This window comes from Nocardiopsis sp. CA-288880, assembly GCF_050955985.1.
Classification (GTDB): Bacteria; Actinomycetota; Actinomycetes; order Streptosporangiales; family Streptosporangiaceae; genus Nocardiopsis; species Nocardiopsis tropica.
This window is the reverse complement of sequence record NZ_CP192105.1, coordinates 5,805,186-5,862,856: the sequence shown is the minus strand read 5'-3', so window position 1 is coordinate 5,862,856 and position 57,671 is coordinate 5,805,186. Positions and strand designations below refer to the sequence as shown.

Here is a 57,671-nt window from a genome sequence, read left to right as displayed (position 1 = left end):
GATCCGGCCCGGCCCCGCCGCACGGCGGGACCGGGCCGGGAGCGCCGGACCCCGGGGGAGCGGGGCCTCAGCCCACGCCGGGGGCGGGCGCGCCCACGGCGCCCCCCAGCAGCTCGGCCGCGCTCAGGCCGTTCACGTGCGCGGCCCCGTAGGTGCTCACGTAGGCGCCGCAGTCGGGTCGCCAGATGGGGAGGCCCATCTCCACCACCACCGCCCCGGGGCGGGCGTCGAGCAGGCGGCTCACGAGCGCCCGGGCCTCCGGGTAGCGGTGCGCGTCCCTCACGACGACCACCAGGTCGCGCCCCCGGGCGCCGGCGATGAGCCGGTCCGCCTGGGCGGCGTCGGGGGCGACGCGCTCCGAGCCGGGGAACCAGGGGGCCAGCCCCCAGGGGACCTCGCCCACGGCCATGCCCGCGGGGGCGTCCACCTCGACCACGAACGGGTCGCTCAGGGGCGGCAGGTCGCCGTCCACGCGCACGGCGCGGCGGGCCCCGGCCAGCCCGACGGGCTCGTCGGCGGGGGCGGCCGCCCTGCGGGCGGACGTCTCGCGGATCCAGGTGCGCAGGCGCGCGTTCCGCTCGGCGGCCTCCTCCAGGCGCTGCCCGGGGAGGCGGCCCTCGCGCACCGCGGTGACCAGGGCGGCGCGGATCAGCTCGATCTGGTCCTCGTAGACCCGGCGCCCCAGGCACAGCAGGTCGACGCCGGCGGCCACGGCGAGCACGCTCGCCTCCGGGATGCCGATCCGGCCGCTGACGCCGTCCATGTCCATGGCGTCGCTGACCACGGTGCCCCGGAAGCCCAGCTCGTCGCGGAGGAGGTCGTTGAGGATGTGCGGCGCGAGCGTGGCCGGGCCCTCGCCGCCCAGACCGGGCAGCTCGATGTGCGCGGTCAGGATCGACTGCACGCCGGCCTCCACGGCCGCGCGGAAGGGGAGCAGCTCGCGGCGGTGCAGGAGGTCGGCGTCGGCCTCCACGCGGGGCAGCGTGTGGTGGGAGTCCTGGGAGGTGGCGCCGTGGCCGGGGAAGTGCTTGGCGCAGGCGGCCACGCCGGCGGCCTGGAGGCCGATCACGGCGGCCGCCGCGTGGCGGGCCACCAGTTCGGCGTCGGAGCCGAAGGACCGGGTGCCGATCACCGGGTTGTCGTCGGCGACGTTGACGTCCACCGAGGGCGCCAGGTCCAGGTTGAAGCCCAGGGCGGCGAGGCGGTCGCCCATCGAGCGGTGGGTGTCGCGGGTCAGGTCCGGGTCGTCCACCGCGCCCAGGGCCGCGTTGCCCGGGTAGTCGCTGCCGCGCGCCTGGCCGATGCGGGTGACGTCGCCGCCCTCCTCGTCCAGCGAGATCAGCGGGGTGTCCGTGGCCTCGGACAGGGCCGCGTTCAGCGCGGTCACCTGTTCGGGTGTGTCCAGGTTGTTGTGGAACAGGCAGACGCCGGAGATGCCGTCCGCCAGACCCTCCAGGACCCAGCGAGGGGCGTGGTAGGACTCGAAGGGCACCAGCAGCGTGGCGTTGGCCAGACGCGCCAGGGTCGGGTCGTACGGCATGACGAGCTCCGTTCGGTGAGCATAGGGGTGCCCGGGAGGTCACCACTGGAGCCGGCGGCTCCCCATCGGGGTGGTGAGGGCGACATTCGGGCAGACGGGTGGCGGGAACACGGGTACGGAAGCGGTGCGGCGGGCGTGCCCGGGCGGGGCCCGCGGCGCCGGCCGCGGTCCCGCCCGGGGTGGGGCCCGGTCAGCCCTTGACGGCTCCCATGGTCAGACCGGAGACCATGCGCCGCTGGACGAACAGGAAGAAGATCATCACGGGGATGGTCAGCAGGGTGGAGGCCGCCATGATCGGTCCCCACTCGGTGCCGAACCGGCCGAAGTAGTACGACAGGGTCAGCGGCAGCGTGTAGTGGTCCGTGCTGCGGCCCAGGAACGTCAGCGCGACGATGAACTCGTTCCAGGCGGTGATGAACGCGAAGATGCTCGCGGCGACCAGGCCCGGCGCGACCAGCGGCATCAGGATGCGCCAGAAGATGGTCCAGGCGCTGGCGCCGTCGATGGCCGCGGCCTCCTCCAGCTCCTTGGGCACCGCCGCGACGAACCCGCGCAGCATCATGATGGTGATCGGCAGGGAGACGGCCGTGTAGACGATGAGCAGGCCGGACAGGTTGCCGAGCAGCTGCACGCCGCTGGCGTCGGACAGCTGGCGGAAGTTGAGGAAGATCGAGATGATCATCGCTTCCATCGGCACCATCTGGATGATCATCAGCAGGATGATGAACGCGGTGCGCAGCTTGAACCTGAAGCGGGCGACGGCCACCGCCGCGAGCAGCGACAGGAACGCTCCCATGGCCACGGCGAAGAGCGTGACCACGAGGCTGTTGCCCAGGAACTGCCAGAAGTTCACACCCGGGATGAGCTGGCCGTTGACGACCCGGTCGAAGTGTTCCAGGGTCGGCGCGCTCGGGAACAGGGTCTGGTTGCGGGTGAAGATCTCGCCCACCGGCTTGAAGGCCGTGACGACCATCCAGTACACCGGGAAGACCGAGAAGAGGAACACCGCGATCCCGGCCAGGTACAGCGGCAGGGAGCGCAGGCGGCGCAGCGGGCTGCGGCGGTAGACGCGCCCGGCGCCCCGGCGGCGCCCGGCTCCGGATCCGCCGGTCGCGGCGGTGGCGGCGGCCCGGGCGGAGGGGCCGGCGGTGTTGTCGATCGCGGTCATCGGGTCTCCCCCTGGCGGATCATGATGCGCAGGTAGTACGCGGTGACTCCGAGGATCATCACGGTCATGACCACCGCGATCGCCGAGCCCATGCCGTAGTTGGCCGGGCTGGCGCTGAACCCCTGCTGGTAGATGTAGTACGAGAGCAGGTAGACGTCCTGGTTCTGGAAGCTGTTCGCCAGGATGTACAGCTGGGTGAACACCCTCAGGTCCCAGATGATCTGGAGGACGAGCAGCAGGGCGAACAGCGGGCGCAGCATCGGGAACGTGACGTTCCAGAAGGCCTTCCAGGCGCTCGCGCCGTCCATCCGCGCGGCCTCGTACAGCTCGTTCGGGATGCTCTTGAGCCCGGCGAGGACGGAGACGGCCACGAACGGGAAGGACTGCCAGACGATCACCATGATCAGGACCGAGAACAGCGAGCCCGGTTCGAGGAACCAGTTGTACTCCAGCCATCCGCTGCCCACCAGCCAGTCCGGCATCCGGTCGAGGACGACGTTGACCAGGCCGCGCTCGGGCAGGAACAGCCAGCGGAAGACCAGCGACGCGCTCAGCGCGGGGGTGGCCCAGGCGAGCATCATGCCGATGGACACGAACCCGGCGAACCACTTGGGCATCTTGTGGAGCAGCAGGCCCACGAGGGTGCCCAGCACCATCGTGATGCCGACCATCAGCACGCAGACCACGACCGTGTTGCGCAGGATCGTCCAGAACGTGGGGTCGGTCAGCAGCTGCTGGTAGTGGGCGAAGCCGTTCCATTCCGGGCCGGGCTGGTTCGGAAGGAGGTTGCGTGTGGTGAAGCTCGTGAGCGAGTACCACACCATCTGCACGATCGGCCAGAGCAGCACGACCGCGAGGAGGATCAGTGCCGGGGTGATGAGCAGGTACGGGGTGGGATTTCTGCGGCGGCGCGGCGCGGTCTCGTCGGAGGCCGGTGCGACGGCCTCCTCGTCCCCGCGCGGTTTCGCCGGTTCGACGGTGTGTGCCATGGTCTTCTCAATCGAGGCGTGGGCCGACCGCGGCGGGCGGGGTCCGGGAGGGACCCCGCCCGCGCACGGCTCTGCACAGTGGGGTGGAGAGGACTACTCGACCGGCTCGTTGAGGATCGAGGCCAGTTCCTCGTTGGCGGCGCCCAGGACCTCCTCGGCGTCACCGCCGCGGACGATGTCCAGGACGGCGCCGGGCAGGATCTTGCTGTCCTGGTCGGCCGCGGTCCAGCGCGGGGTGGTCGGGAAGAAGCGGGTGTTCTGCATCTGCGTGGCGGCCGCCGCGCGCTCCGGGTCCTCCTGGTACTCGGGGGTCTCCAGGAGGGCCGGGTAGGCGGGGAAGAAGCCGGCGACGTCGGCGTAGTCCTTGCCGCCCTCCTCGTCACCGAGGACGGTGAGGAGGTCGAAGGCCTCGTCGGGGTGCGGGGTCGTGGTGAAGACCGTCAGGGCGGAACCGCCCGCGAAGACGGGGGCGATGCCGTCGGCGCCGGGGATCGGGGCGGAGGCGATGTTCTCCAGGACCGACGGGTCCTCGGCCTGCTCCTCCATGGAGCCCAGGGCCCAGCCGCCGTCGATGTACATGCCCAGCTCGCTGTTGGCCATGTCGGCCAGGGCGACGAGCTCGTTCTCGCCGACGTAGCCCTGCGGGGAGATGCCGTCGGTGGTCAGGCTCGCGTAGAACTCGACGGCCTCGACGGTGGCGGGGTCGGTCAGGTTGCCCTCCCAGGTGTCGCCGTTCTGGGTCGCGATCTCACCGCCGTTGCTCCAGATGAAGCTGGCGATGCCGTTGGTGAAGTCGGTCGGCGCGGCGAAGCCGGGGACGTCGTACTCCTCCTGGATGGCCTCGGAGACCTCGACGAGCTCGTCCCAGGTGGCGGGGGGCTCGTGCCCGAGCTCCCGCAGCCAGTCGGCGCGGTAGTAGAGGGTGCGGACGCCGGAGAACCACGGGACGCCGTACTGCACGCCCTCGTAGGTGCCGTACTCCAGGGCGTTCTCGTCGATGCCCGCGGCGGCGTCCCAGCCGCCGACCTGCTCGCTGATGTCGAGGAGGGCGCCCTGCGCGGCCCAGCCGGCCACCTGGTCGTTGCCGACCTCCAGGACGTCGGGGGCGTCACCGCCGGCGAGGGCGTTGGTGATGGACTCCTGCGCGTCGGGCCAGGGGATGAACTCGACGTCGACCTCGACGCCGGGGTGGGTCTCCTGGAAGCGGGCCTCGGCGTTGTCGAAGTACTCGACGAGGGGGTCCTGCGAGGTGCCCATGACCCAGACGGTCAGGCTCTCGGCCTCACCGCCCTCGGAGTCGTCGGAACCGCCGCCGCAGGCGGCGGCGAGCAGGACTACGGCCGTGGCCGCTGCGATCTTGGGGAACCTCATGTGTACCTATTCTCCCTTCGCACCACGCGCCGGGGATTCGACGCCTGTGCTCAAGCCGGGCTGGGATGATGGAACGATCACCCACCGACTCGACGTCTCTGTGGGGGTTGTGCTGGGATAGCACGTTGGCCGCCCCGCCGGCGCGGGTACCGGAGGGCCCGAAATTAACGCGGACCTGCCAGGACGTGACCTCTTGTGAGGTTGTGAGCTAAATTAACAGGAAACTTTCCTAATAAAAACAGGGTGAGGTGTCACGGTTATGTCTCAACGTCCGGGGACTCCCCGGCTGCTACGCCAGCTCAACGACCGCGCGGCACTGGAGCTACTCCTGTCCGCGGGGCCCTTGACCAGGACGCAGCTGGGAACGCGGACCGGCCTGTCCAAGGTGACCGCCTCCCAGCTGCTCGCGCGGCTGGAGGAGCGGGACCTGGTACGCGTCGTCGGCAGTCAGGCGGGGGGCAGGGGCCCCAACGCGGCCCTCTACGCGGTGGTTCCGGAGAGCGCTTACGTGGCGGCCCTCGACGTGAGCGCGCACTCGGTGACCGCGACGATCGCCGACATCACGGGCCGGGTGATGAGCGAGGTGACCGTCGACCCGAGCGCCTCCGACGACCCGGTGTCCCTCGTCCACACCGCCGTCATGCGGTTGGCGGACACGGCCGGGGTCCCCCTCGACCGGGTGCGCGCGTGCGTCATCGGCACACCGGGCGTCGTCGACCCGCGCACCGGCGACATCCGCTTCTCCTTCGACCTGATCTCCTGGCACGAGGGCATCCTGGAGGCGCTGCGGGCCGACCTCAAGCGCTCGGTCATGATCGAGAACGATGTCAACCTGGCCGCCCTGGCCGAGCACGCCGAGGGGGCCGCCGTGGGGGTCGACGAGTTCGTCCTCATCTGGCTCAGCGCGGCGGGCGGCGTGGGCATGTCCACCATGATCAACGGCCGCATCCACCGCGGCCGCTCCGGCGGGGCGGGGGAGATCGGCTACCTGCCGGTCCCCGGCGCGCCGATGCCGGTCGACGTCGGGCTGTCCGGCGGCTACGAGTCCCTGCGGGACGGTGCGGCCAGGGAACTGCCCCACGGGTTCCAGGCACTGGTCAAGGCGGGACAGGTGGTGCAGCTCGCGGCGGAGTACGGGATCGACGGCGCCGACGTCGTGGACGTGGTGGAGAAGGCCTCGGCGGCCGGGTCGCCCGAGGGCGACGCGTTCCTGGACGCCTTCGCCGAGCGCCTGGCGCGGGGGGTGGCGGCGGTCAGCGTCATCCTCGACCCCGGGCTCGTGGTCCTGGGCGGCGACGTCGCCCGGGCCGGGGGCTCCAAACTGGCGGAGAGGGTCCAGGCGGCCGCCGCCCGCATCGCCCCCAACGCCACCGAGGTCGGCCTGGGCCTGGTCGAGGGCAGCCCCGTGGTGCGCGGCGCCCTCCTGCACGCGCTCGAACGCGCCCGTGACGACGTGTTCTCCTCGACCGTCTGACCCGAGCTCCGCCGGCCGCCGTGTCCCCGACCCTCCTCACCCGTCGGGGACACGGCGGCCGACGCGTGTCCGGGCCGGTTCGGCCCCGACCCGGGGCCCGTGCTCTGACCCCGGGCCCCGACCCGGGGCCCGGGGTCAGAGCACGGGCTCGAACGAGTCCAGCACCGCGTCCACGAGGCCCCCGTACCCGGGCAGGTCCGCCGCGGGGATGTCGGCCTGGACGAAGTACCCGCGGCCCTCCTCCTCGATGACGGTGTACTGCCAGACGGCCCACCGATCGGGTTCGTCCCGGTCGCTGTTGGTGTAGGTCAGCTCCAGGCGGGTCGTGTCCCGACCGGGCGGAGCCGACGGGTCCTCCTCCAGGGAGACCCTGCGCACGTCGGATACGGCGGAGACCTCGGAGATGTCGGCCTCCCACCCCTCCTGCACCTCCCGGGAGGTGAGCCCGTCGCCGTCGGTCTCGTGCACGTTGAAGCAGAACGTGTGCTCACCGCCGGGCGCCGTGATCCTTCGGAAGACGAAGGTCCCCGAGGCCTCGTCCGGTGAGTCGGTGCTCAGCCCGGCGACCTCCCACCCCTCGGGGTGCCGGAGGGTCGAGTACTCCCCGGCGAGCTCGACGAGGGCGGGGCCCCCGGCCGCGGCGGAGGGGGAGCCGGTCGCCGCCGGGGCCGCCGCCTGCGCGAGGGGAGCCCCCGGGCCGAGCGCGAGCAGGGAGCCCGCGACCGCCGTGACGGCCACCAGGCTCAGGCCGATCATCACCGCGCCCTGCGCCCGGCTGCCGGGGGGATGGGGAGGACGGCCCCCTTCCGGCGCGGTCGTCGCGGACCCCTGGGTCGGGGGCCGCTGGGGGGAGGGAACGGCGTCGGGACTCGGCACGGGGGCCTCCGGTGCGAGGGGGGACACGGGATCGTGAGTCTACGGCGTGTCGCGCGGACGCTCCCGGCCGCCACGGCGCCCGCGCCGTCCGGCCCGGGGGCCGCGGCGGTCCGCCGCGCGCGGGCCCGGGGCGTCCGGGCCGTTCAGGGGCGGGGGAAGAGGGGACGCTCCATCACCACGCGCGGCAGGACGCCGATCCCGGCCCGCTCCTCCGCCTCCCACACCTGCTCCAGCGCCGGACCCCAGTCGGCGCGGGGCACGACGGAGAACCCCCGCGCCGCGTACCAGGGGCCGTTCCACGGCAGGTCGCGGAACGTCGTGAGGGTGAGGCGCGCGTGTCCGGCGGACGCGGCCCCGCCGCACACCGCCTCCAGCAGCGCCGAGCCCGCGCCGCGCCGTCCGTGGGCGGGGTGGACGGCGAGCTGTTCCAGGTGGGGGCCCTCGCCGACGGTCACGGTCGCGGCCAGGCCGACGACCGGTCCGCCCCCCGGCGCGCACGCCACCAGGACCTCCTCCACGTGCGCGAGCATCTCCCGCGGGTCGTCCGGCGGGAGCACCACGCCGGCGTCGGCGAAGACCGTGTCCGCCGCCAGGGACACCTCCACCACGCGCGGCTCGTCCTCCGGCCGCATGGGCCGGACCTCCAGGTCCACGAACGCCTCCCCTCCGTGCAGGCCGGGCCCCTGCCGGCCGAGGGCCATTGTGGTCCCGTCCCCGCCGTGCGGCAACGGGTTTGCGCGCGGTCAGGGCCGCAGGCGCAGCCCCTTGGGGGTGACGTGGAACCCGGCCGACACCAGGGCGGCGTCCACGGGGGTCCCGAAGACCTCCGTCCCGTCCGAGCGCTCCACGGTCAGCGCGCCCAGTGCGCCCTCCCGCACCACCCCGGCCAGGGCCCTCGCGGCCCGCTCCAGCAGGTCCGGGGGTGAGCCGAACGTGAGGACGGAGCGTCCTCCCCTTCCCACGTAGAGGGTCGGGCGGCCGCCGTCGACCACCACCACCGCACCCGGGTTCCGGCCCGGACGCGACGCCGAGTCCTCGGCGCCCCTCGGCCACGGCAGGTCCGCGCCGAACGGGTTGGCCGGGTCGGTCGCCGCCAGCACCACCGGCGCGAGCGCCCCGCCGGGGGCGTCCCCGGACAGCGCGCGCAAGCGGTCCACCGCCCCCGCCAGCGCGAACTGGGCCCCGCCCAGCCCCTCCACGAAGTAGCCGCGGCGTGCCCGCCCGGACTCCTCCATGGACCGCAGCACCCGGTACTCCTCCTGGGAGACGTTGCGTCCCTGCCACCCCCTCACCAGCAGGCCCGCGCGCTCCAGCCGGGCCTCCACCCGGGCCAGCGCGCGCCGGGTGGGGTCGGGTTCCCGCTCGGGCAGCACCCACCAGCGGCCCGCGGCCGAGGGAGGCCCCGACCGGGTCGGCAGCACCGGCCGCCGCACGCGCCCCGCGCGCGAGGGGGCCCTGCGCGGCGCCGGCCCCGCGCCCAGCCGGGCGCGCAGCGGGGCGAGCGTGTCGTTGGTGACCAGCCCGTCCCACACCAGCGCCCACAGCGCGTCCACCAGGTCCCTGTCGGTGACCGCCGCGGCGCCCAAGGCGCGGGCGGCCCGGTCGGCCACGTCCCGGAAGAACAGGGCCCCGCCCTCCCTCAGCGCCTCCAGCACGGTGTGCGGCAGGGTCCCCTCGTCGGGGAGCAGGGGGTCGGGCAGCAGCACCGCCGCCTCGTCCGCCGGGACCAGCGTCAGCCACCCGTCCTCGCCGGGCAGGGTCGCGACCCCGGCCCAGACCACCTCGCCCGCCTGGGTCAGCTCGTCCAGGCGGTTCGGGGCGTACCCCTCGACCCGGGCGGGCAGCACCAGCGTCTCCAGGGACGAGGCCGCGACCGGAGCGCCCCGCAACGACTCCACCGCCTCGAACACGGCGTCCGGCCCGCGCCACCGCTCCGAGGGGGTCGCACGCTGCCACATCGGCGCGAACCTGGCCAGGACGGCCGGGTCCACGGGCTCCACCTCACGCCGCAGGCGCGCGATCGAACCGCGCCTCAGCCTCCGGAGCACGTCGGCGTCGCACCACTCGGTGGCGGACCCTCCCGTCCGCGGGGCCCCGCCGCCGGCGGACGGCGGGGGAGCGGTCCCCTCCGGCCGGAACCCGCCCTGGGACACCCTGCCCTCGCGCGCCAGGACGCGCAGCACCCCCAGGACCCCGTCCTCGGGCAGGCCGAGCCGCTCCGCGGCCTCGGCGGCGGTGAACGGACCGTGCGTGCGGGCGTACCGGGACACGAGGTCGCGCCGGGCGTCCGCCACCGGTTCGAGCAGGGCGGCGGGCACCCCCGGCGGGGGCTCGGCGCCCAGGGCGTCGCGCAGCCGCGCCACGTCCTCCACCGCGCACCAGCGCCCGGCCGTGCCGGGCCGGTCCCCCGGCAAACGCATCCGCACGATCCGGCCCCCGGCCGCCAACCCCTCCAGCCACGCCTCCTCCACACCCCGCCCGGCCGCCTCCTCCGTGGTCAGCGGCCCCACCTCGCGCAGCAGGTCCGCCGCGCCCTCGGCGTCACGCACCGGGGCGGCGGTCCGCTGGAGCAGGGCGCCGACGTGCTCCACCACGTCGGGGTCGAGCAGGTCCCGCAGGTCGGCGTGGCCCAGGAGGTCGGCCAGCAGGGACGGGTCCAGGGTGAGCGCCTGCGCGCGCACCTCGGCGGCCGGGGCGTCGCCCTCGTACAGGAACGCCGCCGTGTACTCCATCAGCAGCGACTGCGCGAACGGCGACGCGCGCTCCGTGCGCACCTCCACCACCCGTGTCCGCCTTGCACGGAGGTCGCGGAGCACCTCCACCAGCGCGGGCACGTCGAACACGTCGCGAAGGCACTCGCGCACCGTCTCCAGCACGATCGGGAACGACCCGTACCGCCCCGCCACCGACAGCAGGTGCGAGGCCCGCAGCCTCTGCTGCCACAGCGGCATCCGCCGGTCCGGGCGCTGGCGGGGGAGCAGCAGGGCCCGCGCCGCGCACTCCCGGAACCGGGAGGCGAACAGGGCCGAACCGGTCAGCTCGTCGGTGACGACCCCCTCCACCGTCTCGGGGTCCAGCGCCACCAGGTCGGCCAGCCCGCCCGCGCGGTCGAGCCCCTCGGAGTCGGGCAGCCGCAGCACGATCCCGTCGTCGCCGTGCACCACCTGGGCGTCCGCCCCGAACCGCTCCCGCACCCGGGCCGCGATCGCCAGCGCCCACGGCGCGTGGACCCGGGCGCCGAGCGGCGAGTGGACCACCGCGCGCCAGTCGCCGACCTGGTCGCGGAAGCGCTCGACCACGACCGTCCGCTCGTCCGGCACCTGGCCGGTGGCCCACCGCTGGTCGGCGACGTAGGCCACCAGGTTCCGGGCGGCCCAGCGGTCCAGCCCGGCGCCCTCGGCCAGGGCCAGCGCCTCCTCGGGGCCGGAGTCGGCGAGCTGCCTGGTCATGGCGCCGATCGCGCGGCCCAGCTCCACCGGGCGGCCCTGGGCGTCGGCCTTCCAGAACGGCATCCGGCCCGGTCTGCCCGGCGCCGGTGAGACCAGGACCCGGTCGGCGGTGATCGCCTCGATCCTCCACGACGTGGAGCCCAGCACGAACACGTCGCCGACGCGCGACTCGTAGACCATCTCCTCGTCCAGCTCGCCGACCCTGGTGGGCGCCCTGCCCCCGTCCTGCCCCGCGAGGTGCACGCCGTACAGGCCGCGGTCGGGGATGGTGCCGCCGCTGATCACGGCCAGCCGCTGCGCCCCCGGCCGCGCCCGCAGGACGTCCGCCTCCCGGTCCCACACGACGCGCGGGCGCAGCTCGGCGAACTCGTCCGAGGGGTAGCGGCCCGAGAGCATGTCCAGGACCGACTCCAGCACGGAGTCGGCCAGGTCGGCGAACGGGGCCGCCCGCCGCACCAGGGCGGCCAGTCCGGCCACCGGCCAGTCGTCCATGGCCACCATCGCCACGATGTGCTGGGACAGCACGTCCAGCGGGTTGAGCGGCATCTCCAGCCGTTCGATGCCGCCCGCGCGCATGCGTTCGGCGACCACGGTCGTCGCCAGCAGGTCCCCCCGGAACTGGGGGAGGAACACGCCCTGTGAGATCTCGCCGACCCGGTGCCCGGCCCGCCCGACCCTCTGCAGCCCGCTGGCGACCGACGGCGGCGAGGCCACCTGGACCACGAGGTCGACCGCGCCCATGTCCACGCCCAGCTCCAGGCTGGAGGTGGCCACCACGCAGCGCAGGCGCCCCGCCTTGAGGTCGTCCTCGATCAGCGCCCGCTCGGCCTTGGACATCGAGCCGTGGTGGGCGCGCGCCACCACCGCCTCCCCGCCCCTGCTCTGGCCGGACTGGCCCATGACCTGCGCGGCCGGCCCCTCCGGCGGGCTCCCGGATCCGTGCCGCTCCGCGTACAGGTCGTTGACGCGGGCGCACAGCTTCTCGGCCGTGCGCCTCCCGTTGGTGAAGACGATCGTGGACCGGTGGGACTCGACGAGGTCCAGGACCCGGCGCTCGACGTGCGGCCAGATGGACCCTCCCCGACGGGCTCCGGGGCCGCGCGGGTCCGGCTCCGGGAGCTCCCCGGCGTCGTCGGGGTGGGGCCGGGGGACGAGGGGCCCGGGGCGGCCGGGGGGAGCGTCCCCGCCGAGCGCCTCCGCGTCCGGGTCCCCGGGGAGCGGCGCGAGCTCCGCGCCGGTCTCCTCCGGGGCGCCGGGCGGCAGGGCCGCCGCCTCCGGGGCGTCGGGCTCCTCCATGTCGGGGACGGGCACCACCACGCGCAGGTCCAGGCCGGGGGAGTCGGGCGGGGAGACGATCTCGGCTCCGCCGAGGAACCCGGCGACGAGCTCGGGCGGGCGCACGGTCGCCGACAGGCCGATCCGCTGCGCGGGCCGCTCCAGCAGGGCCTCCAGCCGTTCCAGGCTCAGCGCCAGGTGGGCCCCGCGCTTGGTGCCCGCCAGGGCGTGCACCTCGTCCACGATCACCGTCTCCACCCCCGAGAGCCCCTCGCGGGCGCGCGAGGTGAGCACGAGGAACAGCGACTCGGGCGTCGTGATGAGGACGTCCGGAGGGCGGGTGGCGAGCCTGCGCCGCTCGTCGGCGGGGGTGTCCCCGGTGCGCACGCCCACGGTGACCGGGGACAGGTCCCGGCCCGCGGCGCCGGCCGCGGCCGCGATCCCCGCGAGGGGGACGCGCAGGTTGCGCTCCACGTCCGCGGCCAGCGCCTTGAGCGGGGAGACGTAGAGCACGCGGCACCGCCTGGAGCGGTCCTCGGGAGGGGGCGAGGCGAGCAGGCGGTCCAGGGACCACAGGAACGCGGAGAGGGTCTTGCCCGATCCCGTCGGGGCCACCACGAGCGTGTTGCTCCCCCCGGCGACGGACTCCCAGGCGCCCGCCTGCACCGGGGTCGGGCCGCCGGGGAAGGCCTGGTCGAACCAGGTCCGCGTGGCCGGTCCGAAGCGTTCGAGGGGATGCGACACACGACTCATCCCGCCAGTGTGCCCGCCGCGGGGGACAGAACGGCGGAAGGGCCGCGGCGGGCGCGCCGATCCCCGATACTGGGGCCGATGAGACTCACTGCTTTCTGGAACAACATGCACCAGCAGTTCGGCGAGGCGTACGCGCAGAGCCTGGCCAAGGACTACGTCATCGAGGGTCTCGGCTCCAGGACGGTCCAGCAGGCGCTCGCCGACGGGGCGAGCCCGAAGGAGGTGTGGCGGGCGGTGTGTGACGCGTTCGACCTCCCGTTCTCCGTGCGGTGACGGGGCGGGCCGCCGACGCGCCGCGGCGACGGTCCGTCCACGGGTCGCCCATGAAATCGAACAGAGGTTCGGATAGTGTGGGTTGTCCACAGGCGAACGTCGGACGTCGCGATTGTCGTACCGACCGCGTAGCGTCGTGGGCATCATGAAGAAGAAGGCACCCACCCAACAACAGGGGTATCCCGTGGCATCTGGAGACCGAGACAAGGCTCTCGACACAGCGCTCGCGCAGATCGAGCGGCAGTTCGGCAAGGGCTCCATCATGCGCCTGGGCGACGATGATCGCCCGCCGATCGAGTCGATCCCCACCGGGGCGATCGCCCTCGACGTGGCGCTCGGCATCGGCGGTCTGCCCCGGGGGCGGATCATCGAGATCTACGGCCCCGAGTCGAGCGGCAAGACCACCGTCGCCCTGCACGCGGTGGCCAGCGCGCAGAAGCTGGGCGGCATCGCCGCCTTCGTCGACGCCGAGCACGCGCTCGACCCCGAGTACGCCAAGAAGATCGGCGTCGACACCGACAACCTCCTGCTCTCCCAGCCGGACACCGGTGAGCAGGCCCTGGAGATCGTCGACATGCTGGTGCGCTCCGGCGCGGTCTCCATCGTCGTGATCGACTCGGTGGCCGCACTGGTCCCCCGGGCCGAGATCGAGGGCGAGATGGGCGACAGCCACGTCGGCCTGCAGGCCCGCCTGATGTCGCAGGCGCTGCGCAAGATGGCCGGTGTGCTGCACCAGACGGGCACCACCGCGATCTTCATCAACCAGCTGCGCGAGAAGATCGGCGTCATGTTCGGCTCCCCGGAGACGACCACCGGCGGCAAGGCGCTCAAGTTCTACGCGTCGGTCCGCCTGGACGTCCGCCGTATCGAGACCCTCAAGGACGGCACGGACGCGGTCGGCAACCGCACCCGGGTCAAGGTGGTCAAGAACAAGATCGCGCCGCCGTTCAAGCAGGCGGAGTTCGACATCATCTACGGCGTCGGCGTCTCCCGCGAGGGCAGCCTCATCGACCTGGGCGTGGAGCACGGCATCGTGCGCAAGTCCGGCGCCTGGTACACGTACGAGGGCACCCAGCTGGGCCAGGGCAAGGAGAACGCGCGCACGTTCATGCGCGAGAACGTCGACCTGGCCAACGAGATCGAGAAGAAGATCAAGGAGAAGCTGGGCGTGCCCGTCAAGGGCGACGACAGCGCCTCCGGCTCCGCGGCCGAGAGCGGCAAGGAGCCCGCGAAGGACGCGGCGGACACCGCGGCCAAGGCGTCCGCCAAGCGCGCCCCGGCCAAGACCGCCAAGGCGCCCGCGCCGGATGCGTGACCGGGGCCGGCCCGGGGGGCGCCGCCCCTCCGGCGGCGCACGCCTCGAGGACACCTCCGAGCACACCTCCCCGGGCGGGGCCGAACCGCCCGGGGACGATCCCGAGGCGCAGGCTCGCGCCCTGTGCCTGCGGATGCTCACCCACTCCCCGCGCACCCGCGCCCAGCTCGAACGGGCGCTGCACCGCAGGGAGTTCCCGGAGGAGGTCGTCGACGCCGTCCTGGGAGCGTTCGGCGACGCGGGGCTGATCGACGACGCCGCCTTCTCCCGCGCCTGGGTCTCCTCCCGCCACCACGGCAGGCGGCTGTCCCGACGCGCCCTCGCCCAGGAGCTGCGCACCCGGGGTGTGGAGGAGGACACCGTCAAGGAGGCGGTCGCGGAACTGAGCGACCAGGACGAGGAGGAGGCCGCCCGCGACCTGGCCCGCCGCCGCCTCGCCACGACCCGGGGCAAGGACCGGGAGGTCCGCATCCGGCGCGCCCTGGGCGTCCTCGCCCGCAAGGGCTACGCCTCGGGCCTGTCCTACCGGGTCGTCCGCGAGGAACTCGAACGCGAGGGCGTCGAAGCCGACCTGTACGACCCCGACCTCTGACCGGGACGCGCCTCCCGGCCCGGCCGCCCGCGCGGCCCGCGACACCGACGACCCTGGGAGGTCCCGTGCACGAGGAAGCCGTCCCGATCCTCCGCGTCGCCGACGCCGAAGCGGCCTCGGCCTGGTACCGGCGCCTGGGCTTCACCCGCGAGTGGGAGCACCGGTTCGAGCCGGGCCTGCCCGCCTTCGTCGGGGTCGCCCGCGGGCAGGTCCGGCTGTTCCTGTCCGAGCACGAGGGCGACGCCCGCCCCGACACCCTGGTCTACCTGCGGGTACGCGACGTCGACGCGGTCGCCGCCGAGTTCGGGGTCCCGGTGGAGGACGCCCCCTGGGCCCGCGAGACCGAGCTGCGCGACCCCGACGGCAACCGCCTGCGGGTGGGCACCCCGAAGGACTGACCCGCCCCGCGCCCCGGAGCGGGGGCGCGGGGCCGGCGCCCCGCTCACGCCGACCGCCTCACTCGGAGGCGGACGCCCCGGCCGTTCCGGCGGGGTGCGGCGCCTGTTCGCCGGACCCCCGGTCACCGGCGGAGTCCTCGGCGGGGGGATCGGCGCCCTCGTCCCCGGTCGCGGCGGTCCCCGGATCCGCCGCCGCGTCCGCCCCGGGCGGTCCGGCGGGCTCCGGCGCGGGGCGCGGCTCCGGCGGGTCGGTCACCAGCTCGAGGGGGGCGACGTCCGCCGTGAACCCGAACACCCCCGCGTAGAAGGCCAGCTCGGCCTCCAGCGCCCGGACGCGGACGTCCTCCGCGGTGAACCCGTGCGCCTCGCCCTCGAACTCCAGCAGGGCGTACGGGGTCCCGCGGCGCCCCAGCGCGGTCGCCATCGAGAAGGCCTGGTCCGGGGTGACGACAGGATCGTCCAGCCCCTGCAGCAGCAGCACCGGGGCGTCGATGTCCCCGGTCCGGTTGACCGGCGAGCGCTCGCGGTACCGCTCCACGAACCCCGGCAGCGTGCCGACGAGGGAGTCCAGGAACCGCGACTCGAAGTCGTGCGTGCTCTCCGCGAACCCCAGCAGGTCGGTCACGCCGAACAGCGACACCCCGCAGGCGAAGGTGTCACCGGTCAGCGCCATCAGCGCCGTGTACCCGCCGGCGCTCGGGCCGCGGATCGCCAGCCGCTCGGGATCGGCCACCCCCTGCTCCACGAGGGCCCGCGCGGCGGCGGAGCAGTCCTCCACGTCCACCACGCCCCACTCCTTGTGCAGGCGCTTGCGGTACGAGCGGCCGTACCCGGTGGAACCCCCGTAGTTGACGTCCACCACACCGATCCCGCGGCTCGTGAAGTACGCCTTGGCCAGGTCGAACTCCAGCGTGCTGACCGACACCGGGCCACCGTGCGCCCACACCACGTACGGCGCGGGCCCCCGGGCCACGACGCCGGGGTTGGTCGGCGGGTACACGTTGGCGTACACGGGCGCCCCGTAGCGCCCGGGGAGCCGTTCCTGCCGGGGGACGGGGAGGTAGGCGGGGTCGGGCAGCTCCTCGGCGGCCCGGCGCAGCACCTCCACCCGTCCCGAGACCGGGTCCAGCCGCACCAGGCACGGGGGCTCGGTCGGGGACGAGGCCACCGCCACCACGGAGCGGCCGTCCGTGTCGAGCATCCCCCACGTGGTCAGGTCGGTCGCGACGGGTGTGAGGTCGAGGGTGTCGGGGTCGTACACGCCCGGCGTCAGGTCGGCGTGCCCGTGCAGCGCCACGACCTTCCCCGACTCCAGCACGCAGAAGGACCGGTTGCCCAGCCGGCCCGGCGAGGCGTGGAACTCCTCCTCCGCGGGGTACAGGGCGATCGGCTGCCCGGTCGTCCCCGCCTGGTACAGGTTCCACCAGCCGGGCCAGTCCGAGGCCACGTACAGGGTCGCGTCGTCCACCCAGGCGGGGGACACCACCGACTCGTCCACGCCCCCCTTGATCGTGTACTCGGCGGACAGGCCCGTCTCGCCCAGCGCGCCCACGCGCAGCTCACTGCCGTCCCAGGGCATGCGCGGGTGGTTCCAGCGCACGTAGGCCAGGTGGCCGCCGCCGGGGGAGGGGGTGGGCGAGGCGTAGAAGTCCGCCCCCGACACCAGCTCGCGCACCGCCGACGGGTCCTCGGCCCCCCGCCCGGAGAGCGGCACCGCCACGATCGACCGGCGCACCGCGCCCCCCGCGTGCTGCTCGCGCACGCACAGCACGCTGCGCCCGTCCGGGCTCAGCGCGGGGTCGGCGTAGCGCAGCGCCGCGGGCTCCTCGGGCTCGGGAGTGAGGGGGACCGGCTCCCGCGTCCCGCGTTCCAGCAGGTAGAGGCGCTGGTCGGAGGATCGGCAGAACACGACGCCTACACGGGCGATGGCCTTGTCGTCACGGCGGGGGACGGGCAGGAAGGCCCGTCCCCCGTACTCGTGCACCCGCGTGCCCGCGCTCCAGGGCGCGGACAGCAGGTCGGTCACCGTTCCGTCGGCGTCCCGCCGCATGAGGGTGGTCCGTCCCTCCTCCGGTCGGCTCTCCTCCCACCAGACCTCGTCGCCCACGACGGAGGGGAACGCCATCCGGCGCACTCCTCGGGCGACGTCGCCGGCGCTGATGGGCGATGGCCAGGAGCCGTAGGGGCTCGACAGTTCAGACATGTCCCGCTCAGGATGGGTCGTGGGTTCGATCAGATGACATGTCGACCTTAGTCCTCACACGCGTCCCTGTGCAGTCCCGCGGGGACCTGTGTCCCGACTGCGAACGGCGACGGCCCCGCGCACGCCGTCGTGGCGTGCGCGGGGCCGTTCCGGCCGGGGCGGGGGGTCAGTCCCGCCGGTTCTCCGGGCCTTGGTCGTCCTTGTCGGAGCCCTCGTCCGGCGCGGTCGCGCCGGACGAGCCGGTCGGTCCGGCCGGACCGACGGCGGTCGCTCCGCCCTCGGCGGGCTCCTGGGCGGTGGCGTCCGGGGCCGCCGGGCCGGGCTGGGCCTGCACCGCCACGGGGGCGCCGCCGGCGGCCGTCGGCTTGGTGGAGGGCCTGCCGCGGCGGGAGTTGCGGCGCTCCAGCCAGATCGCGAACCGGCTCAGGGACAGGTTGATGACGATGTAGATGATCGCGCAGATGATCGCCGCGGGGATGACGTTGCTCTCGCGGGTCGCCACCAGGGTGAAGCTGCGCAGCAGCTCCGGGAAGGCGACGATGTAGCCCAGCGCGGAGTCCTTGAGCAGGACCACCAGCTGGGCGACGATCGCGGGCATCATCGAGGTGATCGCCTGCGGGATGAGGATCAGCCACATGTTCTGGCTCTTCGTCATACCGATGGCCTGCGCCGCCTCGGACTGCCCCTTGGGCACGGCGAGCACACCGGCGCGGAACACCTCCGCGAGCACCGACCCGTTGTACAGGGTCAGGCCCGTGACGACGGCGACCAGCGCCGTCACCTGGAACGTGCCGGTGGGGATGTCGAACACCTGGTACGCCACGATGGGCAGCGCCATCGTGAAGAAGATCAGCATCAGCAGCGGGATGCCGCGGAAGAACTCCACGACGGCCCCGGCCGGGACGCGGATCCACCAGTGGTCCGACATGCGGCCGATACCGAACACGAGGCCGAACGCGATGGCGAGCACCGCGGCGGTCAGGGCGGCCGTCAGGGTGTTCTGGAGGCCGGGGACGACGTAGTCGGTCCACGTGTCGGGCCGCAGGAACGGCTCCCACTTCTCGGCCGTCCACTGCCCGGCCGGGTTGACCGCCCAGGTGGCGGGGTCGAACAACCCCGTCTCCCGCTCGGTCAGGGTGCGGTTGAAGCCCAGGTACAGGATCGCCAGGCCGATCGCGAACAGGATCAGCGTGCCGACGGTGTAGACCGCGTTGCGAGCACGGGCCTTGGGGCCCGGCGCGTCGAAGAGGACGCTCTGCGCACTCATCGGACCACCGCCATGCGCTTGGAGAGCCAGCCGAAGAAGTAGCCCGTCGGCAGGGTCAGGATCAGGAAGCCGATCGCGAAGCCGACGAAGGTCGGCAGGACCGGCGCGATGCCCTGGTCGAACATGAGCTTCATCTCCCTGGACGCCTCCTGAACGCCCAGCCCCGCGACGGAGGCGACGGTCGTGTTCTTGGTCAGCGCGATGAGCACGCTGCCCAGCGGGCCGACGACGGTGCGCAGAGCCTGCGGGATGACGATCAGCCGCAGGTTCTGGGTGAAGGTCAGACCCAGGGAACGGGCCGCCTCCACCTGGCCGAGGGGGATGGTGTTGATGCCCGAGCGCAGCGATTCGGAGACGAAGCAGGCGGTGTAGGCGGAGAGGCCGATGACCGCCCACCAGAACACGTCCCACGCGACGGTGCCGGACAGGCTCAGCCCGAGGGCGCTGTTGAGGCCCAGCCCGCAGAACAGCAGGACCAGGGTCAGGGGGGTGTTCCTGACGCCCTCCACGTAGGCCGTGGAGATGGCGCGCAGCAGCGGGACGGGGGAGACCCGCATCGCGGTGAGCAGGATGCCCAGAACGAAGGAGAAGAGAGCGCTGAGGAGGGTGAGCCGGACGGTCCATGAGAAACCGTCGACAACCCTGTCGATATTGCTGAGAAAGGCTTCCATGGGTCCCAGCTGGTCAAGGGCCGCGCGGCGGAACGGGAGTCCGGTTCCGCCGCGGGCGCGCGGTCAGTACGGGGTGGACTTAGGCGCAGTCCTCGATCGCGGGGACCTCCTCCTCGAAGGCGAAGTCGGTGGCGCCGAAGGCGTTCTCCAGGGCCTCGGCCGCGGAGCCGTCCTCCCACATCTGGGTGATGGCGGCGTTGACCTCCTCGCAGCGCTCGGTGGAGCCGGCGGGCAGGCCCACGCCGTACTTCTCCTCGCCGAACGGGTTGTTGACCATCCGGTAGGTGTCCGGGTTCTGCGCGGCGAAGCCCGCGAGGATGGTGTTGTCCGTGGTCACCGCGTCGACGGTGCCGTTGCCGAGGAGCTCCAGGCACTCGGAGTAGTTGCCGGCCTCGCGCAGCTCGGCGTCGATGCCCATGTCGTCGACGATGTTGTTGGCCGACCGCGAACCGGAGGCGGAGCACAGCACCTGGCCGGACAGGTCCTCCGGCCCCTCGATGTCGGTGTTGTCGGCGGCCACCAGGATGTCCTGCTGGGCGACGTAGTACGGGCCCGCGAAGTCGACGACCTGGCGGCGCTCGTCGGTGATCGAGTAGGTGGCGATCACCATGTCGACGGTGCCCTGCTGGAGGAAGGACTCGCGGTTCGCGGAGGCCGCCTCCTCCCAGTTGATCTGCTCCGGGGAGTAGCCGAGCTCACCGGCGATGTAGGTGGCCACGTCGACGTCGAAGCCCACGGGGGTGTCCCCCTCGAGGAGGCCCAGACCCGGCTGGTCGTACTTGACGCCGATGGTGATGGTGTCGCCACCGCCCTCGCCGCCGTCGCCGCCGCCCTCGCCGCCACCGCCGACGTCGGCGGTGCCACAGGCGGTGAGAGCGAAGGCCAGAGCCGCGGTGCCGCCCAGGATGCTGCTGATGCGTCCGACTCGCATGTCGGATACCTCTTCCTTGAGTTCGGGAGAAGGGGAAGGAAAGGGGAGACCTAGTGGGTCAGGATCTTGGAGAGGAAGTCCTGGGCCCGCTCGGACCGGGGGTTCGTGAAGAACTCGTCCGGAGTGTTCTCCTCGACGATCTGGCCGTCGGCCATGAAGACGACGCGGTTGGCGGCGCGACGGGCGAAGCCCATCTCATGGGTGACGACGACCATGGTCATGCCTTCGGTCGCCAGGTCGGTCATGACGTCCAGGACCTCCTGGACCATCTCCGGGTCGAGCGCAGAGGTGGGCTCGTCGAAGAGGAGCACCTTGGGGTTCATCGCCAGGGCCCGGGCGATGGCCACACGCTGCTGCTGCCCGCCGGAGAGCTGGGCCGGGTACTTGTTCGCCTGGTTGCCGATCCGGACCCGGTCCAGGAGCTCCATGCCGCGCTTCTCGGCATCGGCCTTGGACTTGCGAAGGACCTTGACGGGCCCCAGGGTCACGTTCTGCAGCACCGTCTTGTGCGCGAACAGGTTGAAGGACTGGAACACCATGCCGACATCGCTGCGGAGCTTGGCGAGACCGCGTCCCTCCGCCGGCAGGGGCTGGCCGTCCAGGGTGATAACCCCGGAGTCGATGGTCTCCAAGCGGTTGATCGCTCGGCACAGAGTCGACTTTCCGGACCCGGACGGTCCGATGACGACTACCACCTCGCCGGAGTTAACCGTCAGATTGATGTCTTGGAGCACGTGCAGGTCGCCGAAGTGCTTGTTGACGTTCTCCAGCACGACGAGAGGAGTTGATGTCATGTGGGGAACTTAGTGGGTTCGACGAGCACTGTCACCCTGAAAACGCCACCCGAATTCGCGGTGGCGCACTTGTTACAGACTCACGACTGGAAACGTTACCAGTGAACGTTGTTCGGTTTGAAATCGCCACGCTGGGTGTTTGTCCGGTGGCGTTTCCGATTCGGGCCGCCGACTATCGGTCACCCGGAAAACGCCTCGGAAGCGGGTCGATAACGCGACGCGCCGGCGCGCCCCGCAGGGCGGGCCGCGGTGCGCGCCCGGACGGGGCGGCCGGGGCCCGCGGCCGTCCCCGGGCGGTGCGCCGCACCGGATAGCCTGGTTCCGTGAGCCAGAGTCGTACCTACCAAGTGCGGACCTACGGCTGCCAGATGAACGTCCACGACTCCGAGCGCCTCTCCGGTCTGCTGGAGGACGCTGGGTACGCGCGCGCAGCCGAGGACACCACCGCAGACATCGTCGTGTTCAACACCTGTGCGGTCAGGGAGAACGCCGACAACCGCCTCTACGGCAACCTCGGGCACCTGCGCCCGGTCAAGGATGCCAACCCGGGGATGCAGATCGCCGTCGGCGGCTGCCTCGCCCAGAAGGACCGCGGCGAGATCGTGCGCCGCGCGCCCTGGGTCGACGTCGTCTTCGGCACCCACAACATCGGCTCCCTGCCCACGCTGCTGGAGCGCGCCCGCGTCCAGCGCGAGGCGCAGGTGGAGATCGCCGAGTCCCTGGAGCACTTCCCGTCCACGCTCCCCAGCCGCCGTGAGTCCGCGTACGCGGCGTGGGTGTCGATCTCCGTCGGCTGCAACAACACCTGCACCTTCTGCATCGTGCCCGCGCTGCGGGGCAAGGAGCAGGACCGCCGCCCCGGCGACGTGCTCGCCGAGGTGCGCGCGCTGGTGGCCGAGGGCGTCAGCGAGATCACCCTGCTCGGCCAGAACGTCAACGCCTACGGCAGCGGCTTCGGCGACCGGCAGGCCTTCTCCAAGCTGCTGCGCGCCTGCGGCGGGATCGAGGGGCTGGAGCGCGTGCGCTTCACCTCCCCGCACCCGAGGGACTTCACCGACGACGTCATCGAGGCCATGGCCGAGACGCCCAACGTCATGCCGCAGCTCCACATGCCGCTGCAGTCCGGGTCCAGCAAGGTCCTCAAGGACATGCGCCGCTCCTACCGCCAGGAGCGCTTCCTCGGCATCGTGGAGAAGGTGCGCGCCGCCATGCCGCACGCAGCGATCACCACGGACATCATCGTGGGCTTCCCCGGGGAGACGGAGGAGGACTTCCAGGAGACCCTCCACGTGGTCCGCGAGGCCCGCTTCTCCATGGCGTACACCTTCCAGTACTCCAAGCGCCCGGGAACCCCGGCGGCCACCATGGACGGCCAGGTGCCGCCGGACGTGGTCAAGGACCGCTACCAGCGGCTGGTGGAGCTCCAGGACGGGATCTCCTGGGAGGAGAACAAGAAGCTCGTCGGCCGGGAGGTCGACCTGCTGGTCTCCGAGGGCGAGGGCAAGAAGGACGGCGAGCACCGCCGCCTGTCCGGCCGCGCCCCGGACAACCGCCTGGTCCATTTCGCGGTGGGCGACGGCGAGGAGCCGCGCCCCGGCGACGTGGTGACCGTCGAGGTCACCTACGCCGCACCGCACCACCTGGTGTCCGACTCGGGGATCCGCGGACTGCGCCGCACCCGTTCGGGCGACGCCTGGGCGGCCCGCAACGGCCGCCCGGCCGCGGACGCCAAGCCGGACGTCCTGCTGGGCATGCCCGGGATCGGGGCCCCGGCCCAGCAGCCCGCCGCCGTCGGCGGGTGCTGCGACGCCTGAGGCGTCCGACCGGGTGCGAGCCCGGACGAACACGCACGCCCCCCTGCGCCGTGGCGCAGGGGGGCGGTTCCGTTCCCGGGCCCCGGTCCCGCCCTCCCCGTGCCGTGGCCCGGGGAGGGCGGGACCGGCCTCAGAGCCGGACCGGGAGGCTGTCCAGGCGCAGGGCGCCGGGGACGGCCCCGGGCCGGGGGTCGCGCCCGGGGACCAGGGACAGGCCCGGATGGGCGCGGACCAGCGCACCGACGCCGATCTCCCCCTCCTGGCGGGCCAGGGCGGCGCCCAGGCAGTAGTGGACGCCGTGCCCGAACCCGACGTGCGCCTCCCCCGGCCTGCCGTGGTGGCGTGTGATGTCGAACCGCTGGGGCTCCGGGTGGACCCGCGGGTCGCGGTTGGCGCCGCCGATGACCGCGATCGCCCGCGCTCCGGCGGCCACGCGGCCGGAGCGCAGTTCGACGTCCTCGACGGCGTACCTCGCCTTGGCGATCACCGCGGTGCCGCCGTAGCGGAGCATCTCGTGCACGGCCGAGGGCAGCATCCCCGGGTCCTCGCGGAGCATGCCCCACTGGTCCGGGTGTCCGAGCAGGGCGCGGACGCCGTTGCCGAGAAGGTGCGCGGTGGTCTCGTGGCCGGCGATGACGAGCGTGAACACCAGCGTGATCAGCTCGCTCTCGCTGAGGCGCCCGCCGTCCTCGTCGCGTGCCCGGACCAGGGCGCCGAGCAGGTCGTCGGTCGGCTCGGCGCGCCGGGAGGCCAGCATCCCCCTGATGTGCTCGACCATCTCTCCGAGGGCGCTGTTCATGAGGTCGGGCCGGCTCGGGTCGAAGGCGGACAGCCGCTCGCTCCAGGACCGCCAGGCGGGGCGCTCCTCGACGGGGACCCCGACCAGGTCGCAGATGACCGCGATGGGCAGCGGGTAGGCGAAGTGCGGCATGAGGTCCACGACCCCGTCGCCGTCGGCGAGCTCCGGGAGCCGCGCGATCAGCTCGTCGGCGATCCGCTGGACGGAGGGGCGCATCGCGTTGACACGCCGCACGGTGAACGTGCGCGAGACGAGTTTGCGCAGCCGGGTGTGGTCCTCGGCGTCCTTGTCGAGGAGGGACTCGGTCAGGTAGGTGACCAGGTCGGGGCTGATGCCCAGCCCGGTGAGGGCGTCGGAGCGCCTGGCGGTGACCTCTCCGGCGACGTTGGCGGGGTCGAGGACGAACCGCCGGTCGCCCAGGATGGTGCGCACGTCCTCGTCGTCCACGAAGAGCGTGGCCTCCAGCGTGTCGACGAACAGGGCCGGCGCCGACCCGCCCGCCGCTCGGACCCGCTCGATCACCGGGAAGGGGTCGGTGGCGAACCCGGGTGCGCGAAGGTCGATGAGGTCGTCTCGGGCGGACGGGGGGTTGGCTGTCATGGGCCCTCCTCGGGAGGTGTCAGGTGGAGCCTGGTGTCTGCTTCAGTCGTGCGATGTCCTCGCGCATGCTCCTGTCCAGGGCGGAGAAGATCTCCAGGACCCTGGCCTGGGCCTTGCGCGTGTTCTCCGGTGGCGCGTCCTGCTCCAGGAGCAGCCGGACGCTCTGCGCCATGAGGTCGGCGCGCGTGCCGTGGTCGGGCACGTGCATCCCCTGCTCCTCCAGGACGGGCGGGGTGACCAGGTGGCCGAGGACGAGCGCGTTGTAGGCGTACAGCTGGTCGTCCACGGGCAGGTCCGGGCGCAGGAGCCCGAGGTCGCGCAGCACGTCCCAGTAGGCCCTCATGGCCCTCTGGCGCTCGCGGACCGTTCCCCCGACGAGGGCGGCCGCGTCCCGTGAGAGGGCCCCCAGGGACTCGGTGCCCCCGGTGAGGACGGCCCGCATCAGCGGTGAGTCGAGGTGCTTCAGGTACAGGGAGCGGGCGACCTCGCTGGGCCGCACGTTCTCCGGAGACCTGCCCATGACCTCCAGGAGCTGTCGCATCAGGCCGAGCTGGGCCCGCATGACCACCGCGAGCAGCAGCGTCTCCTTGGTGGCGAAGTGGAGGTAGACGGTGCCCTTGCCGACCTTCGCCCTCCTGGCGACGTCCTCGACGGTGATCTTGCGGCGTCCCCAGGCCACCAGCAGCTCCTCCGCGGCGTCCAGGATGCGGTCGGCCCTCAGCTCCCGTTCGGCCGCGGCCGCGTCCGCGGCCGGGGAGGGGGAGGTGGAGGCGCCCGGGGGCGTGTCGGTCGACGGGCTCACGATGTGCTCCTGCGAGTCGGGGACGGACGGGATGCGGTTTGACCACGCGTGTTGACGCGACGACCATATCCCCACCCCTCCTCTCTGACTCCGTGACCAGATTTGAAAACTGGTCACAGAGTCAAGATAGGCGAAGGGGACCCCGGGGACAAGGGGTGCACGACACCGGGTGCACGACACCGGGGGCCGGGCCCGACGGGCCCGGCCCCCGGGACGGACGGAGGGAGCGGGAGGCGCTACCCGGGGGAGCGCTGCCCGTGCGGGACCAGCGTCGCCACGTCCACCAGGGCCTCACCGGGCTCCTCCGGGGAACCGGACAGGGCCCTCTCCACCTGGGACAGCGCACGCTCGACCAGGTCGGGGGCGTCGTAGGGCAGCCAGCGGACCCGGGGGTCGCGGCGGAACCAGGACTCCTGGCGGCGGGCGAAGCGCCGGGTCGCCTGGGCGGTGGCCGCCTTCGCCTCCTCCTCGGACATCTCGCCGTCGAGCTGGGCCAGGGCCTGGGCGTACCCGAGGGCGCGGGACGCCGTACGTCCCCCGCGCAGCCCCAGCCCGTCCAGGACGCGGACCTCGTCCAGCAGGCCCTGGTCCCACATGCGCTCCACACGGGCGTCGATGCGCTCGTCCAGCGAGGGGCGGGGGGAGGTCAGGCCGATCTGCGTGCACGGGTAGAAGGACGTGTGGTCCGGCAGGTTCGCGGTGAACGGCCGACCGGTCAGCTCGATGACCTCCAGGGCCCGCACGATCCGACGCCCGTTCCCGGGCAGGATGGTGCGCGCCGCCGCCGGATCGGCCTCCGCCAGCCGGGCGTGGAGCACCCCCGGGCCCACGTCGCCGAGCTCCGCCTCCAGACGGGCCCGCACGCCGGGGTCCGTGCCGGGGAACTCCAGGTGGTCCAGGACGGCGCGGACGTAGAGCCCGGACCCGCCCACGAGGACGGGGATGACGTCCCTGTCGGCGCAGTCCTCCACGCGCTCACGGGCCATGTCCTGGTAACTGGCCACGTCCGCGGGCTCGCTGACCTCCCAGACGTCCAGCAGGTGGTGGGGGACCCCGCGTCTGTCGGCCTCGCCGAGCTTGGCGGTACCGATGTCCATGCCGCGGTAGAGCTGCATGGAGTCGGCGTTGACGACCTCGCCCCGGCGTCCCGTGCGCTCTTCGAGTCGCAGGGCCACCTCGACGGCGAGATCGGACTTGCCCACAGCGGTCGGGCCGACAACCGCGATCACCTTGATCATCCTTCCAGCGTAGTCAGTTCGCGGCCTGCCCCGGCCGGTCCCGGGCGCCGGAGCTCCCGCCGCCGCCCGGGGCCAGGGGCCCGGACGGGCGGTCGGGGACATGCCGTGACCACGCCTAGGATGGTCGGCATGCGATTCGCCAAGGGCCACGGAACAGAGAACGACTTCGTGATCCTCCCCGACCCCGACGGGGAGCTCGACCTCACGGAGGAGGCCGTCCGCCTGCTGTGCGACCGCCGCGCGGGCATCGGCGGCGACGGCATCCTGCGCGTGGTGCGCACACGCGCCCTGGGCGAGGCGCTCGCGCCGTCCGCGCGCACCGCGGAGCGCGCCGAGTGGTTCATGGACTACCGAAACTCCGACGGGAGCGTCGCGGAGATGTGCGGCAACGGCGTGCGGGTGTTCGCCCGCTACCTGGTGCACGCCGGCCTGGTCGGCGGCGACGTCTTCGAGGTGGGCACCAGGGACGGCGCCAAGGAGGTCCGGGTCGGCTCCGAGGGCGACGTCACCGTCGACATGGGCCGGGTCGAGAGGCAGGGCACGTCCTCGGCGAAGCTCGCCCGGCAGGTGGTGCACGGCGCCCAGATCTCGGTGGGCAACCCCCACCTGGCCTGTGAGGTGCCCGGCCCCGTCGCGGACGTGGACCTGACCGAGCCGCCCCTGCTGGACCGCGAGGCCTTCCCCGAGGGCGCCAACGTGGAGGTGTACACCGAGGTCGAGCCCGGTGTCCTCGACATGCGCGTCTTCGAGCGCGGCTCGGGCGAGACCCGCTCCTGCGGCACCGGGATCGTCGCCGCGGCCGCCGCCGCCACCCCTGCGGGCGAGGGCGCCACCTGGCGTGTGAGGGTCCTCGGCGGGGAGTGCACCGTGTTCCTGGACTCCGACGGCGCGAGGATGAGCGGCCCGGCCGTCATCGTGGCGGAGGGCGAGACCTCCCTCCTCTCCTGAGGACCGCCCCGCGGCGGGCGGTGCCCGGTCCGCGCGCCGGACCGGGCACCGCCTGATGCGCGGGCGGCCCCTCAGAGGAGCGGGGCCCGCACCCCGTCCCGGGTCAGGGGCGGTCCCCGATGCCCGGAACCCAGCCGGACCAGAGGAAGGTCCGGTAGGAGGTGGTCACCGGGAGTTCGAGGTCGTGCCGGGCGAGGGAGGACTCGCCGGGCTCCTCCTCGAGCAGGGTGACGTCCCGGTAGAGGAGCGCACCGCTCCCGGAGTCGAAGACGTACCGGTACTCGTTGGTCTCCGTCCCCTCCTCGACCCGCACCTGGAAGAGCTCGCCGCCGCGGGCGAGCGGGTCCTGGGTCCGGCCGGCGTACTCGACGCCGGAGAACCCGGAGAGCACGCGCAGGGCCGCGGCCCGCTCGTCGGCGTCCAGCGGACGGCGGTCGTAGAGGTGGTTCAGGGCGTTGACGAGGGCTTCGTCCGCCTCGGGGCTGTCGGCCGGGACGTCGTCCTGCCCCCACCCGAGGAGGGTCCGCGTCAGTGCGTCCGTGTCGGTGGGCAGGTCCCGCGGGAGGACGAGGCTCTCGTGCAGGGTGCTCTCGAAGTCGTCCGACCGGTCGTCGAGGAACCTCCGGTGCTCCTCGACGTCGCCCCGGGTGTCCTCGGCCTCTCCGGCGACGCCGATCTCGCGGATGTCGCCCCCGGGGCCCTGCCAGTACTGCCAGTCGTAGGGGATGAAGCCGGCGCTGCGCAGGTCGTCGTCGCCGGCCTCCTCCCCGGCGAAGCTGGTGACGACCAGCAGCTCCTGTCCGGTCGAGGAGACATGGGCGACATCGCCGTCCCCGGGGGCGTCCTCACCGGCCCCGGCCGTCTCGGCGAGGGCGAGGAGCCGCTCCGCCCCGGGTTCGGGCGCGCCCCCGATGACCTCGATCGGGTCCGGCGGCGCCGCGTACGCGGCGGGGATGCCCGCGGGGCCCCCGCCCGCGGTACCGATCACGAGGACGGCGGCGGTGGTGGCGGCGACCAGGGTCGCGGCTCCGGCGAGGACGGGGATCCGGCGCCACAGGGGGCGTCGGGCGGGTGCGGCGTCGAGCATGGCGATGGCCTTCGTGCGTGCGCGCTGGCGGTCGGGGAAGGAAGCGGTCGCCCCGGCGCGGGGGTCGCTGTCGTTCATGAGCGCGCGAAGCGCGGTGACGTCGTCCACGACGCCTCCTCTCTGTCAGGGGTGTCGGAAGCGGGTCGGGCGGTGTCGTCCATGAGGGCCTGGAGCCGTCGGCGGGCGCGGTGCAGGCGGCCCCGCGCGGTCACGGGGGCGCAGCCCACCACCCGGGCCGCCTCGCGGCTGCTCAGCCCCTCCCAGGTCACGAGCATCACGAGCTCGCGGTCGGTGTCGGAGAGCCCGGCCAGCGCGGTGAGCGCCGACTGGCGCCGGATGACCTGTTCCGCGTCGTCCGGTGAGTCCCGCCAGAGCTGTTCCGGGGGAGTGGGGACCTCGCCGCGCCCGCGGATTTCCCGCAGCGTGGCGAGGGTGATGCGGCGGGCACAGGAGTACAGCCAGGGGAGCTCCCTGTCCGCGGGTACCCTGTCGCGCCGCCTCCAGGCGACGACGAACGCCTCGGAGGCGACGTCGTCGGCCAGGTCGGGGCCGACCCTGCGGCGCGCGTAGTTGTACACCGCGTCGTAGTGCCTCTCGAAGACCGCGTTGAACTCCGCGTGCCCGGGCGGGTCGCCGTCGTGGCTCGTCACCATCGGCAACTCCTCTCTGTCACCCTCTTGTGTCGCCCGGGCGGTCGTTGTTCGAGGGGGAGGGGGAGAAATCGCGCGAATGAGTGTGATGTGGGGCACATGGGGTGGGGTGGCTGCCGGGGTGCGACGGGCCGGAGGCCGGGCGCGGGCGGGATCGGTGGGGCCAGTGGGGCCTGTGGGGCCAATGGGGCCGGTGCGGAGGTGTCGGGGCGGGAGGGGCGGTCCCGGGTGCGGGGCGGGGCGCGGGCACGCCGGAGCCGCCGGGGGTGGGATCCCCCCTGATTCAAGGAAAGCAGCTGTTCACCGGTCGGGGACAGCCCCGTCCCGGGCCTGTGGACGGGGCACGCCCCGGGTCAGCGCCCCAGCAGCTGGTCGACGGTGAGACCGCGCAGCGACGCGTCGAGGACGCGCGCGGTGTGGGTCACCGCGACCCGCCTCCCCGCACGCTCCATCGCCGACGCGATCTGGAGCGCGCACCCGGGGTTGCCCGACACCAGCGCGTCGGCGCCGGTGGAGGCCACGTCCCGGCCCTTGCGGTCGCCGAGTTCCCGTGCGGCGTCGGGCTTGAGCAGGTTGTAGACGCCCGCCGAACCGCAGCAGACCTCCTTGTCGGGCAGATCGGACACGCGCAGCCCCGGAATGCCCGCGAGGAGGGCGCGGGGGGCCTGTGTGATCCCCTGACCGTGGGAGAGGTGGCACGCGTCGTGGTACGCCGCGTGCAGCGGGAGGGGATGGCGCTCGGCCCGCGGGCCCAGGTCCGTCAGGAACTCGGTGAGGTCCACGACCTTCGCCGACATGTCGCGCGCGCGACGCACCCATGCCTCGTCCGCGCCCGCCTCGGCCAGGGTGCGGTCGAAGTGCTTCATGCTGGAGCCGCATCCGGCGGAGTTGACCACGACCCGGTCGACGCGCGCCCGCTCGAACACCTCGACGAGGCGCCGGGCGAAGGCAGCGGACTCCTCCGACCGCCCGGAGTGCCCGGACAGGGCGCCGCAGCACCCCTGGGAGCGGGGGACGACCACGTCGCAGCCCTCCATCGCCAGCACGCGCGCGGTCGCGGTGTTGACCTCGGGGAAGAACGCGCCCTGGACGCACCCCACGAGCATCCCCACCCTGGCCCGGGCCCTCCCCACGGCGGGCACCAGGGGTGGGAGCGGGGGAGGGGGCGACGACAGCGGCGGTGCGATGCGCTCCATGGCGGCCAGGGCCGGGGAGATCCGCTCCAGGAGGCCCGAGCGCCGGACGAGGGAGGACGCCCCGGTGGCCCCGTAGGCGCGCAGCGGGCCTCGCATGAGGCGCAGCCTGCGCCGGTACGGGAACAGGGAGAAGATCGCGCCCCGCAGCACCCGCTCCCCCCGCGGCCGCTCGTGCTCCTTCTCCACCCTGTTCCGCGTGTGCTCGATGAGGGCGTCGTAGGCCACCCCCGACGGGCACGAGGAGACGCAGGCCAGGCACCCCAGGCAGTTGTCGAAGTGACCGACCGCCGCCTCCGTGAGGACGTCCTCGGTGTGCATCTGGGACATCAGGTGGATACGCCCGCGCGGTGAGTCCATCTCCTGCCCCCACAGCACGTTCGTGGGGCAGGTGGGGAGGCAGAACCCGCAGTGGACGCAGTCGTTCAACAGGTCGCCGAACACCTGGTCCCGTTCGCGTGGAGCCTCCGGCGGCTGGTCGGTCACGTGCACTCCCTCAGGTCCTGGAAGGTTCGGGCGCCGGGTTCAGGCGCCGTCGGCGAAGCGCCCCGGGGCCAGGCGGCGGCCGGGGTCGAAGGAGTCCCTGACGGCCCGCATCAGCGGCAGGCCGGGGATCTCGCCCCACGGGTCCACCCCGGCGGCGTGGACGTGCGGTTCCGCGCGTAGCAGGGTGGCCGACCAGCCGGGGCGGGAGCGGGCCCCCGCCACCGTGTCCGCCACGGCCCCCGCGGGCGCGCCCGGGGCGAACGAGACGAAGAGGGCGCCGCGCGGCACCGAACCGGTGACCACCGCGTCCGTCCCGTGCGCGCGGCTGGCCAGGGCGCCCAGCGCCTCGGCGGCCTCCGCCGACTCGGCGGGCGGCACGGACACCCGGACGACCGTGCCCTCGGAGGGGAGCAGCCCCCACCCCGCCGGCAGTTCCCGGTCCACCCGTGGCCCGGGCGGCACGGCGCCCTCCTGCGGCGCGGCCCCGCTCAGGACCGAGAGCACGGTGGCGGTCCTGGCCTCCAGCCCCTCCGGCGTCCCCTCCAGCACGACGCGCAGGCAGGGGCCGTGGTGGGGGGCGGCCGGGGACGGCGGGGCCGGGGCGGTGCGGTCGGCGTCGGTTGAGGGTGGTGGGGGGAGACGGGCGGGTTGGGCTGCGCCGGAGGCGTCGGTTGAGGGTGGTGGAGGGAGACGGTGGGGTTGGGCTGCGCCGGAGGCGTCGGTTGAGGGTGGTGGAGGGAGACGGTGGGGTTGGGCTGCGCCGGAGGCGTCGGTTGAGGGTGGTGGAGGGAGACGGGCGGGCCAGTGGAGCTCCACCGCCGCAGGCACGACCGTGGTCGCGCGCAGGGCGGCCGTGATCCGCTCCGCGTGACCGCGGGAGGCCAGGGGGATGGTCACCACCCGCAGGGCGGGCGGCAGCGGGTGCAGGCGGAAGGCCACCGAAGCGATCACGCCGAGGGTGCCGAGGCCTCCCGTGTGCAGTTTCGCCAGGTCGTACCCTGCCACGTTCTTGACCACCCGGCCGCCGCTGCGGGCCACCACCCCGTCGGCCCGCACGACGGTCATGCCGATGACCAGGTCGCGCAGGGCGCCGGTGAGCAGGCGGCGCGGGCCGGACACTCCCGTGGCGACCATGCCGCCGACGGTTCCGCCCTCGCGCACGGGGTCGACGGACAGGCGCTGTCCGGCGGCCTCCAGCACGGCGAAGAGGTCGGCGACGGGGGTGCCGGCCCCGGCTTCGACGACGAGGTCGCCCGCGATGTGGTCGATCCACGACAGGCCGCCGGTGTCGACGACCAGGTCGGCGGAGCGCGGGACCCCGCCCCAGTCCATGCCGGTACCGTGGCCGCGCGCGACGACGGTGAGTCCCCGCCGCCCGGACACGGCCATGATCCGGGCGAGGGCGTCGGCGTCCGCGGGCCGTGCCACGTACCCGGGGACGAGGGCCCCCACGGCGTCGGCGGCGGTCCCCTTCCTCAGGGCGCAGCCCTCGACCTCCAGCTTCTCCGCGGGTGTCACGTGTCCTCCCTCGTCGTCGGAGCCGTCGCTCAGAACTGGTCGGCCCGCCCGGACTCCACGAGCGGGTGCACGCCCCTGCGCACGCCGGGCCGTTCGCCGCACAGGCGCGGCGTGGGGAGCAGCTTGTCCGGGTTGGCGATGCCGTCCGGGTCGAAGGACCGGCGGAACAGGTCGAACGTCGCCAGGTCGTCGGGACCGTACATGCGCGGCATCTTGCACGCCTTGTCCACGCCCACGCCGTGCTCCCCGGTGATGGAGCCGCCGTGTTCGATGCACAGGTCGAGGATGGCCCCGGAGACTTCCTCGGCCCTGGCCGCCGCGCCGGGCTCGGTGTCGTCGAACAGCACCAGGGGGTGGAGGTTGCCGTCGCCGGCGTGGAAGACGTTGGCGACGCGGATGCCGCTGGACTCCGACAGCTCGGTGATGCGGCGCAGCACCTCGGGCAGGGCGGTGCGGGGGACGACGCCGTCCTGGACGATGTAGGCGGGGCTGATCCTCCCCACCGCGGCGAACGCCGACTTGCGCCCCTTCCAGATGCGGGCGCGCTCCTCGGGGCCGCTGGCGGTCCGGGTCTCGAAGGAGCCCGCCCCGCCGCACAGCCGGACGACCTCGGCGAGCTGGGCGTCGACCTCCGCGGCGGGGCCGTCCAGCTCCACGACCAGCACGGCCGCCGCCCCCTGCGGGTAGTCGCAGGCGACGGCCTTCTCGGCGGCCTCGATGGCGAGCGCGTCCATCATCTCCATGGCGGAGGGCAGCACTCCGGCGGCGATCACGGAGCTGACCGCCCGCCCGCCCGCGTCCATCGACGTGAACGCGGACAGCAGGGTCACGGTCTTCTGCGGGGCGCGGGTCAGGTTGACGGTGATGCGGGTGGCGATGCCGAGCGTGCCCTCGGAGCCGACGAACGCGCCGATGAGGTCGTAGCCGGGAGCGTCGGGGCTCCGGCCGCCGAGGCTGACGAGTTCGCCGGAGGGGGTGACGATGTCGAGGCCGCGCACGTGGTTGACGGTGAACCCGTACTTGAGGCAGTGGGCGCCGCCGGAGTTCTCGGCGACGTTGCCGCCCACCGAGCACACCTGCTGGCTGGAGGGGTCGGGCGCGTAGTAGTACCCGTGGGGGGCCGCGGCGCGGGTGACGTCGAGGTTGGCCACCCCCGGTTCGACGACCGCGCACTCGTTCTCGACGTCGATCTCGATGATGCGGCGCATGCGCGAGGTGACGACCAGGACGCCCTCGGCGTGGGGGAGCGCCCCCGCGGAGAGGCCCGTGCCCGCGCCCCGCGGCACGAAGGGGACGCCGCGGTCGGAGCAGAGCCGGACGACGGCGGCGACCTGCTCGGCGGTGGTGGGGAGCACGACGACGCCGGGGACGGACCTGTGGTGGGTGAGCCCGTCGCTCTCGTAGGTGCGTCGCCGGGAGGCGTCGGTCAGGACGCCGTCCTCACCGCAGATGTCGCGCAGCACGGGGACGAGGGCGGCCAGGGCCGCCGGGGTCCGTGTGGCGGGTGCGGTCTCGGTCATGGCGCCTCCCGGGCAGGTCCGGAGAAGTGGGTCCGGGAACCCTTCCCCGGCTGCGACCTCGCAAGGGGAACGTACGACCGCACCCCCTGCCGTAGCAAGGGGTGCGATGGAAACTCTCTTCCGTTTTACGGAATCAAGCCCGAACTACGGCATGCGCTCGTAGGCCGGCAGCGTCAGGAAGTCCACGTACTCGTCGGCGAGGGCCACCTCGGAGAACAGCTCCTTGGCCTGCTGGTACAGGCTCTCGTCGTACGCCTCCCCCAGGGACCCCCGGATGGCCGCCAGCTCCTCGTCGATGAGCTGCCTGACGAGCTCGGCGGTGACCTTCTCGCCGCCGTCGAGGGTGACGTCGTTGTGCAGCCACTGCCAGATCTGGGACCGGGAGATCTCTGCGGTGGCGGCGTCCTCCATGAGGTTGTGGATGGCCACCGCGCCGTTGCCGCCCATCCAGGCGGCCAGGTACTGGAGGGCGACGTTGATGTTGCCGCTCAGGCCGGCGAGGGTGACGCCGCCCGGGGTCCGGTCGACGGAGAGCAGGTCCGCGGCGGTCGCCTCGACCTCGGGGCGCTGCTTGTCGATCTGGTGGGGGCGCTCGCCGAGGACGCCGTCGAAGACCTCCATGGCGACCGGGACCAGGTCGGGGTGGGCCACCCACGAACCGTCGAACCCGTCGCCGGACTCGCGGGACTTGTCTTCGCGGACCTTGGCGAAGGCGACCTCGTTCACCTCGGCGTCGCGGCGGGACGGGATGAACGCGGCCATGCCGCCGATGGCGTGGGCGCCGCGCTTGTGGCAGGTCTTGACCAGCAGTTCGGTGTAGGCGCGCATGAACGGGGCGGTCATCGTCACGGCGTTGCGCTCGGGCAGCAGGAACCGGCGGCCGCGGGTGCGGTGCGTCTTGATGATGCTGAACAGGTAGTCCCAGCGCCCCGCGTTGAGCCCCGCGGAGTGCTCCCGCAGCTCGTAGAGGATCTCCTCCATCTCGAAGGCGGCCGGGATGGTCTCGATCAGGCAGGTGGCGCGGATGGTGCCGCGCGGGATCCCCAGGCGCTCCTGGGCCAGGACGAAGATGTCGTTCCAGAGGCGGGCCTCGAGGTGGCTCTGCATCTTGGGCAGGTAGAAGTACGGCCCCTTGCCCTTGGCGATCTGCCGCCGGGCGCTGTGGAAGAGGTAGAGCGCGAAGTCGACGATGCCGCCGCTCGTCCGGCGGCCGTCGACGAGGATGTGCTTCTCGTCCAGGTGCCAGCCGCGCGGACGGACGACGACGGTGGCGAGCTCGCCGTCCTCCTTCAGGGCGTAGGTCTTGCCCTGCGGGGAGGTGAAGTCGATCTGCCGGTCGAGGGCGTCGCGCAGGTTGAGCTGCCCGCCGATCATGTTCTCCCACAGCGGGGTGTTCGCGTCCTCGAAGTCGGCGAGCCACACCTTCGCGCCGGAGTTGAGCGCGTTGACGGTCATCTTGCGGTCGGTGGGGCCGGTGATCTCGACCCGGCGGTCGGTGATGCCGGGCGCGGGCGGGGCGACCTGCCAGCTGTCGTCCTCGCGGATGTGCTCGGTCTCGGGGAGGAAGTCGAGGTCGGCACCCGCGGCGATCTGCTCCTCGCGGGTCCTGCGGGCGGAGAGGAGCTCCTGGCGGCGCCCCTCGAAGGTGCGGTGGAGTTCGGCGACGAGGGCCAGGGCCTCATCCGTGAGGATCTCGTCGAACCGGTCGTGGAGGGGGCCGGTGATCTCGACCCCGTGCGTGGCGCCCATGGAAACCTTCCGCAATACGAAAATGGCTTTTGGTATGTGGAAAACGACGCTACCGTCAGTGCCTCCGCGCGGTCAACGCCGCGGTCCGCGCACATGATCGTGAAGTTTCCCGGCGTGTGAAGGTCCGGAAAACTTCCGCCCGGAAGATCGGGACTTCTTCGGCCAGTATCGACCGAGGGTCACCGGGCGACTCCGCACGGCGCAATGTCGCGTGTCGCACGGCCTGCGATAATTCAGATGCCCCGGCGGCGGCGACCTGCCACCATCGACAGGGCGCCCGTCGCGGCCCGCCCACGGGAAGAATCAGGACGGCGGCCGCGTTGACCCACCTGGAGGGATATGAATACAGCTGACACCCGCGGAATCTCCGAGCCCGGCCACGAGGCCGCAGGCGAGGACGTCTTCCGCGAGGCGATCACCGTCGGGGACGGGGTCGACGGGGACGATGCGACCCGTGGGGCCGAGGCCGACGGCGGAGACCGCCGGAACGAGCCGAGGAACGCTCCCGACCAGGGTGAGATGGAACTCGCCGAACGCCACGCGCTCCGCCGCGTGCAGGGGCTCTCCACCGAACTCACCGACATCACCGAGGTCGAGTACCGGTCGCTGCGACTGGAGCGCGTCGTCCTCATCGGCGTGTGGACCAGCGGCACCCAGACCGACGCCGACAACTCGCTCACCGAACTCGCGGCCCTGTCCGAGACCGCCGGGGCACTCGTCCTCGAAGGCCTCACCCAGCGCCGCTCCAAGCCGGACCCGGCCACCTACGTCGGCAAGGGCAAGGCGGCCGAACTCCGCGACATCGTCGAGGCGACCGGCGCCGACACCGTCATCTGCGACGGTGAGCTCACCCCCGGCCAGCTGAGGCAGCTGGAGGACGTCGTCAAGGTCAAGGTGGTGGACCGCACCGCCCTGATCCTGGACATCTTCGCCCAGCACGCCAGCAGCAGCGAGGGCAAGGCCCAGGTCGAACTCGCACAGCTCAGCTACCTGCTGCCGCGACTGCGCGGCTGGGGCGACTCCCTGTCCCGGCAGGCGGGCGGCTCCGGCGGCGGAGGCGCGGGCGGAGGCGTGGGCCTGCGCGGTCCCGGTGAGACCAAGATCGAGACCGACCGCCGGCGCATCAACGACAAGATGGCCAAGCTGCGCCGTCAGCTCGCCCACATGCGCACCGCGCGCGACGTCAAGCGCGACGTCCGGCGCACCCGCGAGGTGCCGTCCGTGGCCATCGCCGGGTACACCAACGCCGGCAAGTCGAGCCTGCTCAACCGGTTGACGGGGGCCGGCGTCCTGGTGGAGAACGCCCTGTTCGCCACCCTGGACCCGACCGTCCGCCAGGCGCGCACGCCCGACGGCCGCGGCTTCACCCTCAGCGACACCGTCGGATTCGTCCGGCACCTGCCGCACCAGCTGGTGGAGGCGTTCCGCTCCACCCTGGAGGAGGTCGCCGACTCCGACCTGATCCTGCACGTGATCGACGGGTCGCACCCCGACCCCGAGAGCCAGATTCGCGCGGTCCACGAGGTGTTCGCCGACATCGAGGCCGCGGAGGTGCCCGAGCTCATCGTGGTCAACAAGGTGGACGCCGCCGACCCGGACGTGCTCAAGGTGCTGCGGACCCGCTACCCGAACATGGTCGAGGTCTCGGCCCGCACCGGCGAGGGCGTTCCCGAGCTGGTCGCGGCGCTCGCCGACGCGCTCCCGGAGCTCGCGCACGAGGTCAACGCGCTGGTCCCGTACTCGCGGGGCGACCTCATCGCCAAGGTGCACCAGGAGGGACGCATCATCAGCGAGGAGCACACCGGAGACGGAACGGCGATCCACGCCTTCGTCCCCGAGCTGCTCGCGGCGAAGCTCAACGAGTACACGCCCAGCAGGGCCTGAGCACCGCGCGGTCCCTCCGGGGACCGCGCCCGCCACCGGCTGCGACCGGGGCGTCCCGACCGGGCGCCCCGGTCCTCGCATGTCTGGGGCCGTCGCGGGTCCGCGGGACGGGGCGGGGGCGGGGCGCACGGTCCGGGACCGGACCGGCGGTGCGGGGGCGCCGGTGTCCTTCGTCACGCCGTCCACTCGCGAGTTTTGCTCCGCCACGCTCGCATTCGTCCCCCGGGAGAGGTGTACACGGAGTCCGCGGATGGACTACGGTTTTGGAGCACTGGCCGCCAGCGGCCCGCTGTCCCCCGACAGCCGACTCTCCTTCCCGCTGTCACGGCACCGCGGCGGCCCCACGGCCGCCTCCTGCCGACCCTGTCGGATCGTTCCAGATACGAGGTCGTTATGTCCGCCCGTGCATCCCGCGACCGTGTACCGCACTCGCGCCGGCGGATCTGACCGACGAGGGCGGAAAACCCCATGACGGTAGTACTCCTCAGCAACATCGGTCGGCTGTGGACCGGGAACGAGATGCTCACCAAGGCCGCGCTCCTCATGGACGGGGACCGCGTGGCCTGGGTCGGGCCCGCCGCCGAGCTGCCCCAGCGCATCCCCGGCGTGGTGGACGACCTCACCGACGTCGACGACGTCGTCAACATCGGCGGCGGACTCATCACGCCCGGGCTGGTCGACGCCCACTGCCACCCGGTCTACGCGGGGGACCGCTACGCCGAGGTCAACATGTGGGCGAAGGGCGCCTCCAAGGGCGACATCTTCGCGGCGGGCGGCGGCGTCTCCACCACCGTCACCATCACCCGCGGGACCGACCCCTGGACCCTGTGCAACGCGGTCCGCGAACGCCTGCGGCACTGGGTCCTGACGGGCAGCACCACCGTCGAGGCCAAGACCGGCTACCACCTCACCCGGGACGGCGAACTGGCCGACGTGCGCCTGCTGCGCTCCCTGGAGGAGGAACCGGGGATGCCGCGCCTGCATGTGACCTTCTTCCCCGCGCACGGGGTGCCGCCCGAGTTCTTCGGACGGCCCAAGGACTACGTGGCCACGGCCGCCTCGTGGCTCGGCGACGCAGCCCTGGCCGGTGCGGACGGGGTGGACGTGTACTGCGACAACGAGCAGTTCACCACCGAGGACGCCCGCCTGCTGCTGGGCGTCGGCCAGTCGGTGGGGCTGCGCACCACCCTGCACGCCTGCTCCCGCCCCCGGCACGGTGCCGTGCGGATGGCCACCGAGCTCGGTTGCTCGTCGGTGGACCTCCTGCACGAGACCGACGACCGGGACATCCTGGCACTCGCCACCACGCGGACCCCCGTGGTGGCCTGTCCGACCACGTCCCTGCACGAGCGCCGCACCCCGCCGGTGCGGTCCCTGCTCGACCACGGGGTGCCGATCGGCCTGGGCACCGACCACAACCCGGGCCTGGCCGGGACCACGTCGATGCCGCTGGTGATCTCCCTCGCCGTCTCCATGTTCGAGATGACCGTCCACGAGGCGCTGCACGCCGCCACCGTGGGAAGCGCCCACTCCCTGGGGCTCCGCGACCGGGGCATGCTGACGCCGGGAAACCTGGCGGACCTCGTCCAGTGGGACGCCGACCACGAGGGCGCGTTCGCCTGGTCGATGGGCCTGAACACCCTGCGCGTCTGGCAGGGCGGCAAGACCATCCGCTGACGCCCGCGCCCGTGACCGCTCGGGGCGGAACCGGTCAGCGGACCCCTCTGGCACGGGCGATCTCGATCACGGCGCGCTCCAGCGCGTACTCGGGGTCGCGGCCGGCGCCCTTGATGAGCGCGTCGGTCTCGGCGACCACCGCCATCGCCCGTGTGACGCCCGCGGCGCTCCATCCCCGGGCCTGCTGGCGCAGCGTGCGCAGTTTCCACGGCGGCACCTTGGCGCGCTTGGCGAGATCCGCCTCGGACATCCCGCGCGGGGGCTGCGCGGCCACGGCGATGCCGCGCACCGCTCCTGCCAGGGCGCTGTTGATCAGCACCGGGGCGGTGCCCACCGCCAGCGACCAGCGCAACTGCTCCAACGCCTCGGGCAGCCGGCCCTCGACCGCGCGGTCCGCGACGCTGAACCCGGAGGCCTCCGCCTTGCCGGAGTGGTAGCGGGCCACCGCCGCGCCGTCCACCCGGCCCTCGGTGTCGGCCACCAGCTGCGTGCACGCCGCGGCGATCTCCCTCAGGTCGGTGCCCACCGCGTCCACCAGGGCCTGGGCGGCGTCCGGGGTGATCTGGCGACCGGCGGCGGTGAACTCGCCCCTGACGAACGCCACCCTCTCGGGGCCCTTCGTCGGCCCCTTGCAGTCCACCCGTGCGGCGCCCGCCTTGACCGCGGCCTGCAGCAGTGCCTTGCCCTTGTTGCCGCCCGCGTGCGTGAGCACCAGGTGGACGTCGTCGGCCGGGTCCTTCAGGTAGTCGGTGACGGTCGCGGCCAGATCCTTGACGAGGTCCTGGGAGGAGCGCAGCACCACCACCCGCCGGTCGCCGAACAGGGAGGGGGAGGTGACCTCCACGATCGTGTTCACGGTCACCTGGGAGGGCACCAGGTCGTGGACGTCCACGCCGGGGTCGTTCTCGCGGACCGCCGCGACGACGGCGGCGACGGCCCGGTCGACGAGGAGCTCCTCGTCGCCGACGATGATCGTGAGCGGGGCGGGTGCAGGCATACAACGAGGATGCCACGAGCCGGGGACGGTTCCCGCCCGGTTCCCGCGGCCGGTCGGCGGGGCGCCGGTCCGTTCCTGCGTCCTCCCCGTCTCCTCGGGTCGCCGCGTGCGGCGGGCCCGGTTCGGGACGGTTCGGAGCGGATATGTGGTCGGATGGCGACGGAAGGTACGCTTCGGTAACTGTGTGACCTCTGGGTACGTCTGTTACAGTGCACGACACATACCAGCACAGAGGGTTAGGTATGCGAATATTCGCCTTTTTGCCCCCCTCGACATATGGTCTCCGGGACTGTCCCGGCTCCCAGGGGAGACCTGAGACCGGAAATGGCAAGGCAGCGTTGAGGGATCCCGCAATCTCGATACTGTCGGACGCCCGTCGCGTCGGTTCTCCCCGGACCGGGGGCCACGCGCACGGGCGGCCCCCGGCGCCGGCGACGGACCGTCGCGGCGAGACCGGGGGCGGCGCGCGCGTCGACCGCTCCGGAGCACCACCCCCGTTCCGACGCCGGCGCTGAGGCGCCTCCGGTACACAGAGGCCCCCGCGCCGCCGGATCCGTCCGAGCCCGGGGGCGCGCAACCCGAACAAGTGAGCACCGACCGGTCCGCGTTCGCCCGGAACCGTGGTCGGGCCGCAGCGGGGCATCCCAGAGGCCCGTGGGCCGCGCCGACCGCGCGGACCCCCTTCGTGGGCCACCGCCCCGCCGCGCCCCACCACCCGAACACCTGGAACCGCCCTTGCAACCCCGCCGTATCACCGAAGTCCCTCTGCCCAACGCCTCGGTCATCGAGGCGGTACGGGAGTCGTGCGCGTCCCTGCCCGCCGGCTCGACGCGGCTCTCCGAGAGCTTCTACGCGAACCTCTTCGTCATGGCGCCCGAGGTCCGCGCCATGTTCTCCGACGACATCCGGCCGCAGCAGAGGCGCATGGCCGACGCACTGGTGGAGGTCGTCCGCTATCTCGACGCGCCGGACCACGTGGCGCAGTTCCTCCGGGAGCTGGGCGGCCGGCACTACCGGGAGCTCGGGGTCAGGCCCGAGCACTACCCCTTCGTGGGCCGCGCCCTCGTCCGCGCCGTCAGCGAGGTGTCACCGACCTGGTCGTCCTCCATGAGCTCGGCGTGGGTGCTGGTCTACGAGTGGATCACCGCCACCATGCTCGCGGGCGCGGAGGACGCCATCTCCAAGGAGGAGGGCGCCCGGCGCTCCACCGGGGACGCCGCGCCCCGGGGCGACGACCGTCGTCCCTACGGGGACCGGGACCGGTCCGGAGCGAGGTCCTCCGCGGGGGACCAGCGCCCCTCGGACGCCCGGCACGCCTACGACGCACCGCGCCCGTCCGGCGCCCGGCACGCCTACGACACACCTGGCCCGTACGGCGCCTCCCAGCCGACCCGCTGACCGCGTCCGGCCGCCCGGGATCCCCCCAGCCCCACCCCACCCCTGTCCCGTCCCCGTCCCCTCGAAAGTCCATTGTGATGAGTGAGACCGACCAGAGCCGAACGCCGGGTACCGAGGGCGAGCGCTACGTCCAGACGGTCACGGGCACGACCGAGCGGGCCGACCGCTTCTACCAGGACCAGATGCTGGACCGGCTCAACCCCCGGATGCGCGAGTTCATCGCCCGGCAGGAGATGCTGTTCATCGCCACCTCGGACAGCAAGGGCGAGTGCGACTCCAGCTTCCGGGCAGGGCCGCCCGGTTTCGTCCACGTCGTCGACGAGCAGACCCTGGTCTACCCCGAGTACCGGGGGAACGGGGTGTTCGCCAGTGCCGGGAACATCATGGAGAACCCGCACATCGGACTGATGTTCCTCGACTTCCAGCGCGAGAGGATCGGCCTGCACGTCAACGGCCGGGCCCGTCTCCTGGAGGACGAGAAGCTGCGGGGCCACGTCCGCGGGCTCCCCCACCCGGAGGTGCCGGGGCAGAAGGCGATGCTGTGGACCATGGTCCACATCGAGGAGGCCTACATCCACTGCCGCAAGCACATCCCCCACCTGCGCACCGTCGGTAGGGACGAGGTCTGGGGCACGGACGACGTCCAGCGCAAGGGCGGCGACTACTTCGCCGCCAAGCAGACCCCTTCGCCGTGGAGCACGCCCCGGGCCCCGGTCGCCGGCCGACACGCCTGAGCGGCCCGGCGCGGGATGCCGGGGAGGCCCCGCCGCGCCCACCGCGGCGGCGGGACGGGCGGGCGTGCCGCGTCCGCGCACCGGCCCCGCGCCCGGGCCGGGACGGCGGGACCCGACGCCCGGGGCCGGGCCCCCGGGTCACGGCGATGCCCGAGCCGGACGCGCCGTCGCCCAGGACCGCCACGTCGCCGTCGCGGTCCGTGCGCAGGTTGACCTCCGCGACCCGCTCCAGCACGCCCCATGTGAACGGCGCCGGGTGCCCGTACGGGTTGTCCGCGCCCACCGAGGTCACCGACACCACCGGATCGGCCGCCTCCAGGAACGCCGGTTCCTGGGTTCCCGCACCGTGGTGCGGTGTGGCCAGGACGGTCACCGCGAGCAGGCCCGCGTCCGGCCCCGCCAGCAGCCGGCGCTGGGCCTCCTCCTCGACGTCGCCGGTCAGCAGAACGGAGGGCCCCGTGCCGTCCGCGCGCACCACCATCGAGGTGTCGTTGAGCGAACCGGCGAACGCCGGGTCGGGCCACAGCACCCGGAACAGCCACGGCCCGACCCGCAGGGCCCGTCCCGGCGCCGCCTCCGCCAGTTCGACGCCGGACCCCCTCAGCAGCCGTCCGACGGGGGTGTCCCCGAACCCCGGCGGCGCCATGGCCGAGTGCACACTGCGGTGCCGCAGCACCCCGGGTGTCCCGTCCACGTGGTCGGCGTGGTCGTGGCTGAGGAGCAGCAGCGGGACCTCGCGCACGCCGAGGCGCCGCAGGCAGTCGTCCACCAGGTCCGGGTGCTCGCCGGTGTCGGCCACCACCGCGGCGCCGGGAGCCACGGACAGCACCAGCGCGGTGCCCTGTCCCACGTCGCACGCGACCAGCGCCCACCCCGGGGGCGGCCACCCGCCGGGCAGGCACCGCGCCGCCAGGGCGAGGAGCAGCGAGGCCGCCAGCGCCGCCGCGACCGCCCTCCGCACACGACCGCGGGTCAGCACGACGGCCGCCAGGACGGCCGCCAGGAACACCCCGCCTGCCAGGTCGGCCCGCCACGGCAGTGCCCCGTACGGGACGCGGGCGCCGGCCCCGGCGACCGCCGCGATCCACGACACCCCCAGCGCGGGCAGGCGCACCGCCGCGGAGGCCGCGTCCGGCCACACCGCGGCCAGGGCCGCCACCGCGGAACCCGCCACGGTGACCGCGGCGACCAGCGGCGCGGCCAGCACGTTCGCCGGGATCGCGACCCACGACAGCTCTCCCGAGAGCACCACCAGCACGGGAGCGACGGCGACGTGGGCGGCCACGGCCACGGCGAACGCCTCCGCCACCGGGGGCGGCATGTGCTCCGACCACGCCCGCGTCCAGACGGGCACCAGCAGCAGGATGCCCGCGGTGGCCAGGACGGAGAGGGCGAAGCCGTAGGAGGCCGCCAGTCCGGGGGAGACGAACAGGACCCCGACCACGGTGGCGCTCAGGGCGCCGAGCCCGGCGTGCGCACGCCCGGTCGCCAGCGCCAGCAGCCCCAGCGACCCCATGAAGGCGGCCCGCACCACGCTCGGCTCCGGGCGGCACACCAGCACGAAGAGCCAGATCATCACCGCACCGCCGGCGACCGCGCACCAGGGCGGGGCCCGGAGCAGCCCGGCCGCCGCCAGGACGAATCCGGTCAGGATCGCCAGGTTGGCGCCGGAGACGGTGAGGAGGTGCGTCATGCCGGTGGCCCGGAAGTCCTCCTCGGTCTCGGGCAGGAGCAGGGAGGCGTCGCCGACGATCAGTGCCGGGAGCAGGCCGCGCTCCGGCTGCGGCAGGTCCGCCGAGGCCTCGCGCAGGCCCTCCCGCACCCGGCCGGCGAAGGCCTGGGCCCGCCCCGGGGCGGTGACCTCCTCCGGCGGTCCGCGCACCAGGACCAGGGCCGCCGTCAGGGGGTCGTCCTCCGCCTCCAGGAAGACGCCCCTCGCACGGAAGGACTGGCCGGGCAGGAGGCCGCGCCACTCCGGGCCGGAGGCGAGGACCACCACCGGGGCCCGGGAGGAACGGGGGCCGTCCCCGAGCCGGACCCAGGCGGTGCGGGAGCGCACCACCCACTCGGCCCGCCCCGGGCGGTGCGTGCCCGCCCGGGACACGGGGTCGCCCGCCACCACCGCCCCGAACTCCACCGCCCGGCCGTGCAGGGCCGCCTCCGCCGCGGCGCTCCCGGCCACACGGTGCACGTGGACCCCGGCCACCGACGCCGCGGTGGCCGCGCAGACCAGGGCCGCCGCCACGGTGAGCGCGGCGGCCTCCGCCGGGGGCCGCGAGAGGGCGAACAGCGCCAGCGCCGCACAGCCGGCGACGCTGCCGAACACCCACGCCGCCCACGCGGGGGCCGCGAGGGCGCCCAGGGCCGCGGTCCACGCCGCCAGGGCGGGTGCGAGCAGCCGGAGGTCGGAGGGCCGACCCAGGCCGTACGCGTCGCTTCCCAGCCACGTCACCATGTTCCCGGCTCCCCCGCTCCGGGGCCGAGCGCGCAGGGGCTGTCCGGCACGGCCCTCACCCCGCCGTCGCGTGGGGGGCGAGGTCGGCGAGCACCTTCTCGCCGATCCTGTCCACGTCGAGCAGCTCGTCGACGCTGGCGAACGGACCGTTGGCCTCCCTGTGCTCGATGATGTTCCGCGCGATCACCGGCCCCACCCCGGGCAGGGTCTCCAACAGCGCGCCGTCGGCCCGGTTGACGTCGACCAGGGCCTCCGTGCCCGCAGCCGCCCCGCCGCCCGCCGCTCCCGCCCCGGCGGCGACCGGGGGCTGGGGAACGCCCACGAGGACCTGTTCGCCGTCGACCAGGGCGCGGGCCAGGTTGAGCAGGTCGAGGTCGGCGTCCGGCAGGGCGCCGCCCGCCTCCTCGACGGCGTCGGCGACGCGCGACCCGGCCGGCAGGGTGTACAGGCCCGGGTCGGCCACCTCGCCGCCCACGTGCACGACCAGATCGGCGTCCGCGCCGGCCTGCGCCGGCCCGTCCGGGGGGACGGCCGCCGAGGGCTCGTCCCCGCCCGCGCCCGCGGGGTCGCCCGCGGGGCCGCTCTCGGCGGGCGCGGAGGCGGCCTGGGCGACCATCTCCGGCGCCCGCACGGTCGCGGGCCGGTCGTGCAGCACCAGGACCGCGGTGACGGCCAGGGCCCCGACCGCGACCAGGGCGAGCACCGAGCGGCGGGACAGGGTCGCGTGGGGCGGCCAGCGCCGCGCCAGGCGCTCCAGGAACGCGCCCGGGGGCTCCGGGACGAACTCGGTGTACCCGGACGGGGGCCGTGACCCCCGCCGGTGCCGTCCGCGCTCCTCGTCCGGCTCCGTCCACGGTCCGGCCGGGTCCGGGAGGCGGTCCGCCGGATCCGGTCCGGGTACCCCGGCTCCGGGTTCCTCCCGGTCGGCGGGGACGTCCCGGACCGCGTCGCGCGACCGGCGGTCCGCCGGGGCCCCGGCCGGGTCGTCCGGTGCGCCTCGGAGGGGCCCGTCCGACACGCGGGGCGCCGGTCCCCGGGACGTCCGTCCGGGCCCCGGGTCGTGCGAAGCGCTCCCGCCCTCCCGACGGGTGCCCGCTCCGGGGGCCGACCCCTTCCCGCGGGTGCCCGCTCCGGGGGCCGGCCCCTCCCGGTACCGCTCGCGCACCGCGGTCCTGCGGCGGGAGCCCTCCTCCCGGTCCTCCCCCGTCCGGTGACCGTCGGGCGCCGCCCGCCTGCGGCGGGGGCCGCCTCCCCCGGCGGCTCCTCCCCGAGGGGGCCGGCCGCACGGGGCCTGCGCCGGTCCGTGCCGTCGCCGCCCGGAGCGGGCCTGCCGCAGGCGGGCGGGACCGGCGGCGCCGGGGGCACGGCCACCGTGTCCTCGTGGTGCCTCTCCGGCCACACGCGGGGGGCCGCGCCCCGGACCGGGGGAGCCCGGTGCCCGGGCGGCGCCTCCCTCCCGGGGAGCTGCGGACGGTACGGCACCTCCGAGCCGTCCCCGTCCACCGCGTAGGGGGCGCTCGGGACGGGCGGGCCGTCGGGTCGCTCGGCCCCGGCCGCGGGGGCGGCGTGCCGGGGAGCCCCCGGCCGTCCGGGGGACGCCGGGGACGGGGACGCGTCCCGTGCCGGGGCGGTGGGGGCGCCCGCGGTGGGCCCGCGGGCGGTGCGGGCCCCGGGCGGGGTCGCGCCGCCTCCCGGCCGCGCGGCGGGCACCGGGGACTGGGACCCGGGCGGCAGGGGGTCGAGGGGAGGCCGGGGGATACGGGCCCGCAGCCTCCGGGCCGTGGGGGAGGAGTCCAGGGTGAGCGCCCGGAGCCGGGCCTGCTGGTCCGGCACGGAAGGGTGACGCCGGGGACGGCGCGGAGCGGTCATACGTCAACGGTAGGAATCCGCGGACCCTCTGTCACCGCCCGGTTTCGCCCTGTGGACAACCCGGGGGGAGCGGCCGCCGCCGGGAACGACAAAACCGGCCCGGTGCGGACACCGGGCCGGTCAGTGCAGGTCGGCCCTCAGGTCGTGTTGTGTGGATTCTTCCGGGCTCGCGTCCACCGGGCTGCCTCTCGCCGCGCCTCTGCGCTCGTGAAGCACAACCAGGCTGAACTTCGCACATCAGCTTGCGAGAGATGGGCCGGACGGCCGCTCGCCGACCCGAAAGCCTCCAAAAAACACTCCCTAGGCGGACTGAAGCTCGTGCAGGCGCTTGGCGATCGCGCTCTTGCGGTTCGCGGCCTGGTTCTTGTGGATGACGCCCTTGCTCTGGGCCTTGTCCAGCGCGCGCGCGGCGTCGCGCTGCGCGACGACGGCCTTCTCGACGTCCCCGGCCTCGGAAGCCTCACGGAACTTGCGGACGGCGGTCTTCAGCGAGGAGCGCACCGCCTGGTTGCGGACACGGGCCTTCTCGTTCTGCCGAATGCGCTTCTTCTGCGACTTGATGTTCGCCATGCGAAAACGTGCTCCAGTTACTCTGATGATCGCGTCGGTCGAACAAGCGGCTCAACTCGCGGGCAGCCGTTCCGCGAGAGGCCAGGGTGGGCGCCGACGCCGGGTGTGTGAGTCCACGGGGCTCATATTGAAACGTGGAAGTCCGAGACACGGACTTCCAGTATGCAGCACACGGCCACCACTCGTGCACACCGGTCCCCGCGCGGACGCCGCCCGGGCCCCGCGCGGGACGTACGGCTAGGACAGCAGCCACCCGGCGGTGTACGCGGCCACGTCCGCCTCGCCCGTCTCGTCCCCGAGGTAGAACGCCACGCCGAGCGTCCTCCCTTCCGGGGGCTCCGCCTGCGTCAGACCGAGCCTGATCCCGGCGAGCGCGGTCGCGGCCGACTCGTTCCCCACCCTCGGCCCCCACTCCCCGCCGCTGTGGGTCGGCAGGCCGAAGCGCACCGCGACGTCCTCGCGGGTGCTCAGGGCGGCCAGGGACTCGGTCACCTGCCGCACCATGAAGCCCCCGTACATCGCCTCCGCGGGCATGTCCGCGCCCACCCCCGGGAGCACGACCTCGTCGGCGTGCTCGGCCATCCGGTCCAGGTAGCCCTTGGACCAGTACTTCTCCCCGCCGTCCGCGACGAACGAGGGGACCCGGCCGCCGGGCATCAGCTCCACGTGGTGCGCCTGCAGCGAGAGCACGGGATCCTCGCCCAGCTCCCCGCGCACCAGCTCCATCAGCGCGGGCATCGACGGGTCGTTCACGGTCACCGGCCGGATGTCCAGGTGGACGCCGTCGAACCCGTCCGAGGCCACCTCGGCGACGGCCGGGGCCAGGGCCTCACGCGCCTCCTCCCCGAACCGGTCGCGGATCAGCGACGAGCCGTCCGCCCCGTGCCGGAGCCACGCCAGAGGCCGCACGTCCGGGTACTCCGAGCCGAGCCACGACAGCAGGGCCGCGGTGTCCTCCACCCGCTCCACGGAGCCCTCGGCGTCGATGTCGCCCGCGTACACGTACACCGTGTCCACCCCGCCGGTGTCGAGCACCCGCTCCAGGTTCCCGGTGTCCTCCCACGAGCCCACCCACGCGGCGTCGGCCCCCTGGGACACCGCCCACGGGGCCGGCTCGCCCGAGTACTGGTAGGCCAGGAGCGCGCCCGCGCCGACCAGGACCACCGCGATCGCGGCCAGCCCGGCGAACACCCGTGTCAACAGCCACTTCACCCGATCGCTCCTCGCACGCTCCGGCCGGGCCCGGGACCCGTGCGTGAACGGCGCGTTCCCGGCGCCGGGTCACATAATCTGGACACGAACCCCGCACCCGAACCCCATACTGCCGCACGGACGGCGGTCGTCACCGGGGAGGGCGACCCCGTCGCCATGGGATGATTGACGATGCCGTGGACCCACGCCGCGGCGGGGCGGTGACGCCGCAGGCGCACACGCGACCCGGACCCCAACCTGTGAACGGAGCACGGTGGCACAGCCGAACTGGACCGATCCCGCGCTGATCCGCAACTTCTGCATCATCGCGCACATCGACCATGGCAAGTCGACGCTGGCCGACCGGATGCTCCAGATCACCGGGGTCGTCGAGGACCGCCAGATGCGCGCCCAGTACCTGGACCGCATGGACATCGAGCGCGAGCGCGGCATCACCATCAAGTCGCAGGCCGTGCGCATCCCGTTCACGGCGCTGGACGACAAGACGTACACGCTGGACCTCATCGACACCCCCGGGCACGTCGACTTCACCTACGAGGTCTCGCGCTCGCTCGCCGCCTGCGAGGGCGCGGTCCTGCTGGTGGACGCCGCCCAGGGCATCGAGGCGCAGACCCTCGCCAACCTGTACATGGCGCTGGAGAACGACCTCACCGTCATCCCCGTGCTCAACAAGATCGACCTCCCGGCCGCCCAGCCGGAGAAGTACGCGGAGGAGATCGCCGGCATCATCGGCTGCGACCCCTCCGACGTGCTCAGGGTCAGCGCCAAGACGGGTCAGGGCGTCGAGGAGCTCCTCAACGAGATCGTCAACCAGATCCCCGCGCCCGTCGGCGACGCCGACGCGCCCGCCCGCGCGATGATCTTCGACTCGGTCTACGACACCTACCGGGGCGTCGTCACCTACGTCCGCGTGATCGACGGCAAGCTCAGCCCGCGCGAGCGCATCCAGATGATGTCGACCCGGGCCTCGCACGAGATCCTGGAGATCGGCGTCAGCTCGCCCGAGCCCACCAAGGCCGGGGGACTGGGCGTGGGCGAGGTGGGCTACATCATCACCGGTGTCAAGGACGTGCGCCAGTCCAAGGTCGGCGACACCATCACCGCCCTGAACAGGCCGGCGACCGAGATGCTCGGCGGGTACCAGGAACCCAAGCCCATGGTGTTCTCGGGCCTGTACCCGATCGAGGGCACCGACTACCCGGTGCTGCGCGACGCCCTGGAGAAGCTCCAGCTCAACGACGCCGCCCTGGTGTTCGAGCCGGAGACCTCCGCGGCCCTGGGCTTCGGCTTCCGCTGCGGTTTCCTCGGCCTGCTGCACCTGGAGATCACCCGGGCCCGCCTGGAGCGCGAGTTCAACCTCGACCTCATCTCCACGGCGCCCAACGTGGTCTACCGGGTGGACATGGAGGACGGGGCCGAGCACGTCGTGACCAACCCCAGCGAGTTCCCGTCCGGCAAGATCGCCGCGATCTACGAGCCGATGGTCAAGGCGACGGTGCTCAGCCCCTCCGACCACATCGGCCAGATCATGGAGCTGTGCCAGGAGCGGCGCGGCGACCTCCAGGGCATGGACTACCTGTCCGAGGACCGCGTGGAGATGCGCTACACGCTGCCCATGGCCGAGATCGTCTTCGACTTCTTCGACCACCTCAAGTCGCGGACCAAGGGCTACGCGTCCCTGGACTACGAGCCCACCGGCGAGCAGCAGGCCGACCTGGTCAAGGTCGACATCCTGCTCCAGGGCGAGGCCGTCGACGCGTTCTCCGCGATCGTGCACAAGGACAAGGCCTACACGTACGGCGTGGACATGACCAAGAAGCTGCGCGAGCTGATCCCGAGGCAGCAGTTCGAGGTCCCCATCCAGGCGGCCATCGGTGCCCGGGTCATCGCGCGCGAGAACATCCGCGCCATCCGCAAGGACGTGCTCGCCAAGTGCTACGGCGGCGACATCAGCCGTAAGCGCAAGCTGCTGGAGAAGCAGAAGGAGGGCAAGAAGCGGATGAAGATGGTCGGCCGGGTCGAGGTGCCCCAGGAGGCCTTCATCTCTGCCCTGTCCACCGACGGCGGCGGTGGCGAGGACAAGAAGAAGAAGTAGTCCCCCGGGCCGGAGGACGACGGAGGAGGGGCGCCCCGCCGGGGCGCCCCTCCTCCGTCGTCCGCGTACGCCCGGTCCCGGGGCACGGGAACGGGGACGGGGCGCCCGCTCTTCGGGCTCCCCGCCCCCGGGACGGGCGGCGGGCCGGGACGCAGGGCCTCAGCCCTTGACGGCCCCCGCGGTCAGACCCTCGGTGATGTAGCGCTGGAGGAACCAGAACACCGCCAGGGTGGGCAGGGACAGCATGATGGCGCCGACCGCGAACATCCCGAAGTTCGCGTTCCGCTGGGAGGACACCAGCTGGTAGAGCCCGAGTCCCAGGGTCTTGGCGTCGGTGTCGCGCAGGAACACGCTCGCCATCAGGAACTCGTTGATGGTGGAGATGAACACCAGCAGGCCCACGATCGCCAGCACGGGCGTGACCAGCGGCAGCATGATCCGGAAGAACACCTGGGCGTGCGAGGCCCCGTCGATCTGCGCGGACTCGTCCAGCTCCTTCGGCACGGTGTCGAAGAAGCCCTTCATCAGCCACGTGTTGATGCTGAGCGCGCCGCCCAGGTACACCAGCAGCAGTCCCCACCGGGTGTCGAAACCGATCCCCGGGTAGTACTCGCCCAGCGTGGTGAACATCAGGTAGATCGCCACGATCGCCAGGAACTGCGGGAACATCTGGATGACCAGGAGGCCGATCAGCCCCACCCTGCGCCCCTTGAACCGCATGCGGCTGAAGGCGTACGCGGCGAGCGCGGACAGCAGCACCGTCGCGGCCGCGTTGGTGACCGCGAAGAACAGCGAGTTCGCGTACCAGGTGGTGAACGGCGTGTTCGTGAAGAGGTCCCGGGCATTGGCCAGGCTGGCCCCGGTCGGCCACAGCTGCGCACTGGACAGGGTGCCCAGCGGGTTGAGGGCGGCCGAGACGACGAACAGGACCGGGAAGATCGCGAAGGCCACGACCGCCAGCATCACCAGGTGGCGCCAGCCGAGCCGGACGGCCCACAGGGAGAACCGGGTTCCCGCACTGCGCCGGTAGGGCGTGCGCGCGGTACCGGTGGCGTGCACCGCCATCAGTCCACCTCCTCGAGGGCCTTGCTCCGGCTGAGGCTGATCACGGACATCCCGGCCACGATCAGGAAGATCATCACCGACAGCGCGGCCGCGTACCCGTACTCCGCGGTGGCCTCGTTGAAGGCGAGGCGGTAGGTGTAGGTGATGAGCAGGTCCGTGGCGCCGGCCGTCGGGTTGTCCGGGGAGAACGGGCCGCCCCGGCTGATCAGCCACACGGCGTTGAAGTTGTTGAAGTTGAACGCGAACGTCGCGATCAGGATCGGTGTCATCGCGACCATCAGCAGGGGCAGGGTGACGTTGCGGAACGCCTGCCAGGGGCCCGCTCCGTCGATCTGCGCCGCCTGCCCGAGTTCGCGGGGGATGGCCTGGAGCGCTCCGGTGGCCACCAGGAACATGTACGGGTAGCCCAGCCACACGTTGGCGAGGATCACCGCGGCGCGGGCGCTCCACCGGTCTCCCAGCCAGTCGACCTGCAGCCCCAGCATCCTGTTGAACAGCCCGAAGTCGGTGTTGAACATGTCCCGCCACAGCAGGAACATCGCCAGGGAGCTCATCGCGTACGGCAGGACCACCAGGATCCGGTACACGACCTTGCCGCGCAGTTTCGGGACGTGCAGGGTGAGGGCGACCGCCAGGCCCACCACGAACACCAGGAAGGTGACCGAGACGGCGAAGGCGATGTTCCACACCAGGATGCCGAAGAACGAGGACGCGAAGGTGGGGTTGAACAGGAACCGGGCGAAGTTGTCGAAGCCGACGCCGACCTGCCAGCCCTGCGCCAGGCGCTGCCCCTCCTCGTCGTAGAACGCGCCGCGCTCGTCGTCGGCGTGGTAGACCGCGCCGGTCTCGGAGTCGGTGACGCAGTCGCACCCCTCGTCGTAGACGCGGGTGGCCGTGCCCTCGAACGCGCTCGACAGGCCGCTGGAGCGGATGCCGGAGCCGTTGCCGGAGGGCACCGCGAACTCCGACAGCTCCTCGCTGCGGGCGTTGACCTCGGCGGGGGTCAGGATCGAGTACCCGAAGGCCTCGGTGACCTTGCCCGACGGCTCGACGGTCGCCCCGGTGAGCTCCGTGAGCCCCTCCGCGTCGCCGGCGTAGGCGGAGCCCTCGCCGTCGACCAGGAGGAAGACCAGTTCACCGGTCTCGGGAGAGCCGGTGACCGCCACGGTGAGCGTGTACTCCTGAGCACCGTCGGGGCTGCTCACGGAGTACGCCTCGATGGCGGCGATCGCCTGCTGCTTGTCGCCGCGGTGGCCGTCGCTGAGGTTCGTGACGGACGTGCTCATCGTGTAGAGCACGGGCAGGATCTGGAAGGCGAGCAGGAACAGCACGCCCGGGACCAGGTACTTGACCGGGACGGCGCGCTTGGACAGGTAGACCGCGTAGACGAGTGCGACGACGCCGGCGACCAGGGCGATGCCCGGCCAGTTGCCCGCCGCGTAGAGGGGGAGGGCCGCCCACACGCCGAGGGCGGTGAACAGGCCGAGGAGGGAGATCTTGACGAGCTGCCCGCCGAGCGAGCCGTTGCCGGCGAACCGGCCCCCGGGGAGGCCGGGGCGGGCGGGCGCCCCCTTGCCGGGGGCGCCCGCGGAGTCGGTTTTCCTTGGCGCCACCGCTACTCGCCGATCTGGTCGGCGATCGTCTCGTGGGCGGCCTCCATGGCCTCACGGACGTCCGCGCCGCCGATGATGGCGGCCTGGGCGATGCCCAGCGGTTCCCAGGTCTCGCCCATCTCGGGGATGGAGGGCATCGGCGTGCCCTCGGCGCCGGCCTCGGCGATCGCCGCGATGTTGGGGTCGTCGGCGGAGACCGCCTCGAGGGCCTCCAGCTGGACCGGGGTGCGCGGGTCGGCCTCGTAGAGGCTGAGGATGAAGTCGGTGTCCGTGACGTAGTTGGTCACGAACTCCTGGGCGAGGGCGCTGTTGGCGCTGCCCTCGGTGACGAAGAACGCCTGGTAGCCGATGTAGGGGGTGGCGGGACCCTCGCCCTCGAAGCCGGGGATGGGGCTGATCGCGTAGTCGATCCCGGCCTCGTCGGCGTCGGCGATGTTCCACGGGCCGGCGACGAAGAAGGGCGCGTCGCCCTCGTAGAACAGGACGGCGTCGTTCTCCAGGTCGATGGAGCGCCGCAGCACCCCCTCGCCGGCCTCGCCGTACTCGGCGATCCGCTCCATGGCGGCGATGGACTCGTCCGACCCCACGCCGAGGTCGGCCGGGTCCCAGTTGCCCTCGTCGTCCTGGCCGAACAGGTAGCCGCCCGCGGAGCCGAACAGGGCGTTCATCCGGAAGGGGTCGCCCTCCTGGGTGACGGCCATGGAGAGCACCTCGCTGGTGTCACCGGCGTCCTTGAGCCCGGTCCCGACCTCGACCATCTCCTCGAAGGTCTCGGGGGCGTCGGGAACGAGTTCGGTGTTGCGCATCAGGAAGATGTTCTCCTGCGAGTACGGCACACCGAAGAGCTGCCCGTCGTAGTCGAGCGCCCGGACCGAGGTCTCGTCCAGGCCCGCGGCGCTGTCGCCGGTCAGCTCGATGGGCTGGACGGCGCCGTTGCGCACCAGGTTGCCCGTCCAGTCGTGGGCGCCGATGAAGACGTCGGGCGCGTTCCCGGCCTGGTGGGCGTTGAGCAGGTCGCCCTGGATGTCGCCGAAGGTCAGGCTCTGGACGTCGACCTCGATCCCGTTGGCCTCGGCGAACTCCTCGGCGGCCCCCTGGATGGCGTCGGCGCGCTCGGGGTCGGACCAGATGACGAGGGCGCCCTCGGCCGACGCCTCGTCGCCCCCGCCCTCACCGCCGCCACCGCACGCGGTCGCCATCAGGGCGATCGCGGCGATGCCTGTCACCACTGGTGCGCTGCGGAATCTCATGGTGTGTTCCTTCCGGGAGGCCGTGCTGAGGAGGTCGCGCATGCGGTTCGCCGGTGGCCCCGGGTCCGTCGCGGGCATGCGTGGTGATGTGACGTTAGCAATAACTTGCAAGCTTTGAAAGGCTTTGCAGACTTGCTGCATAAAGATGTGGAAACACCGCGGAAACGGACGTGTGATCGCCTGCCAGGGGTAGTCGCGCGGTGACCGCCTGATGATGATATCTGTGATGAACGCTCATTTAGTCACACCATTGGGTGTGACGTGGCCGTGAGCCGTGGCGGCGGGCGGTCGGCGGCCCCGGGGCGGGGGAACGCTCCGCGTGCTCCGTCGGGGCGGAAGCCGCTTCAGGGGGAGCGCGGTCGGCGGGGGCGGGGGGCCGGCGGCGGGGCGCCCGTGCGGGGGAGGGGTGCGGGGGTGCGGCGGGGGCCGCGGGCGGGGAAGGGCGGCGCCGGTGTCCGGCGCCGCCCGCACGGCGTCAGCCGCGCAGCCAGACCGCCGTCTCGGCCGGCAGGGCCAGGGAGCCGTCGGCCGGTGCGTCCACCGGACCGCTGGACACGAGCACCTCGCCGGACGCCGCGATCCGCGCGGTCTCCCCGCCGAGGTTCACCGCGACGCGCACGCCCGGCTCACGCTCGAAGTACAGCACGCCCTCGGGGGCGTCCAGCCAGGTCATCGCGCCGTCGCCCAGGGCGTCGAGCTCACGGCGCAGCCCGAGCGCCCTGGTGTACAGCTCCAGGGTCGAGCCCTCCACGCCCCGCTGGGACGCGCGCGACAGGGCGCCCCAGCCCTCGGGGACGGGCAGCCACGGGGTGCTCCCCTCCGGGCCGAACCCGAACGGCGCGCTCCCGTCCTCCCAGGGCAGCGGCACCCGGCAGCCGTCCCGGCCGCGCTCGGTACGGCCCGAACGCTCCCAGGTCGGGTCCTGGAGCGCGTCGTCCGGCAGGTCGGTGACCTCCGGCAGGCCCAGCTCCTCGCCCTGGTACAGGTAGACCGAGCCGGGCAGGGCCAGCATGAGCAGCGTCGCGGCGCGCGCCCGGCGCAGCCCCTGCTCCCCGCCGCCGAACCGCGTCACGTGGCGGGTCACGTCGTGGTTGGACAGCACCCAGGTGGTGGTCGCGCCCACCGCGCCGTTGGCGGCCAGCGAACCGTCGATGACCTCCCGAAGGCGGGACGGGTCCCAGGGGGCGGTCAGGTACTCGAAGTTGAACGCCTGGTGCAGCTCGTCCGGGCGCAGGTAGCGGGCCACCCGGTTCGCGTCCTCGACCCAGGCCTCGGCCACCAGCGCGCGCTCGCCCGGGTAGGAGGCGGCGATCGCCGACCAGCGCCGGTAGATGTCGTGCACGCCGTCCTGGTCGAAGTACGGCAGCGTGGTGCTGCCGTCGAGCAGGTCGGCCTTGGCGCCCTCGGCGATGTCGGGCAGGCCCGGGTCCTTGACCATGCCGTGCGCGACGTCGATGCGGAACCCGTCCACACCCCGGTCGAGCCAGAAGCGGAGCACGTCGTCGAACTCGTCGTGCACCTCCTGGTGGGTCCAGTCGAAGTCGGGCTGCTCCGGGTCGAACAGGTGCAGGTACCACTGCTCGGGGGTGCCGTCGGGGCGCTTGAGGCGCGTCCAGGCGGGGCCGCCGAAGATCGACTTCCAGTTGTTCGGGGGCTGCTCCCCGTCGGGGCCTTTGCCGTCCCGGAAGATGTACCGGGACCGTGCCGGGTCGCCCGGCTCGGCGGCGACGGCCTCGCGGAACCACGCGTGGGCGGAGGAGGAGTGGTTGGGCACCACGTCGATGATCAGGCGGATGCCCAGGTCGTGGGCTGCGCCGAGGAGGGCGTCGAAGTCCTCCAGCGTGCCGAAGCGGGGGTCGACGTCGCGGTAGTCGGCGACGTCGTAGCCGCCGTCGGCGAGGGGGGAGACGTAGAACGGGGTCAGCCAGATCGCGTCCACGCCGAGCTCCGCCAGGTGGGGGAGGCGCTCCCGGATACCGGTGAGGTCGCCCTCCCCGTCACCGTTGGAGTCGGCGAAGCTGCGCACGTAGATCTGGTAGATGGCCGCTTCACGCCACCAGCGAGACTGAGGCTCCATCTTCGAGGGTCCTTCCCTGTGGCGACTGCAAGTTCTTGCGCAAGATTACCCCGAACTTTCGGCCATGTGACGACGATCTCGACTAGAGTTACGCCCATGGGTCCACGACTTGCCGACATCGCGCGGCACGCAGGCGTCAGCGAGGCCACCGTCTCGCGGGTGCTCAATGACAAGCCGGGGGTCGGCGCCGAAACCCGCAAGGCCGTCCTGACCGCCCTCGACGTCCTCGGCTACGAGCGTCCCGCACGGCTGCGGCAGCGCTCGGCCGGGCTGGTCGGCATGGTCATCCCCGAACTCGAGAACCCGGTCTTCCCGATGTTCGCCCAGGCGGCCGAGGGAGCTCTGGCCCAGCGCGGGTACACGCCGGTGCTGTGCACCCAGACCCCGGGCGGAATAACCGAGGACGAGTACGTGGAGCTGCTCCTGGAGCGCAACGTCTCCGGCATCCTCTTCGTCTCCGGCAAGCACGCCGACACCACCGCACCGCACGAGCGGTACCACGCCCTGGTCTCACGAAGACTTCCGATCGTCCTGGTCAACGGGTTCGCCGAGGCCATCCCCTCGGCGTTCGTCTCCGCGGACGACCGGGAGGCCGGAAGGCTCGCGGTCGACCACCTCGTGGCCCTCGGCCACACCCGCATCGGCTTCACCAGCGGCCCCGAGCGCTACGTCCCGGTCCGCCGCAAGCTGGAGGGCTACCACCAGGCCCTCGCCAGGCACGGCCTCGACGGGAACGACCTCGTGGAGCTGTCCCTGTTCGGCGTCGAGGGCGGCCACGCGGCCGCCGTGCGCCTGATCGAGCGCGGCGTCACCGCCATGGTCTGCGGATCCGACATGATGGCGCTCGGCGCCATCCGGGCCGCCCGCCAGCGGGGCCTGCGCGTCCCCCAGGACTTCTCCGTCGTCGGGTACGACGACTCCCAGCTCATCGCCTTCACCGACCCCCCGCTGACGACCGTCCGCCAGCCGGTCAACGCGATGGCGCTGGCCGCGGCGCGCGCCCTGTGCGACGAGATCGCGGGGCACCCCGTC

At 73.2% G+C, this 57,671-nt stretch carries 42 protein-coding genes and 1 pseudogene (1 of these 43 only partly in view); 13 read left to right on the top strand and 30 right to left on the bottom strand.

Translation table 11 applies throughout. The features are described 5' to 3' along the window. Positions 1-67 precede the first annotated feature (67 nt). From ACQPYD_RS25355 to ACQPYD_RS25340, 4 genes are all read right to left on the bottom strand, one after another. Entirely contained in the window at positions 68-1,540 is a 1,473-nt protein-coding gene (locus tag ACQPYD_RS25355; protein ID WP_433698001.1) for a glycoside hydrolase family 3 protein, read from the bottom strand. A gap of 190 nt (positions 1,541-1,730) precedes the next feature. After that, entirely contained in the window at positions 1,731-2,708 is a 978-nt protein-coding gene (locus ACQPYD_RS25350; RefSeq protein WP_433698000.1) for a carbohydrate ABC transporter permease, read from the bottom strand. Continuing rightward, positions 2,705-3,697: a carbohydrate ABC transporter permease gene (locus ACQPYD_RS25345; protein ID WP_433697999.1), complete on the bottom strand. Its 993-nt coding sequence runs from the start codon at positions 3,695-3,697 to the stop codon at positions 2,705-2,707. The genes ACQPYD_RS25350 and ACQPYD_RS25345 overlap by 4 nt, the downstream gene beginning before the upstream one ends. A 93-nt stretch (positions 3,698-3,790) precedes the next feature. Next, positions 3,791-5,068 carry an extracellular solute-binding protein gene (locus ACQPYD_RS25340; protein WP_433697998.1) on the bottom strand — a complete coding sequence of 426 codons (1,278 nt, stop codon included), beginning with the start codon at positions 5,066-5,068 and terminating at the stop codon, positions 3,791-3,793. Positions 5,069-5,327: 259 nt separating this feature from the next. On the opposite strand from ACQPYD_RS25340, the gene ACQPYD_RS25335 reads away from it, so the two are divergent. Then, a complete protein-coding gene (locus ACQPYD_RS25335; RefSeq protein WP_433697997.1) occupies positions 5,328-6,542 on the top strand; it encodes an ROK family transcriptional regulator in 1,215 nt (404 codons plus the stop codon). Positions 6,543-6,677: 135 nt separating this feature from the next. Here ACQPYD_RS25335 and ACQPYD_RS25330 read toward each other — a convergent pair whose 3' ends face one another. From ACQPYD_RS25330 to ACQPYD_RS25320, 3 genes are all read right to left on the bottom strand, one after another. After that, the gene (locus ACQPYD_RS25330; protein ID WP_433697996.1) at positions 6,678-7,298 is read right to left on the bottom strand and encodes a hypothetical protein; all 621 of its coding nucleotides are present in this window, start codon (positions 7,296-7,298) and stop codon (positions 6,678-6,680) included. A 263-nt stretch (positions 7,299-7,561) separates the two neighbouring features. Continuing rightward, positions 7,562-8,050, bottom strand: coding sequence for a GNAT family N-acetyltransferase (locus ACQPYD_RS25325; protein ID WP_433702131.1), 489 nt, complete (start codon positions 8,048-8,050; stop codon positions 7,562-7,564). A gap of 111 nt (positions 8,051-8,161) precedes the next feature. Continuing rightward, complete coding sequence (locus ACQPYD_RS25320; RefSeq protein ID WP_433697995.1) at positions 8,162-12,895, bottom strand: DEAD/DEAH box helicase; 4,734 nt, start codon at positions 12,893-12,895, stop codon at positions 8,162-8,164. A 78-nt stretch (positions 12,896-12,973) separates the two neighbouring features. On the opposite strand from ACQPYD_RS25320, the gene ACQPYD_RS25315 reads away from it, so the two are divergent. From ACQPYD_RS25315 to ACQPYD_RS25300, 4 genes are all read left to right on the top strand, one after another. After that, positions 12,974-13,168, top strand: a complete 195-nt coding sequence (locus ACQPYD_RS25315; RefSeq protein WP_267946021.1) for a DUF3046 domain-containing protein — start codon at positions 12,974-12,976, stop codon at positions 13,166-13,168. Between the two features lie 184 nt (positions 13,169-13,352). Next, positions 13,353-14,483, top strand: a complete 1,131-nt coding sequence (recA, locus tag ACQPYD_RS25310; RefSeq protein ID WP_433697994.1) for a recombinase RecA — start codon at positions 13,353-13,355, stop codon at positions 14,481-14,483. Beyond that, the gene (gene recX, locus ACQPYD_RS25305) at positions 14,476-15,075 is read left to right on the top strand and encodes a recombination regulator RecX (RefSeq protein ID WP_433697993.1); all 600 of its coding nucleotides are present in this window, start codon (positions 14,476-14,478) and stop codon (positions 15,073-15,075) included. Before recA ends, recX begins: the two co-directional genes overlap by 8 nt. A 65-nt stretch (positions 15,076-15,140) precedes the next feature. After that, positions 15,141-15,473, top strand: a complete 333-nt coding sequence (locus tag ACQPYD_RS25300) for a glyoxalase superfamily protein (protein WP_433697992.1) — start codon at positions 15,141-15,143, stop codon at positions 15,471-15,473. A 58-nt stretch (positions 15,474-15,531) separates the two neighbouring features. Here the strand turns inward: ACQPYD_RS25300 and ACQPYD_RS25295 are convergent, their stop codons facing one another. The 5 genes from ACQPYD_RS25295 to ACQPYD_RS25275 form a co-directional block, all read right to left on the bottom strand. Then, positions 15,532-17,676: a S9 family peptidase gene (locus ACQPYD_RS25295; RefSeq protein WP_433697991.1), complete on the bottom strand. Its 2,145-nt coding sequence runs from the start codon at positions 17,674-17,676 to the stop codon at positions 15,532-15,534. Between the two features lie 166 nt (positions 17,677-17,842). Then, positions 17,843-18,943, bottom strand: coding sequence for an ABC transporter permease subunit (locus ACQPYD_RS25290; RefSeq protein WP_433697990.1), 1,101 nt, complete (start codon positions 18,941-18,943; stop codon positions 17,843-17,845). After that, positions 18,940-19,614, bottom strand: a complete 675-nt coding sequence (locus ACQPYD_RS25285) for an amino acid ABC transporter permease (protein ID WP_267946015.1) — start codon at positions 19,612-19,614, stop codon at positions 18,940-18,942. Before ACQPYD_RS25285 ends, ACQPYD_RS25290 begins: the two co-directional genes overlap by 4 nt. 79 nt (positions 19,615-19,693) lie before the next feature. Beyond that, positions 19,694-20,545 carry a glutamate ABC transporter substrate-binding protein gene (locus tag ACQPYD_RS25280; RefSeq protein WP_433697989.1) on the bottom strand — a complete coding sequence of 284 codons (852 nt, stop codon included), beginning with the start codon at positions 20,543-20,545 and terminating at the stop codon, positions 19,694-19,696. Between the two features lie 50 nt (positions 20,546-20,595). Further along, the gene (locus ACQPYD_RS25275) at positions 20,596-21,339 is read right to left on the bottom strand and encodes an amino acid ABC transporter ATP-binding protein (RefSeq protein WP_433697988.1); all 744 of its coding nucleotides are present in this window, start codon (positions 21,337-21,339) and stop codon (positions 20,596-20,598) included. A gap of 368 nt (positions 21,340-21,707) precedes the next feature. Between ACQPYD_RS25275 and miaB the strand changes: the two genes are divergently transcribed. Then, entirely contained in the window at positions 21,708-23,153 is a 1,446-nt protein-coding gene (gene miaB, locus ACQPYD_RS25270; RefSeq protein ID WP_433702130.1) for a tRNA (N6-isopentenyl adenosine(37)-C2)-methylthiotransferase MiaB, read from the top strand. Between the two features lie 130 nt (positions 23,154-23,283). Here miaB and ACQPYD_RS25265 read toward each other — a convergent pair whose 3' ends face one another. From ACQPYD_RS25265 to miaA, 3 genes are all read right to left on the bottom strand, one after another. Next, the gene (locus ACQPYD_RS25265) at positions 23,284-24,552 is read right to left on the bottom strand and encodes a cytochrome P450 family protein (RefSeq protein ID WP_433697987.1); all 1,269 of its coding nucleotides are present in this window, start codon (positions 24,550-24,552) and stop codon (positions 23,284-23,286) included. A 19-nt stretch (positions 24,553-24,571) separates the two neighbouring features. Continuing rightward, the gene (locus ACQPYD_RS25260; RefSeq protein WP_433697986.1) at positions 24,572-25,354 is read right to left on the bottom strand and encodes a TetR/AcrR family transcriptional regulator; all 783 of its coding nucleotides are present in this window, start codon (positions 25,352-25,354) and stop codon (positions 24,572-24,574) included. Between the two features lie 236 nt (positions 25,355-25,590). Further along, on the bottom strand, positions 25,591-26,592 hold the full coding sequence (gene miaA, locus ACQPYD_RS25255; RefSeq protein ID WP_433697985.1) for a tRNA (adenosine(37)-N6)-dimethylallyltransferase MiaA: 1,002 nt from the start codon (positions 26,590-26,592) through the stop codon (positions 25,591-25,593). Positions 26,593-26,712: 120 nt separating this feature from the next. Here miaA and dapF point away from each other — a divergent pair, with 120 nt between their 5' ends. Then, positions 26,713-27,540: a diaminopimelate epimerase gene (gene dapF, locus ACQPYD_RS25250; protein ID WP_433702129.1), complete on the top strand. Its 828-nt coding sequence runs from the start codon at positions 26,713-26,715 to the stop codon at positions 27,538-27,540. A 103-nt stretch (positions 27,541-27,643) separates the two neighbouring features. On the opposite strand, the gene ACQPYD_RS25245 is transcribed toward dapF, so the two are convergent. The 6 genes from ACQPYD_RS25245 to aceB form a co-directional block, all read right to left on the bottom strand. Continuing rightward, the gene (locus ACQPYD_RS25245; RefSeq protein WP_433697984.1) at positions 27,644-28,735 is read right to left on the bottom strand and encodes a CU044_5270 family protein; all 1,092 of its coding nucleotides are present in this window, start codon (positions 28,733-28,735) and stop codon (positions 27,644-27,646) included. After that, a complete protein-coding gene (locus tag ACQPYD_RS25240; RefSeq protein WP_433697983.1) occupies positions 28,702-29,280 on the bottom strand; it encodes an RNA polymerase sigma factor in 579 nt (192 codons plus the stop codon). The genes ACQPYD_RS25245 and ACQPYD_RS25240 overlap by 34 nt, the downstream gene beginning before the upstream one ends. A 350-nt stretch (positions 29,281-29,630) precedes the next feature. Then, entirely contained in the window at positions 29,631-30,956 is a 1,326-nt protein-coding gene (locus tag ACQPYD_RS25235) for a (Fe-S)-binding protein (protein ID WP_433697982.1), read from the bottom strand. A gap of 39 nt (positions 30,957-30,995) precedes the next feature. Beyond that, positions 30,996-32,474, bottom strand: a complete 1,479-nt coding sequence (locus ACQPYD_RS25230) for an FAD-binding protein (RefSeq protein ID WP_433697981.1) — start codon at positions 32,472-32,474, stop codon at positions 30,996-30,998. A gap of 29 nt (positions 32,475-32,503) precedes the next feature. Continuing rightward, on the bottom strand, positions 32,504-33,994 hold the full coding sequence (locus tag ACQPYD_RS25225) for an FAD-linked oxidase C-terminal domain-containing protein (protein WP_433697980.1): 1,491 nt from the start codon (positions 33,992-33,994) through the stop codon (positions 32,504-32,506). A 144-nt stretch (positions 33,995-34,138) separates the two neighbouring features. After that, positions 34,139-35,743: a malate synthase A gene (gene aceB / locus ACQPYD_RS25220; RefSeq protein ID WP_433697979.1), complete on the bottom strand. Its 1,605-nt coding sequence runs from the start codon at positions 35,741-35,743 to the stop codon at positions 34,139-34,141. Between the two features lie 339 nt (positions 35,744-36,082). Here aceB and hflX point away from each other — a divergent pair, with 339 nt between their 5' ends. After that, entirely contained in the window at positions 36,083-37,627 is a 1,545-nt protein-coding gene (gene hflX, locus ACQPYD_RS25215; protein ID WP_433697978.1) for a GTPase HflX, read from the top strand. A gap of 468 nt (positions 37,628-38,095) precedes the next feature. Further along, entirely contained in the window at positions 38,096-39,304 is a 1,209-nt protein-coding gene (locus ACQPYD_RS25210) for an amidohydrolase family protein (RefSeq protein WP_267946002.1), read from the top strand. A gap of 34 nt (positions 39,305-39,338) precedes the next feature. On the opposite strand, the gene holA is transcribed toward ACQPYD_RS25210, so the two are convergent. Beyond that, the gene (gene holA / locus ACQPYD_RS25205; protein WP_433697977.1) at positions 39,339-40,301 is read right to left on the bottom strand and encodes a DNA polymerase III subunit delta; all 963 of its coding nucleotides are present in this window, start codon (positions 40,299-40,301) and stop codon (positions 39,339-39,341) included. 735 nt (positions 40,302-41,036) lie between these two features. Between holA and ACQPYD_RS25200 the strand changes: the two genes are divergently transcribed. Further along, on the top strand, positions 41,037-41,699 hold the full coding sequence (locus tag ACQPYD_RS25200) for a globin domain-containing protein (protein WP_433697976.1): 663 nt from the start codon (positions 41,037-41,039) through the stop codon (positions 41,697-41,699). Between the two features lie 77 nt (positions 41,700-41,776). Further along, a complete protein-coding gene (locus tag ACQPYD_RS25195; protein WP_267945999.1) occupies positions 41,777-42,433 on the top strand; it encodes a pyridoxamine 5'-phosphate oxidase family protein in 657 nt (218 codons plus the stop codon). 115 nt (positions 42,434-42,548) lie between these two features. On the opposite strand, the pseudogene ACQPYD_RS25190 reads toward ACQPYD_RS25195, so the two are convergent. From ACQPYD_RS25190 to ACQPYD_RS25175, 4 genes and pseudogenes are all read right to left on the bottom strand, one after another. After that, positions 42,549-44,888: pseudogene (locus ACQPYD_RS25190) on the bottom strand (ComEC/Rec2 family competence protein); the annotation flags it as partial. Between the two features lie 55 nt (positions 44,889-44,943). Beyond that, positions 44,944-45,906 carry a helix-hairpin-helix domain-containing protein gene (locus ACQPYD_RS25185; RefSeq protein ID WP_433697975.1) on the bottom strand — a complete coding sequence of 321 codons (963 nt, stop codon included), beginning with the start codon at positions 45,904-45,906 and terminating at the stop codon, positions 44,944-44,946. A 1,151-nt stretch (positions 45,907-47,057) separates the two neighbouring features. Next, complete coding sequence (gene rpsT, locus ACQPYD_RS25180; protein ID WP_433697974.1) at positions 47,058-47,327, bottom strand: 30S ribosomal protein S20; 270 nt, start codon at positions 47,325-47,327, stop codon at positions 47,058-47,060. Between the two features lie 237 nt (positions 47,328-47,564). Further along, a complete protein-coding gene (locus tag ACQPYD_RS25175) occupies positions 47,565-48,539 on the bottom strand; it encodes a hypothetical protein (protein ID WP_433697973.1) in 975 nt (324 codons plus the stop codon). A 253-nt stretch (positions 48,540-48,792) separates the two neighbouring features. On the opposite strand from ACQPYD_RS25175, the gene lepA reads away from it, so the two are divergent. After that, a complete protein-coding gene (lepA, locus tag ACQPYD_RS25170) occupies positions 48,793-50,634 on the top strand; it encodes a translation elongation factor 4 (protein WP_433697972.1) in 1,842 nt (613 codons plus the stop codon). Positions 50,635-50,793: 159 nt separating this feature from the next. On the opposite strand, the gene ACQPYD_RS25165 is transcribed toward lepA, so the two are convergent. The 4 genes from ACQPYD_RS25165 to ACQPYD_RS25150 form a co-directional block, all read right to left on the bottom strand. Then, positions 50,794-51,699 (bottom strand): sugar ABC transporter permease, encoded by a 906-nt coding sequence (locus tag ACQPYD_RS25165; RefSeq protein WP_433697971.1) that lies wholly within the window; start codon positions 51,697-51,699, stop codon positions 50,794-50,796. Further along, positions 51,699-53,312 carry an ABC transporter permease subunit gene (locus ACQPYD_RS25160; protein WP_433697970.1) on the bottom strand — a complete coding sequence of 538 codons (1,614 nt, stop codon included), beginning with the start codon at positions 53,310-53,312 and terminating at the stop codon, positions 51,699-51,701. The genes ACQPYD_RS25165 and ACQPYD_RS25160 overlap by 1 nt, the downstream gene beginning before the upstream one ends. A gap of 2 nt (positions 53,313-53,314) precedes the next feature. Continuing rightward, positions 53,315-54,562 carry a sugar ABC transporter substrate-binding protein gene (locus ACQPYD_RS25155; RefSeq protein WP_433697969.1) on the bottom strand — a complete coding sequence of 416 codons (1,248 nt, stop codon included), beginning with the start codon at positions 54,560-54,562 and terminating at the stop codon, positions 53,315-53,317. A 475-nt stretch (positions 54,563-55,037) separates the two neighbouring features. Next, positions 55,038-56,639, bottom strand: coding sequence for a glycoside hydrolase family 13 protein (locus tag ACQPYD_RS25150; RefSeq protein WP_433697968.1), 1,602 nt, complete (start codon positions 56,637-56,639; stop codon positions 55,038-55,040). A gap of 96 nt (positions 56,640-56,735) precedes the next feature. On the opposite strand from ACQPYD_RS25150, the gene ACQPYD_RS25145 reads away from it, so the two are divergent. Further along, positions 56,736-57,671, top strand: partial view of a LacI family DNA-binding transcriptional regulator gene (locus tag ACQPYD_RS25145; RefSeq protein WP_433697967.1) — the 5' portion only. The gene runs 150 nt beyond the window's last position; the window shows 936 of its 1,086 coding nt (coding positions 1-936); it begins with the start codon at positions 56,736-56,738; its stop codon lies beyond the right edge, outside the window.

Coding starts and splice junctions, on each gene's coding strand:
- ACQPYD_RS25280 (WP_433697989.1), bottom strand. CDS start 20,545: ATGCGAGTCGGACGCATCAGCAGCATCCTGGGCGGCACCGCGGCTCTG.
- ACQPYD_RS25345 (WP_433697999.1), bottom strand. CDS start 3,697: ATGGCACACACCGTCGAACCGGCGAAACCGCGCGGGGACGAGGAGGCC.
- ACQPYD_RS25150 (WP_433697968.1), bottom strand. CDS start 56,639: ATGGAGCCTCAGTCTCGCTGGTGGCGTGAAGCGGCCATCTACCAGATC.
- ACQPYD_RS25355 (WP_433698001.1), bottom strand. CDS start 1,540: ATGCCGTACGACCCGACCCTGGCGCGTCTGGCCAACGCCACGCTGCTG.
- ACQPYD_RS25285 (WP_267946015.1), bottom strand. CDS start 19,614: ATGGAAGCCTTTCTCAGCAATATCGACAGGGTTGTCGACGGTTTCTCA.
- ACQPYD_RS25210 (WP_267946002.1), top strand. CDS start 38,096: ATGACGGTAGTACTCCTCAGCAACATCGGTCGGCTGTGGACCGGGAAC.
- ACQPYD_RS25265 (WP_433697987.1), bottom strand. CDS start 24,552: ATGACAGCCAACCCCCCGTCCGCCCGAGACGACCTCATCGACCTTCGC.
- ACQPYD_RS25165 (WP_433697971.1), bottom strand. CDS start 51,699: ATGGCGGTGCACGCCACCGGTACCGCGCGCACGCCCTACCGGCGCAGT.
- miaA (WP_433697985.1), bottom strand. CDS start 26,592: ATGATCAAGGTGATCGCGGTTGTCGGCCCGACCGCTGTGGGCAAGTCC.
- ACQPYD_RS25350 (WP_433698000.1), bottom strand. CDS start 2,708: ATGACCGCGATCGACAACACCGCCGGCCCCTCCGCCCGGGCCGCCGCC.
- hflX (WP_433697978.1), top strand. CDS start 36,083: ATGAATACAGCTGACACCCGCGGAATCTCCGAGCCCGGCCACGAGGCC.
- dapF (WP_433702129.1), top strand. CDS start 26,713: ATGGTCGGCATGCGATTCGCCAAGGGCCACGGAACAGAGAACGACTTC.
- ACQPYD_RS25330 (WP_433697996.1), bottom strand. CDS start 7,298: ATGATCGGCCTGAGCCTGGTGGCCGTCACGGCGGTCGCGGGCTCCCTG.
- ACQPYD_RS25275 (WP_433697988.1), bottom strand. CDS start 21,339: ATGACATCAACTCCTCTCGTCGTGCTGGAGAACGTCAACAAGCACTTC.
- ACQPYD_RS25290 (WP_433697990.1), bottom strand. CDS start 18,943: ATGAGTGCGCAGAGCGTCCTCTTCGACGCGCCGGGCCCCAAGGCCCGT.
- miaB (WP_433702130.1), top strand. CDS start 21,708: ATGAACGTCCACGACTCCGAGCGCCTCTCCGGTCTGCTGGAGGACGCT.
- ACQPYD_RS25335 (WP_433697997.1), top strand. CDS start 5,328: ATGTCTCAACGTCCGGGGACTCCCCGGCTGCTACGCCAGCTCAACGAC.
- ACQPYD_RS25320 (WP_433697995.1), bottom strand. CDS start 12,895: ATGAGTCGTGTGTCGCATCCCCTCGAACGCTTCGGACCGGCCACGCGG.
- ACQPYD_RS25325 (WP_433702131.1), bottom strand. CDS start 8,050: ATGCGGCCGGAGGACGAGCCGCGCGTGGTGGAGGTGTCCCTGGCGGCG.
- ACQPYD_RS25340 (WP_433697998.1), bottom strand. CDS start 5,068: ATGAGGTTCCCCAAGATCGCAGCGGCCACGGCCGTAGTCCTGCTCGCC.
- holA (WP_433697977.1), bottom strand. CDS start 40,301: ATGCCTGCACCCGCCCCGCTCACGATCATCGTCGGCGACGAGGAGCTC.
- ACQPYD_RS25315 (WP_267946021.1), top strand. CDS start 12,974: ATGAGACTCACTGCTTTCTGGAACAACATGCACCAGCAGTTCGGCGAG.
- ACQPYD_RS25155 (WP_433697969.1), bottom strand. CDS start 54,562: ATGAGATTCCGCAGCGCACCAGTGGTGACAGGCATCGCCGCGATCGCC.
- recX (WP_433697993.1), top strand. CDS start 14,476: ATGCGTGACCGGGGCCGGCCCGGGGGGCGCCGCCCCTCCGGCGGCGCA.
- ACQPYD_RS25195 (WP_267945999.1), top strand. CDS start 41,777: ATGAGTGAGACCGACCAGAGCCGAACGCCGGGTACCGAGGGCGAGCGC.
- ACQPYD_RS25225 (WP_433697980.1), bottom strand. CDS start 33,994: ATGACCGAGACCGCACCCGCCACACGGACCCCGGCGGCCCTGGCCGCC.
- rpsT (WP_433697974.1), bottom strand. CDS start 47,327: ATGGCGAACATCAAGTCGCAGAAGAAGCGCATTCGGCAGAACGAGAAG.
- ACQPYD_RS25295 (WP_433697991.1), bottom strand. CDS start 17,676: ATGTCTGAACTGTCGAGCCCCTACGGCTCCTGGCCATCGCCCATCAGC.
- aceB (WP_433697979.1), bottom strand. CDS start 35,743: ATGGGCGCCACGCACGGGGTCGAGATCACCGGCCCCCTCCACGACCGG.
- ACQPYD_RS25240 (WP_433697983.1), bottom strand. CDS start 29,280: ATGGTGACGAGCCACGACGGCGACCCGCCCGGGCACGCGGAGTTCAAC.